This is a genomic window from Marseilla massiliensis (assembly GCF_016899955.1).
Taxonomy (GTDB): Bacteria; Bacteroidota; Bacteroidia; order Bacteroidales; family Bacteroidaceae; genus Prevotella; species Prevotella intestinigallinarum.
Map to the genome: position 1 here is coordinate 1 of NZ_JACJJL010000003.1, position 57,671 is coordinate 57,671.

Consider the following 57,671-nt stretch of genomic DNA (forward strand, 5'->3'; position numbering starts at 1 on the left):
CTCTTGGCAAGAGACGGTCATTGGTGTGCCTTTTGCCTGAGTCAGGCCATTATCGTTGCATCACATTGCTAATGCAACAGATTGTATATTAGGGATATATGCTGCAAAATTGGCTATGCTGAAGGCATTTTGCGTAGCTCAATCCGGCATGGGCCTTTACCGGAATAGTTAAACAGAATAGTATAAATGTTTTGTAATTAAGTAATTTTTCGGATAATTATTTAGGTAAAACGACAAATTTAATTTATCTTTGCCGTCAATAACAGACATTGATATTAAAGCACATAGGAAGGTTTTTTTGATATAGCCGCATAGGAAAATAGCATTGTGAGCTCGTCTCTTGCCAAGAGGGAGTCATTTGTTTTGTTGTCGGTTGTGGCTTTGCACATAATGGTTTGGGGCTGTTTTGCCTCCTTTGACACGACGTTAAGTATAATAGAAATAGGAAAATTTAAATAAACTTTTATGAAAAAGAGAATGGCGCTTTTGGCTTTGTGGGCCGTCTGCGGCTTCACGGCATTGTCGGCGCAGAACCTGGCTTTGAAGTCCAACTTGCTATATTGGGCAACGACAACACCAAACATCGGTGCAGAGTTGTCTTTTGCAAGGAAGCATTCCGTGCAGGTCTTCTATGGGCTCAACCCGTGGAAGTCGTCTTCGGGCAAGAGTCTGCGCCACTGGTCTCTGCAGCCTGAGTACCGGTATTGGTTCTGCGAGAGCTTCAACGGGTGGTTCGTAGGTGCCCACTTGATGGGCGGTGAGTTCAACGCGTCGAATGTCGACATGCCTTTCGGCCTGTTCGACGGACTGAAGGAGCATAGGTATGAGGGCTGGTATGCCGGTGGCGGGGTGACGGTGGGCTACCAGTGGATGCTGTCGCGCCATTGGAACCTTGAAGCTTCCGTCGGCATAGGTTACGATTACATAAAGTACGACAAGTATGAATGCGGTTGGTGCGGCGAGAAGATAAAGTCGTCGCATTCCAATTACTTCGGCCCTACCAAGGCAGCGCTGAGCTTCTTATACATTTTCTAACGAATCGTTGTGCAAATAAAATACGGAAATGATGAGTATCAAACATAGTAGGCTATATATAATATGGTGTGTGTGCCTGGCGTGGCAGGCATCGGCGTCACTGGCACAGACGGCAGGGCCCAGGCTGGCCGGCGAAGGCATAGCCGTCGAAAACCTGAAGGTTGACAAGACAGACAGGCACCTCGTGGTGAGCCTCGACCTCAACCTCGACTCGCTCGACATGCCCGCCAACAGGCAGTTTGTGTTCACCCCGCTCGTAGAGGCAAAGGAAAACAACCGCACAATGCCGCAAATCGTAGTCAACGGGCGCAAGGCCGACATAACCTTCAGGCGCGGGGGGAGCAAGCGCTTTGCAGCCGATGTCACGGCCGTGCGCCGAAAGAACAACACCGAGCAGACCGTAAGCTACTCGGCTGTGGTTCCCTACGAAGAGTGGATGCGCAACTGCAATGTGCTCATAGCCCAAGACTTGTGCGGCTGCGGCGACACGCTCGACCGCGACGTGGTTGAGCTCAGGCGCCTGCGCTCGCCGTTCATGCCTTATGTCAGGCCGAAGGCCGAAGGCATAAAGGCCCGCGTCGACAGCGGCAAGGCATTCATCGACTTCCCTGTAGACAAGATAACGCTATATCCCGACTATCGAAACAACCCGTCGGAACTCGACAAGATAATACGCTCAATCAATGTTGTGAAGAACGACCGAAACACTTCAATCACGAGAGTCGAGATACACGGCTATGCCTCGCCGGAGTCGCCGTATGAGCACAACGCCTGGCTGGCCGACAACCGTGCCAAGACCCTGACCGAATATGTGCGCCGGCTCGTCAACCTGCCCGACACGGTGTTCAGGGTTAGCTCCACTCCCGAAGACTGGGCCGGCTTGCGCGATTATGTGGCCAAGTGCAGCTTGCCCAACCGCGACAAGATACTGGAAACAATAGACAACACCGGCCTCGACCCCGACGCCCGCGAATGGAAGATTAAGCTGACGTGGCCTGACGACTATCGGGTTTTGTTGCATGAGTGCTACCCGGCATTGCGGCATTCTGACTACAAGGTCGACTATGTGGTACGCCCGTTCACTGTCGACGAGGCACGGGAGATACTAAAGACCAACCCGAAGCTGCTCTCGCTCGAAGAGATGTTTCTCGTGGCACAGACCTATGAGCCCGGCTCGGATGATTTCAACAATGTCATGGAGACGGCCGTGCGCATGTTCCCCGCCGACACAACGGCCAACCTCAACGCCGCCTGCGCCAGGGTGGAGCTGGGCGACTTCGACGGGGCTGAAACCTACCTCGCCAAAGTGGGCGACACACCGCAAGCCATGCACCTGCGCGGCGTGATGGCCATGATGCGCGGCGACCATGCCGAGGCGCTCAGGCTCCTTGACGCCGCCATCGACGGAGGCGACAGCACAGCCCAACGCAACAAAGACATATTGCTCATGTAGGCTGAGCGTTGCCGGCGGGCGCACTGCGCCGCCTGCTGATACGACTGCAACATCAAATGAATATACAAATTATTTAATTACTTAATTGTTTTTATTAATTATGAAGAATGTAAAATTGTTTTCCATGGCATTGGCAGCGCTGATGCTTGGAGCTTGTTCAAGCGATGAGGTCGCTACGGACAACAGTCAGAACGGACCCCAATGGACTGCTGACGGTAAAGGTTACATCAACCTGGCCATCAACCTGCCTACGCAGCCCAGCACACGTGCTTGGGACGAAGGTAGCAACCTTGACGACGGAACGCCGACAGAGTATGATGTAAAGGATGCAACGCTCATACTCTTTACCGGTGCTGCAGGGACCTCTGATGCCCAGCTGACCGTTAACAGTGCCTATTCGCTTGACCTGAACTTCTACAACGAGGGCGCAAGTGACCAAATCACGACCACAACCAAGATTACCCAGGAAATCAACAAGATAGCCGACGACCAGAAAGTAATCAAGGCTCTCGTGGTGCTTAACAACAATGGGGTGTTCGGTGTCAATGCCAGCAATCAGCTGACCATCAACAACAATCCTTACACCGGCACGCTTGACGGGTTGAACAGCGCCTTGAAAGATAAGGTGGGAGCGGTAAGCATCAGCACCACGGCGGGCGGTGGCGCCGGCCTTCTCATGACCAACGCCGTGATGACCGACAAGTTGGGCGGCACTGTTGCTCCCACGGGGGCTAAGGTGGTTGGCCCGCTGGTTGAGATAGACCCGTCTGACATCAAGAACTCCGAGGCTGAGGCAGAGGCCGAGCCGGCTGCAAGCATCTATGTGGAGCGCGCCGTGGCTAAAGTCACCGTTACCGCCAAGGACGGCAACCTGACAGCCGGACAATACCCGCACAACAAGTTGGCATACAAAATATTGGGCTGGGCATTCGACAATACGAACACTACATCGAAGCTCGTCCGCACGGCCGAGGGCTTCAACGACTGGAGCGCATACGCTTCCGTGCATGTAAGCCCGAGCGATTACCGCATGGTTGGCGGCACTTACATTGCCCAAGACCTTGCCAGGGTTTACTGGGATAAGGATTACAATTACCTGAACGTGCCGTCTGACAACTCCGGATTGAAGACCGTTGGCGGCGCCCATGCCACCATTGACAATGTGCTCAGTGCCGACGGCGAGACAGCAGGCTATTGCTTTGAGAACACAACGAGCCTCTCGGATATGCTTGAGCGCAACCTTACCCGCGTAATCATCAAGGCACAGTTCAACAACGGCGACCCGTTCTACACCGTAGACGATGAGCGCGACACTATCTGGCTCGAGAACGATGTCAAGAAAGAAGTGGCCGCACGCTTGCTCAAGCAGGGCGACAACACTATCTACAACTGGCTGAAAGAGAACGTAAAGGATGGCTCAACGTTTGAAAGCACCGACCTCGTGATAGGCTTCAGCACCGAAAAGGCCGGCCAGCGCACGGTGGCTTCTGTTGCTATCAGCGAAGCAGGAAAGAACAAACTGAAGGATCCCGCGGCCGCTCTCCCCGCCAATGTGGTGAACATTGCCAACAACTTGATAGAGTTCTATTACTATGCCAACGGCATTTCTTACTATCCGGTTTACATCAAGCACTTCGGTGACAGCCAGACCCCGTGGACTGAAGACAACCCCACTTATGGCGGCGAGGATGCCAATTTCTTGGGCCGTTACGGCGTATTGCGCAACAACTGGTATCAGATTGATGTGACAGGCATACGCGGTCTTGGCAGTCCTAATGTCGATGAGGTGACCGGCGAGCCTGTTGACAAGGTCAACTACTACATCTCTGTTAGCATCAACGTCCTCTCGTGGGCCAAGCGTTCACAGAGTGTTGTGCTCTAATTCTGTAGACACACCATTGATTTACCGGGGCGGCAATGCCGCCGCCCCGGTTTTCTGAAAGGAGATTGGCGGGCCATTCCAAGTGTGGAGTGAACCGTATTTCCCGGCCGCAGGGGGAAAAGAATATGCTTGCGGGAGTCTGTTTGGACAATGAAAGCGCAAGGCTTGCCTATCCATGCCGGGCAGGGCGTTTCGCCGCCGCAGTGGCAACAGGCGCATGCTTGCGGTCTGTGTGCGGGCGACGTGGCATCGACAGCAAGGCCGGTTGGTCGTGGCAGCCTTTGATAAAGATGGAAATTTAATGTAACTATATATGACAATGCGATATCTAAAAACCAGACTGATGGCGTGGCTGTGGCTACCGTTGGCATCGGCAGCGGTCGTCTCATCCTGTGACATGATGCACGAGGACCGCGACGACTGCCCCATGGGGCTTTACCTGAGCTTCAGGTATGACTACAATCTGGAGCGCGCAGATATGTTTGGCGACCATGTCGGTGCCGTTGACGTTTATGTGTTTGACGACGAGGGCTACTACGTCACCACACTCTCTGATGCCAACCAGGGCCCTGTGAGGCCATTGGCAGAGCTGGGCTACACGCTCCATGCAAACCTGGAGCCAGGAAAGTACAAGTTTGTTGTGCTGGCAGGGCAGGATGACTACGCCACCCAGATGGCCGGCAACAGGGCGCGCTTTGTGCGGTCTGACCTGCATCAGGGCGATTCGATGTCTGTCTTGGATGTTCGTCTCGAGACGGCAGGCACCCGGCAGGGCGACGTCTTGCTCGTAGACAACCACGGGTTGCCACTCGATACGCTTTGGCATGGCATGGAATTGGAGCCGGTTGAGGTCTTTGCCGAGAAGCCCACATACCACACGATATCGCTTATGCGCGACACGAAGAAGATTAACGTTACGCTCCGCGAGCTTGACGACCCCTCGAAAATGGACGTAGCAAACTACGACATGACCATAACCGACCGCAACCGGCGCCTGATGTGGAACAACGCTGTTGACGAAACTCAGGCTGTGGCCTACACTCCCCACGCCGTATGGAACACCGACGACAGGGCCCCGGCGTTCGATCCTGACGGCAATCAGCTCGATGGCGTTGGCCACATCGCCCATGCCGACTTCATGACTTCGCGCATCATGTATCACGAAGACCCTGCCGACGACGGGGTGTTGAGCGTGACAAACAAGCTGACGGGCGTCGAGGTGATTCGCGTAAACCTGCCCGACCTGCTGTGCCGACTGCGTACCAGCGAGGACGTTTACCGCTATTCGCCGCAAGAGTTCCTCGATCGTGGATATGACTATCAGCTCGATTTCTACCTAAAAGGCGACCGTCTGGCCTATGTCAACATCTCGATCAGTGTGCTCGGATGGAGCCAGCGGGTGCAGTTCGAAGACTTGTGACGTGCTCCAGCCACGTGTCGTAGTGTCGGCCGTGACTTTGTCTGCCAGGCCATCACATGTGCCACCGGTGCCGACTATAGGCCGTTGGCATTGCGGCATGGTATTGCCGCTTGCCGTGGATAAGTCATTACGGTGTGCTTTAGTTCAGCGGCCAACGTGAAACCAGCATGTGGCCGCCACATGTTAAACCAAAAAGGAATATGACAGCAATGATGAATAAAAGATACAAACAGGGCGGAGTGCTGTTGCTCGCGCTTGCCCTCGCCGGCTGCTCTGCAGATACCGCCAGCCTTTCCGAAGGCGATGGGGGAAGTCATGATGGCGCCATGAGCAAGTCGTATGTGACGCTGTCATTGTCAATGTCGTCCGGCAAAGGCGCCACCCGGGCTGCAGGTGAGCCACATGCCGGCGAGGTTGGCGACGGGCAGGAGGGAGGCAAGGATTACGAAAATGCCGTTAGCTCCGTCATAGCGTTCTTTTTCAAAGGCGACAAAGGAGCTAACAGCTCTGGCGACACAGACATATCAAAGGTCGTGACATTCGCCCCGAAGAATGGAACCGACGGTTCCGGGCAGACCGGCAACGGCCATGACATAGACAAGGTGTACAGCATGACACGGCAGGTGGAGCTCGGCTATGGCACGTATAATGTCATCGCTGTTGCCAACCTGGGCGCCGAAGGTTCGGCCGACGGCTGGTGGAACACTCCCGGCTTGAAGCTCGGACAGGTGCGCGACCGCATTATTGATGAGTGTTGGGATGAGTCTGAAAGCGGTTATTCGCGTTTCTTGATGAGTTCCGAGGGCGATGCCACCATTACACTCACCAAAGACAACTACAGCCCGGACAACGCAGCCAAGGTCGATGTGAGCGTGGAGCGCATGGCTGCACGTGTCGACTATTGTGCAAAGGCAAGCTATCAGTGTGATGACGAGGCGTATAAAGGGGCTACGGCATCAATACTTGGGGCAGCCCTGGTCAACAATCTCACAGCCGGAAGCTATCTGCTCAAGCGCGTGGCCGACGGTGTTTCGCAGGCTCCTACCGGCTCCGGCGTCACCTATCTTGGCGATGAGGCCGTAGATGGCGGAGGCTTGGCGTCTAACTATGTGCTCGACCCGTGGACATCGCTTAAGACCCCCGGCAATATCGGACAGCCCGTATTCACCATCCCCGATTACTCCGGCAGTGTCCCTGAAGGCGGCAGTGTTGCTGCAGAAAGGCTGTTTGGGGTTTACTACACGTCGTTTTCCGAAGACCCCGACGACTGGAACCGGTATGTAGGCAACAGGTCGGAGAGCGACAAAATGGACGATGGCGGTGTCGACGGGGCATGGTATAGGGCCGGATATACGCTCGAGAACACAACGCCCGGCGGCGATGTCCACAGTGAAAATAAGTATTACAACACAGGCATTGTGTTCAAGGCGCGCTTCACTCCGGCCGAAGGAAGCGTCAACAACAGCTTCAGCAATTTGTCTTACAAGGCCGGGCAGACATTCTTTGAGCTTGCCAACAGCCTCTTTGCAACAATGGAAGACATGGCCGACTGGTTTTACTCGGCCGCTGGCTTGAGGTTTTCAGATGTGTATGAAGAGTTGAACTGCAAGACGTGGGAGGAGGCTTCGGCGCTGGCGGAGTCCATTCCGGCCAACGATCCGTCCGGCTACGGGCCCTATCTTGCCGGCCAGGCCAATGGCGAGAGCGGCAAATTGACCGACAAAGTCAGGCAGTCGCTGTCGTGGATGGCCTATATGAAAGCCCAGTGCGGCTATTCGTATGCCCCGGGCAGCGGCGTCACGCTCGACAGCTGGCCCGATGGAGTGGGGCGTTTCAGTTCTACCCGCGAGGCCCTGACGCAATATGGGGTGCGCACTTACAAGGATGCCATCTGCTATTACACATGGTGGATAATGCACGCCAACGACATTCAGCAGGGCGATGAAGACAATGGCGTGGAGGGAGTGATGGAGCACGGGGTGGTGCGCAACAACATCTACAAGCTCAATGTGAGCAGCATCTACACCATAGGCGATGACGTTCCGGGCAACACCACGCTCCGTGTGCGTGCCACTGTCAATGCCTGGGTGTTGCTTGACGGCGAAGACATCGTGTTCGGCCGCAGTGAAACAGATGCCGCAGGGTGGGCGCAACAGCCTCCTGCCGGTGTCACCAATTGAAAAAGTCAATAAGAGATATGGTTATGAAAGGTTATTATAGACATTCGTTGTTCGGTGTTCTGTCTGCTGCCGTCATGTCGTTGGTGGCCTTAGCCTCATGTTCTGAAGAACAGGGTGGCCCCGTCAACGCAGCCGATGACTATGTAGAGCTGCGCATGAACGTAAGCACGCGGGCCGGCGGCGACGGCAGTGCAACCGGATATGCCGGCGGCGACAGAGAGAACATACATAGCCTTTGTGTCATGCTGGTCGATGCCGATGGTACTGTTGCCTGGAGGTTTTTGGATGACAATGTGTCTGAAGACGCTGCCCTTGTCGAGTTTCTTTCTGACCCAATAAACATACCACAGGGCACCTACAACGTATATGCCTTTGCCAATTTCGACTATTATGGCGACTTGTGGTCGCAGCTTGAGCGCCTTGATGTAGGCTCATCTTTCGATGCGGAAGCACTGTCGGGCACTACTATCGACGACCCGGCAGGGAATATTGACTTAGACAACGGGCGCTTCATACCCATGAGCGGCAAGAACATCAAATACCTTGTGACGGCTGCAACACGCATAATCCCCGTGTCGCTCGACCGTCTTGTAGCCAAAGTCCAGATAACCATAGGCGGTGGCAGCTACAAGAGCGTGCGCCGGCTAACGTTCAGCGGTTGGGCCAACCGTGTGGCGTTGTTCGGCGACGGGACGCCCGACGGCGTACAGCTCGATGGCGATACGACAATTGCAGTAAGCGCAGCCGGTGCTTCAGATGAAATAGTTGTCAGCCCATTCTACGTCAACGAAACACGGCAGGGCACTCCTTTCACCGTTGTTGTGGCCACAGAAGAGAGCACAGCCGGCACGCCGTCGTCTGTCTATACGGCGCAAACGGCGAGCAAAGAGTTGCTCCGCAATCACATTTACCCGCTCAACATATCTGTCAACGATTGGGCCATCGACATTTCGGCGCGCTGCTGGGTCAGCCCGATAGGCAGCTACCCCGTGCAGGTAAAGGCCGACTTTGAGCCCGACACGTATACCATAAGCATACCCGAAGGCTCTCAGTTTGAGTTTACTCTAAACGGCCTCGACAACGTTCCGGGCAGCAAATGCATTTGGAACATCGACCCCGTGACAACCACCGGCATCGTCTTTGAAGACGGCCACGCTTCGGACAATGTCGTCAAGGGCCATGTCACGGCATCGGCAGGCAATACCTACCGGCTTGGCGTGGTGGCGCGTTGGTCTGACGGAGGCAACAATTACGAGCGCAATTATACCGTAATCATTAATACCACCGACATATCTGATGCCGAGTTCATGTCAGGAGTAGGCTCATACGCCACACGCTATGGGCTGAGGCGATTGCCGGCAGAGGTCGTTAACGTTAGAAGAAATGTGCAATGAAGGAAAATGGAGGATGTCAGGCATGAGAAATAAAACCATGATACGTAAGTTTTGGGTTGCTCTGGCAGTGCTTTGCATGTCGCAGGTTGCCCGGGCTCAGGTAAGCGAAGATAGATATATCAATTTCACGGATATAAAGGATATGATACAATCGGCTGCCGCCCATGCCGCCGATGGCACTGACGTCGGCAGCGGCAGTGGCTATAACAACATATCAGCCATCTACGATAATAAAACAAACTGGTGGGTATCGTCGAAAAACGGCGACGTTTACATTGACCTGTCTTTTGTTGTCGAGTTGGAGTTTAGCGAGATAATGTTTTCTGAAGGCGGCGACAGTTTTGAACAGGTGAGCGCAATCGAGGTGCAGATACCCGACGGCCGTGGTGGTTGGGCCACCGCCGAGAGATTTTCATCGCTTGCTCACCGGGATGACGGATTGACCCTGGCTTTTTCAAAAGGAAGCGTTTCGACGTCGGCATTGCGTATTTATTTGAATACCGACAGCAATGACAAGCCAATTGCCATCGACGAGATTGAGTTTGTTGTTGAATCGGGTGTTAGCCCCACTATAAGGCACAAAGCCTCAAAGTGGTATGCCATAAAAGACTCATTCGGCCTAAGTTCCGGCGTGCTTGGCACATTCCGTGACGACCAGCCAATGTTCGAACCCGCCATGTCGTCGGCCGAGCCGATACAGGCTGCGCACACTTACATAGACACAATATACATGCACAAGGGCTCAACGACCAATTTGGTGTTGCCTACAAAAAAAAATAATAGTTCGAGCGTGCAGACTTATCAGCGATGGTACAGCTATCGCACAGACGGGACCTTCGAGACAAACCACCAAGACCGCGGTGGCACAAGTGTCTACGACTTGCTTACGCCAACTAATTCATCCGATGATGTCTATAGGTTTGACAATGGCTATGTAGGCAGGCCGTTGGGGTCGATTGTCAATTCCATGACTTTCTATTATCCGACCAACGACCAGTTTGAGGCGTGGTTCCCCAATTCAAACGTCGACAACAATTGGTTTGTCGTTGCGTGCGACGTTTCCGGCTACACCGACTTCATGCCTGAGTTTGTGTCGAACGGCTCTGCTGAGATGAGCATTGACGACTGCAGGAAGCGGTTTGAAGAAAATGGATATTACGAACCCACGCTTGCAGTTCGCGTAATATATTATATAGTAGGTGTTGACGAACGCCCCGAAAACGACTCTTACAGCTGGAATAACGGCCATGGGCGTTTGCTTGATGACAAATACAATTCAAACGTTGACGACAACAGTGCCGACAAGTACCTCGAGGAGTACGACATCACTTTCCCGAACAAGCATGTTTCCGACCACACCGACGAACTTGTGGCGCTCTCAAAAGACGCAGTGAACTACGCAATACCCGTAGACAGCACTTATGACGGCACTGACACAGGTGCCCTCGACATAGACATCGACAGCAGGCAAGGGGCGACTACCGGCTTGTTGGAATTGGTAAGCGCAACAATATCGGGCAACAACCGTGTGATAATGTTCAGGCGTAAGGGCGCAGGGGCAAAAAGTACATGGGAGGTGCCCGACGGAACCACTGCTACAATAAAGGTCACCAAGACGTTTAAAGGGGTGACATACAACATTGCCCGTTTCAACCTGACCTTCTCGGCCAGCTCCGTTCCGCTCACCCAGCACCAGGTGGCCGCCATCGGTGCCGGCGATTCGCTGGAATTCCGTTCGCCAGATTGGATGAACAACGCCAACAACCTGACCAAGCTGACCGAGCTTACCTTCGACGAAGGCTATGCCTCTCACGACCAGGTGGGGTATGGACAGGACGATTATTTCCATTTCCCCATGGCATGGGAGTATTGCAGCTATGCTTTCTTCGATGGCTCTCCGTTGGGCGATTACATCGGCCTTGGCAATTACAATGGTCCGAAGCGGTGGTACCCGGAGTTCGACCATTATTCAATTGTAAACGATTACATAGGCTATGGTGACGTGAATGATAAGTTTCCAAAGCCTCCCACAGGATTGGGCAAGGACGACGGCAAGTATTTTGTTTATGTCGATGCGTCCGACCGTCCGGGCATCCTGGCGCGTCTGCCCTTTGAAGAGAAGCTGTGCGCCGGCTCCGAGCTGTTTGTCACAGCCTGGATGAAAAGCGGCGGTCAGGTTGGCTCAGACGATGCAGCCATACTGTTTACCGTAATGGGCGTGAAGGAAGAGGCCGACGGAAGCAATTCGTATACACCGCTTTACAGGCACTCCAGCGGGCAGATACGCACCACGTACCACCTGACCTCTGGCGTTCCCGGCACCGGCGCAGGCACCAACGACTGGTACCAGATATACTTCTCGTTCCTTAACGACGACCCCAATGCCTCGCAGTTTGACTCATACATATTGCAGCTGGAGAACAACTGTGCGTCGACAACCGGCGGCGACTACTATTTCGACGAGATAAAAGTGTACATAGCCCAGCCCAACGCAAGGGTCAGCCAGAAGGAGTATACCTGCACCAACACGCGCACAAGGATGAACATTGAGCTCGACTGGGAGCGCCTGATGTCGCGCCTGGGCGGCGAAGGCACCGGCGACGAGGAGGGCATCAGCTTCTGCTTCATAGACGAGACTAAATACAACAATTATCTGGCTTCGGCAGGTTCAGGCGACGACCTGGCCGACAAGACCGCTGCCATAGACAGCTCGATAGTGCTAATAGGCGACGGGCAGGTGATAAACACAAGGCTGATGTCGATGTTTTTCAACACAACGTTCGAGAAAAACGACTCAATAGGCTACAGCAGCTTTGCCGGTCACGACAGCGACACTATACCCCAAGGCCAATATTTCTTTGCTTACCAGCACATGAAAGACGGCAAGCCTTATTTCTACAGGTCGGGTTCGGGCGGCGGCCATGGCAACCGCAACCTTACGGTAGACTTCTATTCGGTGTTGTCGCCCAACCGGCCATACCTCATGCTGATTGTGCCGGCCGACCCTAACCTCGGCGAACGCGAGCTGATGGAGTTCTTTGCGGCACAGATGGACGACGATTGCCGCATTGTGACACGATTCTATGTCACGTCGGAGGCCATGCTCAAGGTCAACGGCGAGGTGGTAGACCCCGACGAAGACTTCTGTGCCGGCCAGATATACAACTTCACTGTGCAGGTGCGTGTGCCTAATGCCGACGGCGAGAACGAGGGATACCTTGTAATAGACGACGGCGTTTACTTCGACTGGTTCTTCGGCACAGAAGAGGAGTTTGCCACCGACGACCCCGACTACGACACCAACCTCGACGTGGCCCTGACCAACTTCCGCAGCCTATACCCCGATGCCACCGTGATAGATGCGACCACCGGGCCCGCCGAGAAGGTGCTCGACGACGGCACGCTGGTAAGGTTTACGCAAGACGAATATGACCTCATAAGCAAGTATGCCAACGATAGGGGCCAGACGGGCGGAGTGAACAGCCGGCTGGTGCTACACCGCGAAGACCTTGACATAGCGTTGCTCAGCGGCGGGTTGCAGCTTGTGGTCAAGCCCATACAGACGGTGGTGCCGCCCGACAGCTCCATCAGCGACTCGCTGTGGTCGCTGGTATGCTGGGAATACATACCGCTGCTGCTAAAGGTGAGCAGCGACGCGCCGTCGCTGCACGCCGGGTTTGAAGAGGTGAAATATCCTGCCGACGACTTCAACCCTGCCCTGCGCATCGGGCTGGGGCAGATAAGGGAAGCCTCGGCAGAGGGCGGAAGGTCGTTGCGCGTGTCGCTGCGCAACCCGAAGATTGTGTCGGACGGGGCGACAGCACTGGGCGAGATAAGCGAGGAAGGCAACAACCGGATATACATGGTCGACTCTGACGACCCGCAGTACAAAGACTATTTCACGTCGGCTGATTTCGACCAGTTCAGCCTCCCCATAGGCACTATCGATAAACTGTGGGCTGCCGAGAACAATGCCGAAGGCGGATATATGGACATAAAGTTCGACCTGCAGGAGCAGCAAGGCGCCGGGGGCTTCAGCTTCAACCCGCGCGAAGGATACACTTACACCTTCGTGGCCTGGTTTGAAGAGAAGAACGAGGAGACCGGCGAGGTGTATACCACCTGCTACGGCTCATTCCCGGTAGACATGAAGGTGGTGCCCGAGAACTTGGTTTGGAATGGCGGGGCCAACGACAACTGGAACAACGACAGCAACTGGAGGCGGGCCGACAGCTCCGAGCTGCACAAGCCGGAGGGCAGCGGCTACATAACCAACGAGGCAAACCAGACCGGCAATGGCTTCGTGCCTATGCTGTTCAGCAATGTGGTGATGCCGCAGGGCAGCCGGGCACGGCTATACATGGCCGGCTATGCCGATGGGGGAGCCTGGACCGGCACCAGCTACAGCCCGCGGCCCGAGGGCATGGGCGACCCGACCAAGGACATACAGTATGACCTGATGGTTTACGACCCCGGCGCCGACGGGCAGGACGACAAGCTAACCACCGAGAGGTTCAGGGTCAATATTTGCCGCGACATTCACTTTGAGCCCGGCGCACAGCTGCTGCATGCCGAGCAACTGATATACAACCGTGCGTGGATGGACGTTGCGGTGCCGTCGAGGCAGTGGACCCTCATGGCCACGCCGTTGTGCGGCGTCGTTGCCGGCGACTGGTATGCCAATGCCGACGGGTCGCAGGCCGATGAGGAGTATTTCAAGGATATCACGTTTGACAACGGCAAGCACAGCCGCCTGGACCCTGCCGTCTACCAGCGCAGCTGGACCGACCAGGCAATCATTGTCGAGAACGACAGCTGCGGCAAAACGCCCGTGGCCTTCGGCCCGCTGTGGAGTTCGGTATACAACGACGCCCACGTGCCATACACTGCCGGCGGAGGGTTCTCGATGAAGACGTCGGGCAGCGGCCAGACGGTGTTCCGCATGCCCAAGGCAGACCTGTCTTACGACGTGAGCACAGGCACCATCGACCGCTCTGGCCAGGGACGCCTGTTTGTCAGCGGCCTGCTCGACCGCAGCAATCCCAAGGAGCTCAGGCCGGCCGCATCGGTAGAGGCCGTGCTGACGCCATCGGCCGACGGACGTTACATGATGGTGGGCAACCCATATATGTGCGGGCTCGACATAAGTAAGTTTATGGCGGCAAACGCCAACCTCGACGGCAACTACTGGATTGAGACCGAATACGGGCCCGTGGTGGGTTCGGCGCATGGCTACAACTGGCTCAGCACCGACGGCAACACGTCGATAGGGCCGTACGGGGCAATCTTCGTGAAGCTGAAAGGCGAGGGTGCCGCCACGTCGGTTTCGTTTGACAAAGACATGCAGATGCTTGAAGGTGCCGGCGGCCGGTCGGCCGCCCGTCTGGCGGCCCTTACCGTCACGGCCACTGCCGACGGCAGGCGCAGCGGGGCTGTGCTGGCCTACGACGGCAATGCCGCCGACGGTTTCTGCGACGGCGAGGATGCGCAGCTGATGGCCGACCTTGCCGGCAACGCCACAGGCGTGCCACTGGTTTACACCGTGGCCGGCACTACGGCGGCATCGGTCAACCGCGTCGTGGCGGCCCGCCGCATACCCCTGGGTGTGTTTGCCGGCGACGGCACAACCACCACGCTTACGTTTGCTGGTACCGGCGAGCTGCTCAACCCGCGGCTATACGACGCGGAGACATCAACCGAAACTCCGCTCACCGATGGCTATGAGATTACGCTGACAGGCCCGTCGCACGGTCGGTTCTTCATCGTCAGCGACGGCCCGGCGGCCTCGGCCATTGCCCGTCCGGGCGTTGAGGCGTCAGACCTGAGCGCATATTCGGTGGCGCCAGGCGAACTGATTGTGACAGCCTCAAGGCCGTTGGGCCTCGTCAGTGTCTATTCGGCGTCGGGGGCTTTGGTCAGGAGTGTCGACGCCGGCGGCAGCGACGTGTGCCGCATCACGGGCTTGGGCAGTGGCGTCGTTGTGGCCCGTGTCGGGCTTGGGGGCGCTGTCGAGACCCGGAAGGTGGCTGTGAGGTAGGCCGCCGCGGCCGCCCTGCGGCCACCCTACCGATGAGGTTCAGACCTAATCATTATAAGTAGGTGTTCAAAATTAATTGCCATCAAATTGTGCGCTATTTCGGATATGCATGCCAAAGTCCGAAGAGAGAGCGTAGCGGGCTACGCGACCGATGAGACTTTGGTATGCGGCCCGAAAGAGCACACAAGATGGTGGCAAAGATATAGAGGACACCTGCAAGGTCTATTGTATCGGTTAATTTTGAACAGCGACTTATCTACGTATATTATTATACATACATTTCAAATCGGATTTCTTTTTAAAGAAATGTGCGGGCCGTTCGCAGTGATGTGCGCGGCCCGCTTTTTGTTCACGCGGCTTTGCCCCCGATGGCGTGGCAGCAGGGCCTGCCAAGGCATGGCTCCGGCCGGGCTTGCAAGTGGCTGATGCCCAGGCAGTAGGCCATACGGCCCGTTCGGCGCTGCCGAACGACCCGTATGGCATTGCCGAACGTGCCGTTTTGCATCGCCAAACGGCACGTATTGTTTTGCCGGGCATGGCTTGCGGTGGCGGCAGGTGGCCGTGGCGGGGGTGGAATCAGCGGTGGGTGGAAATAAAAAAGTTATCCATCTTCACAGACAGATAACTCATAGGAAAATGATAAATATAGATTAAAATTACTAGTTGTCGATTGCAAAGGTACGCCTAATAATTTAAACCACCAAACAATACAGCAACTTTTTATTCATATATGCAATGATTTTAATCCATAAATTTGCACTTTATGCCTTTTTAAAACATAAGTAGTTCTTTATACACCCTTTGCACAGGCAGGCCCATCACATTGAAGAAACTGCCGCTTATCCCCGTCACCCCGATGTAGCCAATCCACTCTTGTATGCCGTAGGCCCCGGCCTTGTCGTAGGGTTGGTATTTGTCGATGTAGTAATCCGTCTCCTCGGCAGATAGTTCCTTGAACGTCACGTCGGTTGTGACGGCAAATTTGCGTTGCCTTTCGGCGCTCATCATGCAAACGCCGGTGACCACCTGGTGGGTCTTTCCGCTCAGCATGGACAGCATGTGGTGGGCTTCGGCGGCGTCGGCCGGTTTTCCGAGCACCTTGCCATCGCATATCACCACCGTGTCGGCAGTGATTATCAGGTCGTCTTTTCCCATTTGCGACTTGTTGGCCTGGGCTTTTTCCGCCGCGATGTACAGCGGTATGTCGTGGGCCGGCAGCCCTTCGGGATAGCATTCTTCAATGTCGGGTAGCACCCTTACCTCAAAGTCTATGCCCAGTTTGGCGAGCAGTTCCCGCCTGCGCGGCGAGTTGCTCGCCAGCACGATGTTGTATTTGTTCAGATTCTCAAGCATTGTCGGTTGTTTTTTATTTGCCATTTTATGTTGCTCACCAGCCGAAGGCCTTTTCCGTCTGGAGCCATTTGCCTTGTGCCCTCAGCACCTGCTCTATCACGTCGCGCGCGCATCCGCGCCCCCCGCACACGTTGCTCACATATATGCTTGCCTCCTTTATGTCTGTGCAGGCGTCGGCCGGGCACACAGGGCAGCCGCATTGTTTCATCACCTCATAGTCGGGTATGTCGTCGCCCATGTACATGACCTCGTCGTCGGCGAGCGAGTATTTTGCCGTAAACTCCCTGTATGTGGTTATCTTCACGGCACACTTCATGTAGATGTCGGCCACCCCCAGGTGCGAATACCGCTTTACCACGCTCTGCGTGTCGCCTCCGGTCATGATGGCTATGCGCAGCCCCATCTTCACGGCCAGCTGTATGGCGTAGCCGTCTTTTATGTTGGCCGTGCGCATGGGTTCGCCGCCCGGGTGCAGGGGTATGGTGTCTTGGCTCAGCACTCCGTCGACATCGAACACTATGGCTTTAATCTTTCCAAGGTCGTAATTAATCATTGCTTATTGCCTTTTGGTGAATGCTAATGCTCATGCGGTCGTAAATCTCCTTCACAAACGGGTTGCTGGCCAGCAAGCGGCTCTGGCTCCTTATCACGTTCTCGTCGTAGCGCATGGCCGGCCCGGTCTGTGCCTCGGCCGGCGACATGGCGTGCACCTTGCTCGCCGTCTCGTCGATGAGCGGTAGCATGATGTCGAACGGCAGCCCGTGCTTGGCCAGTATGTCGGCCGAGAGCGCGTAGCAGTGGTTTACAAAGTTGCAGGCGAATATCGCGGCCAGGTGGACATAGCGCCGCTCTTCAGACGACATGAGCCTCACGTTGCCGCTTATGCTTCCGGCCAGTTCGGTGGCCACGCCAACGGAATAGTCGTCGTTGCCCTCTACGAAGCATGGTATAGGGCGGAAGTCTACCTTGCGTTCCTTGCTGAATGTCTGCAGGGGGTAGAGCACCCCGTAGTGTAGGGCCATGCCCTTGAACACATCCATGGGTATGCTTCCGGCAGTATGCAAGAACACCTTTTGCTCGCGCCCCTTGCATATCTGCGGTATCAGGTCTGGCAGGGCCGAGTCTTTCACGGCCACTATGTATGCGTCGGCATCGGCCTTTATGTCGGCAATGCGGTTTGTAGGTGAGCCGCCGGCCATGGCGGCCACTCGGCTTGCCGACTCCATTGTGCGGCTGTAGACTTGCATTATGTCGTGCCCGGCCGAGAGCAGGGCGCCACCCAGATGGTGGGCCAGCCGGCCCGCACCAATCAAAACGACTTTCATGTATGTCAAAGTGTTATTTCCGGATTAATAAAATATGGTTGTCTCGTTGTACAGGCACGCCCTACGCACGCCTTGGCAGGTGTGTCAGCGGTAGCCGTTGATGTGCACGTTTTCCCACTTAAGCTTTGTTTCGTCCTGCAGTTTGCGTTCGGCTGCCTTGTGGCCCAGGGCAATGATGCACAGCACGCCGAGTTCTTCGGGCAATCCCAATATGCCCCTGACCACGAGTTCGGAAGGGGTTCCGTCGGCAAGGCTGCGCCCGCGCACCTGTATCCAGCATGAGCCCAGGCCAAGCTCTTCTGCCTGGTATTGCATTGATATGGCGGCGATAGAGCCGTCTTCAACCCAGCAGTCGTTCAGTGACGGCGTGCCGCATACGGCCACGGCCACGGGGGCGTCTTTCAGGAAGCTTGCCCCATGCTCCTTGCAGTCGGCCAGTTTCTCTATCGTTGCCTTGTCGTCGATGGCTATGAACTGCCATGCCCGCTGCCCTTTCGATGTGGGCGACATGAGGGCAGCCCTGAGTATGAGCTCGAGTTGGGTTGCGTCTATTTCGTCGGGTGCAAACTTGCGGTGGCTCCTGCGCGCCTGCACTAAGTCTTTGAAGTCTGTCATATCGTGATGTTGTCTTATGTATGTGCGGCCTGATTGATGTGGCGCCGGTTGGTGTTCCATGCCATTGCAGCCTCCGCGGCCGCCGGGGTGGGCCCGCGGCAGGTTCGGGCAGCCAACTGTCTGCCTGTTTGCCGTGGTGTCTGCGCTGTGGCCCCGGCGTGCTGCGGCAGGCGTCGCGCTGCGTGCTGCATTAGGGCCGGCCACGGTGTAATGTATTACAAAGGTAAGTGTTTTGGTTCAAAAAATATTACATAGAGTTGCGTTTTTAGAATATATTTATTATTTTTGCGGTATGATAAATCTGCGGACGACCATTTACAGCAGTTTGGAAGGTTTGCCTCGTATGGAGTGTCATAACTTCTTCCATAGCCTAACGCTCTTTCGTATTTGTGAAAGGACGCCGCGGATGAAGCCGTATCTTGCAGTGGTCACGGCCGAAGGGGGCCGGGTGGTTGCCCATCTGGTGGGCGTGGTGCGCCATCGGGCCGTTCCGTTGCCGCCGTTCCTTTATTCCCACTGCCTCGTGATGGGTGAGGGTGAATATGAGGAATGCGCCGTGGCCAAGGAAGACTTGTTTCTGCGCATGCTGCACGCTCTGACCAAGAAGCTCCAGAATAGGGTGGCTTACATAGAGTTCAGCCACCTGTCTTCAAAGATGTTCGGCTATGGTGTGTTTCGCCGGTGCGGCTACTTCCCGGTGCATTGGCTCAACATCCACAATTCGCTGCACAGCAGGAGGCCCGAAGAGCGCCTCTCGGAAAAAATGCGCAAGCGCATTGTGAAGGCCTGCGACAAGGGGGCCGAGGTAGTGGCTGTTGACGGTGAGGAAGGCCTTGTGGCTTTCTCGAGGTTGCTCCGCAAGCACAACAGGCTGAAGCCGAAGCGGTATATCCCCGACGCCAACTTTTTCAGGGAACTGATGAAGACAGACAACGGAAAGTTGTTCCTTACCAAATACAAGGGCAAGGTGATAGGATGTTGCGCCTGTGTCTTTTCGGGCAGCAATGCCTATCTGTGGTATTCGGCATCGTTGAGAAAGTCGTATCTTAGGTTGCATCCCAGCGTGCTGACCGTATGGCATGCCATAAAATACGCCCACACCCACGGCTATGCCCACATCTCGTTCATGGATGTAGGCTTGCCTTTCCAGAAAAACCCTTACCGGGAGTTTATCCTGCAGTTTGGCGGCAAGCCGGTAAGCACATACAGGTGGTTCCGCTTTTCCTTCAGGTGGCTAAATTCGCTCATGTCGTGGCTGCACCGCGACTAACGTCATGGCGCTGCCGGCCCACCGCGGCTGGGGCTGACGGCTTGTGCCGGCGCAGGGCTGGGCAGCACGCCGTCCAGCGCGCGGCCTCGTCATAGCAGCCCCTTTGTGCTGGGCAGTTCGTAGTGGTAGATGTCTCGCCTGACGGCCATCTTCAGGCTGCGAGCGAAAGCCTTGAATATTCCCTCTATCTTATGGTGCTCGTTGGTGCCCTCAGCCTTTATGTTGAGGTTCATCCTGGCGCTGTCGCTGAGGCTCTTGAAGAAATGCAGGAACATCTCGGTGGGCATGTCGCCTATTCGCTCGCGGCGGAATTCGGCATCCCATACCAGCCACGGCCTTCCGCCGAAATCGAGTGCGACCGAGCAAAGGCAGTCGTCCATGGGCAGCGTGAAGCCGTAGCGCTCTATGCCGCGCTTGTCGCCCAAGGCAGCAAGCAGGCATTCGCCAATCGCAATGCCCGTGTCTTCTATCGTGTGATGCTCGTCGACGTCGAGGTCGCCCTTTGTCCTGACGGTGAGGTCTATGCCGCCGTGCTTGGCAATTTGCTCGAGCATGTGGTCGAAGAAACCCAGTCCGGTGCTTATGTCACAGCGCCCGGAGCCGTCGAGGTTCATGCTTACGTGTATGTCGGTCTCCTTGGTGGCTCGTGAAACCTCGGCTCTGCGCTCGCCGGCATAAAGCATTTCGGCTATCTTGGCCCACGTCATGCCGTCTCGCCCTATGGTTATGGCTTTGCAGCCGATGTTTTCGGCAAACGCCCTGTCGGTGTCGCGGTCGCCGATGACGTAGCTCGACTGCATGTCGTAGCCGGGGTCGTTCATGTATTTTTCCACCAACCCGGTGTTTGGCTTGCGCGTCGGGGCATTGTCTTCTGGGAAATGCCGGTCGATGAGAATGTCGTCGAACACCACGCCTTCGCCCTCGAGGGTCTGCAACATGAAGTTGTGGACAGGCCAGAAGGTGCTTTCCGGGAAAGCGTCTGTGCCCAGGCCGTCTTGGTTGGTGACCATCACGAACTCGAAGTCGAGCTTCTCGCGTATGAAAGCCAGGTTTCTTATGGCTCCGTTTACAAACTTGAGTTTGTCGAAAGAGTCGATTTGCTCATCCGCCGGCTCTTCTATTATGGTGCCGTCGCGGTCGATGAATAATACCCGTTTCTTCATGGCAACATGCTTATTTGACTTTGGTTCATTCCCGATTCCTTGAATTTCCTGCGCTCTTCTTCCTGCTGTTCTATCGAGCCATACATATAGTATGATGTGAACAAGGCAGATATTCGGATGTAAATCTGTATGAACCCTGCGATGAAGAACACCACGGCAGATATGTAATTGATGTATCCCGGCATGCCGAGCGGGTCGCCGTAGTACACTCCGATGTTCGCTTGGTAGTTGGCTGTGGTCAGTATTGAGGCAGGCAAGGCCAGTACATACTCTGCCAGGCAGATGACAATGCAGCTCACAACCGACACTATGAGTATGAAGCCGAAGTGCTTGAGCCCCACCTTGTAGTCGGTTGCAATCAGCCGCCACAGGCGGGTGTCAGTGCGGATGATGTACTTCATGCTCACAAATGCCATCGGCAAGACAAGCATCATGATGGCAATGAGCTCTAAAGCTATCACTACGAGCGACTTGGTGCTTATGTCGCCGGCGCCCGACGGCATACCGAGCAGCATGCCTGTTGGTATGACTATGATGGCTAAAAGTACCACCACAATAAGTATATTGGCAACTGTTGCGATGAGTGTGCGCACAAATGTTGTGCGGTCTAAGGCTGGAAGTTTCCATTTCCCAACTTTCCTGATGCTGCCGAACTCATCTTTCAGTTGTGCAATCACGCACGAGTATGTTGCAATTTCAAATAGTCCGCCGATGATGATTAGGGCGAGTATCACAGCAGCAACAACGATGCCGTTGGCTGGCAAGGCAGAGTTGGTTGCCCTGGCTGCCATCGTTTGCGTTATCGTCTCAGGCAGATATGCAGTCAGGATGGTGCAAAGCGCACTGCACACGAGCGAATAGAGCAGGGCCGTAAGCCATGAAGAGCTCATCGTTTTCCTGAAATTCTTGGTGTAAAGCCCATAGCCTTCTTTGATGCAAGCGCTTGCGCTGCGGCTTTTCATCAAGATGCCTTTAGTCTGATTCTTCATATTTTTTGATATTATTCCCTTTCAGTTTTGCAAAGGTAGTGTTTTTTTCGTATCTTTGCGGAAATAATTAATACTAATTATGAAAATATTGAAATGGGGCTTTATCGGTTGCGGGGAAGTCACAGAGACGAAGAGCGGGCCTGCCTTTTCGGAGGTTGAAGGCTCCAGCGTAGAGGCCGTCATGAGCCGTAGCGAGGACAAGGCACGCAGCTACGCCGAGCGCCACCATATCAGCAAGTGGTATACAGACCCTCAGGAGCTTATCGACGACCCGGACGTCAACGCCATATACATTGCCACACCACCGTCGAGCCATGCCACATTCGCCATTATGGCAATGAAGGCAGGCAAGCCCGTGTATGTGGAAAAGCCCCTGGCAGCAAACTACGAAGACTGTGCCAGGGTGAACAGGGTAAGCGAGGAGACCGGCGTCCCTTGCTTCGTGGCTTACTACAGGCGCTATCTTCCGTATTTCCAAAAGGTGAAGTCGATTATCGACGACGGTGTCATCGGCGACGTGATCAACGTCCAGATAAGGTTCGCAGTGCCCCCGCGCGACCTTGACTACCAGCATGCCGGACAGTTGCCATGGCGGTTGCAGCCGGACATAGCGGGCGGAGGGTATTTCTACGACCTTGCTCCGCATCAGCTGGACATGCTCCAGAATATGTTTGGAGTGATAATAGAGGCTAACGGCATCTGTGCAAACAGGGGCGGACTGTATAAGGCCGAGGATTCCGTAAGTGCGTGCTTTAGGTTTGAAAGCGGCCTTCCCGGCAGTGGGTCATGGTGCTTTGTGGCCCATGAGTCGGCCCGTGAGGACCGCATTGAGGTCATTGGCAACCGGGGGCAGGTTAGCTTCTCTGTTTTCAATTACGACCCCATAGTGTTGCATACGAGCGCAGGCAAGGAGAGCATCAGCGTGCCCAATCCAGCCTATGTGCAGTATCCGCTCATCAAACGCGTTATTGAGCACTTGCAGGGCCTGTCGGTCTGCACGTGCACCAGTGTGTCGGCAACGCCTGTTAACTGGGCTATGGACCAGATATTGGGGAAGTTTTAGCTTGCTGTTTTTATGTCGTGCCGCCTGTGTCTTATAGTGCTCATGATTGGTTCTGCGCTGTTTGCCTCCGCCTCAGAAGGGGGGCAGCGCAACGAACTCGGTTGGGTCAAGAGGCTGGTGCGCGGGTTCAGTGCCATAGACACAAACTACATAGAGCCACAGCATTATAATTTCACTGTCATGTTACAGTCAACTTTCAATTATGACATATACCGGCTTCGCAGCAATTCGGGCCAGGCGGTGACGCTGTCGCCCGACATGGCCATGCGCATCGGGCCGTATATGGGGTGGCGGTGGTTCTTTCTCGGCTACACGTTCGACTTGAAGCACATTGGCTTTGGCGACAGCGGAAAGAAGCGTGAGCTTGAGTTCAGCATCTATAGTTCGCAGATTGGTGTCGACTTGTTTTACCGACGGACGGGCAGTGATTATAAGATAAGGAACGCATACCTTGGCGACGGCGTTGACGTTTCAAGGTTGGTAGACGTCGCTTTCGACGGCATCAACGTCGGGATAACGGGGATTAACCTTTATTACATATTCAACCACGAACGCTTTTCATATCCGGCGGCGTTTGCACAGAGCACGTGCCAGAAGATAAGTTGCGGCTCGTGGCTCGCCGGCATCGGTTATACAAGCAACAGCATTGAGCTCGACTACGCCAAGCTGCAGAATGTTGTGGCGCAGTATTGCAAGCCTTCCACGGTCAAGATAGACAGCGGGCTCATGTTCAACAGCGTCAAGTATTATGATGTGAGCGTGTCGGGAGGCTATGCATACAACTGGGTCTTTGCCAAGGGATTCCTGTTTTGCGCCAGTGCTTCGGTGGCCTTGGCATACAAGCATGCCCACGGCAACATTGGCGGAAACAACGACCGGGGATTCAGTTTTAACAATGTGAACATCGACGGGATAGGGCGTTTCGGCCTTGTATACAACAATACGCGTTGGTATGCGGGGGCCAGTGCGATATTGCATTCGTACAATTATCGCAAGAACAGGTTTGCCACAAACAATGTTTTCGGCAGCCTTAACTTTTACATAGGATATAATTTTGGATTGAAGAAGGGGTACAGGAATAAATGAATATACTCAGAACACTGCTCATATTGTTGCTCTTTGCATCTGTCGAAGTCTGCCAGGCTGCTTCAAAGGCGGATTTCCTGCCTGTAGACAGCGTTTTCATAGAGCGTGTCTTGGCCGAGGCGAAAGACGGAAAGGCCACAGGCAACATGGCGCTTTTCTTCGCGCGCAAGTTCATCGGGCGCCCTTATGTGGCCCATACGCTGGAAAAGCATGACATTGAACGGCTTGTTGTGAACACTCGCGAACTGGATTGTACCACCCTTGTAGAGAACGTGACGGCGCTTACCCTGTGCGCCGGCAGCAAGCGATACACATTCAGCGACTTCCTGGCGGTGCTTGAACAGTTGAGGTACCGCCGCGGCAAGCTTGACGGATATACCAGCCGGCTGCATTACTTCAGCGACTGGATTGCCGACAAGACGGCCATGGGCGTGGTGGCAGACATACAGGGCCCCGTGCCGCCATTTACGGCGGTGAAGAAGCTCAACATATATTACATGAGCAAAAACAGCCGGTCGTACAAGGCGCTGAGGCTTCACCCGGAGTTTGTCGCTGACATAAGGAAGCAGGAGCGGGCGCTGAGCGGAACCACTTTTCGCTACATACCGAAGGCGTCGGTGGCAAATGCGGCCTTGTTGCGCGGTGTGATAAATGACGGCGACATAATAGCCATTGTCAGCAACAAGGGCGGCCTTGACATAGCCCACCTTGGCTTTGCCGTGTGGCATGCCGACGGACTGCACCTGCTCAACGCCTCGATGATTCACCGCAAGGTGGTGGATGAGCCCATGACACTGTACCGTTACCTTCAGAAACACCCCAGCCATGCGGGCTTGCGCATATTGAGAATTATAACACAATAATAAAAACAACTTAATTTAGTGTATTATGGAATTACCTGATTTTATGAGTTATGCCAACCGCTTTTCTGCAAATGACTTTGTAGACAAGATTTCCCGGATAGCCAAGCGGGCCGGGGCAAAGTTGGTTTATGCCGCATTCATCCTGTTTTACACACTGCAAAGCGACAAGGTCTCGAAGACAGACAAGGCCATCATCATTGGTGCTTTGGGCTATATGATAAGCCCGCTTGACGTCATTCCGGATGCAATACCAATAGCAGGGCTCACCGACGACCTTGCAGTGTTGATTTATGTGTTGAAGAAAGTGTGGGGCGACGTCGACCCGGAGATAAAGGATAAGGCGAAGGCCAAGCTCACAAAGTGGTTCGACGAGGATGAGATTGCCGAAATAGACGACTTGTTCAAGGCTTGAGCTGCCCCGCCAATGCCGGCATGTCCGGGTGTTGGCAAAAGGGATAAATACAGGGAGCGCCACGATAGCGGTGCTCCCTGTATTCATGACAAATAGTCGGATAAACCGCCAAATGTCATTTCCGGGTGTTGTCCTGCCACAGAAATGCCATGGTTGAGCGGTGTGTTTGCTTCATTGTTAATGTCTTGTTCCCCAGCCGTTTGCTGCCTTTTGGCGTCATCTTTCCCTACGCTTCGTCCCTGCTTGGTACGCTGCGCCCATTATAGTTACGCCAAACAACCTGCACGTCAATCGCATGTTGCCTCATTGGGGAATAATGACCTGTTTGTGGTTAAGCCACCAACCAGCCTCCAAGCCCTTTCAGCCATATTGCTTTCCGCTTTGCCTTGTTGTGGCCGGCTGCACTTGTGCCGGGCCAGACAAGCAATATTCACCCGGGATGCATGCAACCATTGTTGGCTCCAACGGCCTGTTCGCGTTTATGGATTGAACCGGATGTAGGTGCGGTCGTCAAAAGAGTTGTTGCCGGCCACCCATCCCTTGGTAGCCTTAAACAGCCTGATGTTAAGCGGGTCGGCGGCAAGTTGTTTTTCCAGAGCCTCTTCCGATGCATCCAAGGTTGGCTTTAGGTGAGGGTAGCCGTCGGACGCCAGCACTATCTCGCGTGCCGTCCGGGGTATGCGTATTATGCGCACCTTGCTGGCGGGTATGCTGAATCCGTCGACCACGGCATAGGTCTTGTTTTGGTTGCCCATGCTTTCAATCAGTTCGCCGATTATGGCCTGCCTTGCCAAGTCGTTGCCCCGCAGTCCGTCTACGGTGGCAACCCCGTTGTCGAGCATGCCTTGGGCAATGGCGGCACGTTTGCCGGCAATGGCGGCTTCGTCGGGCTTGGGGTTTTCGTATGCCGTGCCGTCAACCATGCACTGGCAGTCGCCAATCATCCACACCTCGTGTCTGTGTCGGCTGTATACTATGCAACTGGCCGTCATCCTTTCTTCGGGATGGCATTCGAGACGCGACAGCAGGCTTTCGTCGTAGTGGCTCCTGACGCTGGCGGTCACACCGTCGCAGAACCCCTTGCACGTCAGCCCGCTGTCGGCATGGCGTATGTATTGGCTTATCAGTTGCATGCACAGCCTCCCGTTAGTCACCCCGGGCATTATGCGTGTGGCGGTCTTGCTGGTGCTTCCGTCTATCACGGCAACGAAGTCATCGGTTGCCACGATACCGTCTTCTGCCTCCGCCTGTGGCTTTTTGGCCACGATGCTTTGTTCTATTATCCTCATAGGTTTGTTTTGGGGTGTTGTCAGGCATGGTTTCGTTGCCTCGGTTCCTGTAGCGCCCGTTAGGGTTGTGCGGCGGGCACAGTTCCTTTATCAGGTCTGGGCGGCCCATGGCCCTGAGCGATCGCTCTATGTTGCGCCTCTCTTCAGGTTTGTACCAGAAGAAAAACTGCCGTTGTGCCAGTTTCTCTGCCTGCGTCTTGGCGCTGTATACAGGTTCGAGCGTGTAAGGGTGGTAGCCCGTATACCATGCCTCGGTGCTTACGGTCATGGGCGTTGGCGTAAAGTCCTGCACCTGTTCCAGGTGGAAGTCCATGCGCTTGGTCAGCACGGCAAGCTCGGCCATGTCTTCTTCGTGGCATCCGGGGTGGCTGCTTATGAAGTAAGGTATGATTTGCTGGTTGAGCCCGGCCTCACGGTTTACCCTGTCGAATATACGCTTAAACTCCTGAAACTGGCCGAACGAAGGCTTCCTCATCAGCCTGAGCACATGGTCGCTTGTGTGCTCCGGTGCCACCTTGAGCCTTCCGCTCACGTGCTTCCTTATCAGTTCCTCGGTATAAAGGCGAGCGGCCCGGTTGGTGTTCTCGTCCTTGCTCTTGTGCAGCAGCAGGTCGTAGCGCACCCCGCTGCCTATGAAGCTCTTCTTTATTCCGGGCAGCGCGTCGACGGCATGGTAAATGTCAAGCAGCCGGCTGTGGTCGGTGTTGAGGTTGGGGCATATTTGCGGATGTATGCAACTGGGGCGCCTGCACTTTGCGCACAGCGCCTTGTCGTTGCCGCTCATGCCGTACATGTTGGCCGAAGGGCCGCCGAGGTCGGATATGTAGCCCTTGAAGTCGTCCATTTTCAGTATTTGCCTCACCTCGTTGAGTATGCTCTTTTTCGAGCGGCTGCTTATAAACTTGCCCTGGTGGGCCGATATGGTGCAGAAGGCGCACCCGCCGAAGCATCCGCGGTGGATGTTGACCGAGTGCTTTATCATCTCGTAGGCCGGTATGCGCTTGCCTTTGTACTTGGGGTGGGGCACCCTGGTATATGGCAAGTCGTAAGAGGCGTCAATCTCTTCGGTGGTCATCGGCGGGTATGGCGGGTTGACCACGACCCACTTTTTGCCCACCTGCTGCAATATGCGCCTGGCATGCAGCATGTTCGACTCCACCTCGATGTGCTTGAAGTTCTCAGCTTGTGCCTTTTTGTCGGCCAAGCACTGCTCGTGGCTGTGCAGCATCACGTCGGCATCGCCAATGCCTCCGGGTATGTTGTCTTCGGTGCACAGCACGGCCGTTTGTGGAATGTCGCGCAGCGCGCCTATCGGTTCGCCCCTGTCAAGCCGCGCCGCCAGTTCTGCCACCGGCTTCTCGCCCATGCCGTAGATTATCATGTCGGCACCGCTGTCGCACAGTATCGACTTGCGCAGAGAGTCTTGCCAGTAGTCGTAATGCGTGAGCCGGCGCAGCGACGCCTCGATGCCGCCAAGCACCACAGGCACGTTTGGAAATAGCTTGCGCAATATCTGCGAGTAAACGATGGTTGGATACTCGGGCCTCATGTCGTGGCGGCCGTCGGGGCTGTAGGCGTCTTCAGAGCGCAGCCGCCTGTTGGCCGTGTATTTGTTTACCATAGAGTCCATGCATCCGGGGGCCACGCCAAAGAACAGGCGCGGTTCGCCCAGTTTCTTGAAGTCGCGGAAGTCGCCGTGCCAGTCGGGCTGGGGCACTATTGCCACCTTGTATCCGGCCCGTTCGAGCGTCCGCCCGATGACGGCAGCGCCGAAGGCAGGGTGGTCTACGTATGCGTCGGCCGAAAACAGTATGATGTCTGCGCGGTCCCAGCCGCGCAGTTCCATTTCCTTCTTGGTCGTCGGCAGGAAGTCAGTCAGTCTGTATTCCATCCCGGGCCCTCTTCGTCAGTGTTCTGCCGCCTGGTCTTCGGCAGGCCCGTTGTCGTCGGTTTGCGCCCTGTGCTCGTTGGCCAAGGCCACGAGGCGCTTCAGTCCGATGGCCTTCATGTTAGGATGGTATATCACGTCGAGGCAAAGGTCGAGCAGCGCCTTGTCTCTTCCGGCTTCCGACTCGAGCATTGCCCGAACGTTGAGTTTCAGTTTTTCAAGCACATTCTCGTCCACATAGCCGTTGCTGTCTACCAGACCGTCAAACAGCCTGTATTTTTCTATCGTCTGCAGGTGGTCGTCGCTCACGTCGATGAATCGTGTGCCCGACATGTTTGCTTGGATTCTATACATATAAATGTCCTTTCAGTTGATTTTTTGTTGTTGACTTTGTTTCGTTTGCGGGCGTTGGCCATGCTTTTGCATTGCCGTCCGTTGCCGATGCAAAAGTAAGCATTTTCTGTCGAAAAACCTCGTGTAAGCTCAGGATTTATGGCCTCTGATGGTGCCAACCGGCCGACCGTGGCGCCGGGGTGTTGCCGGGGGCTTTCCAAAACGGCCCGTTATGCCATGCCAAACGGGCCGTATGAGGGTGTAAAACAGGCCGTTTTGTGATGCAAAACGGCACTTGCCCGAGAGCCCTACGTGGGCGTTGGCGATGCATGTGGCTGGTCTGTATTGTCCGAGGCGCCGACATGTGGCCGCAGGCTATGCCATCCACCCGTGGTGCTGCATGTGGTTTGCCGTTGCCGGGCGGTTGGCTTGATGCGCCATGGCCATGCGCCCGGCATCATGACGGCAATGAATCCGCGGCGTTTCTGAATCATTGCATTGAAGTAAGGGCATGCGTTTGGCTGAATTGTGGCAGGTGGCCGGTGAAGTGCTGGCGCCGTTGTCGCTTTGCGCAAAGGCCGTGACATTGATGCGACGCGAGGTCTTGTGCGGTGCTTCAGGGCTGTTGCCGTTTTGCGGCATGCCCACATCCGGGCAGTGAAGTGCCCGGCATGAATTGTCGAAGAAACATTGTTTGATTGTTGTAAAGGTGATATTGGCAATGCCAATATGCAAGCTTTGCTTTTCTTTTGAGCGGTAAACGAGACTCGAACTCGCGACCCTCGGCTTGGGAAGCCAATGCTCTACCAACTGAGCTATTACCGCAACACTATGTAAAACTTAGATATTTGAGCCGACACCCGGACTCGAACCGGGGACCTATTCATTACGAATGAATTGCTCTACCAACTGAGCCATGTCGGCTTCTTGATGCAAGCCTTTGTCTTTTTGCGTGTGCAAAGGTAATGCTTTTTTTTATTCTGGCAAAATATTTGTGTCAAAAAGTTCAATAAAGTTTTTCTTTTAAATATTGCCCCGTTATGCTTTCCTTGCATCCGCTCACCAATTCAGGCGTGCCGGCTACCACGATGTTGCCTCCGCGGTCGCCTCCGTCGGGGCCCATGTCGATGATATAGTCGGCGCATTTTATTACGTCAAGGTTGTGCTCGATTACGATTACGGTGTGCCCGCGGTCAATCAGAGCGTCGAAAGCGCCGAGCAGGCGTTTGATGTCGTGGAAGTGAAGTCCCGTGGTGGGTTCGTCGAATATGAACATCGTGGGCTCCTGTTTTTCCATGCCGATGAAGTAGGCCAGTTTCACTCGCTGGTTTTCTCCTCCCGACAGCGACGATGAGCTTTGGCCCAGCTTGATGTAGCCAAGCCCCACGTCCTCCAACGGCTTGAGGCGCTTTACAATCTGCTTCTGCCCGAAGCTCCCGAAAAACTCTATGGCCTCGGATATTGTCATGTTGAGCACGTCGTCTATGTTCTTTCCTTCATACCTTACGTCGAGTATGTCTTTCTTGAACCTGTGTCCATGGCAGCTCTCGCACTCCAACACAAGGTCGGCCATGAACTGCATCTCCACCGTTATCACTCCGGCGCCCTTGCATTCTTCGCAACGTCCGCCGTCGGCGTTGAATGAGAAATACTGCGAGGTGAAGCCCATTTGCTGCGATAGCGGCTGCTGGGCGAACAGGTCTCTGATGGCGTCGTAGGCCTTGACATAAGTTGCGGGGTTTGAGCGTGTGCTCTTTCCAATGGGGTTCTGGTCTACAAACTCAATGTGCTTGATAGCCTTGATGTCGCCCGTCAGCGAGCTGAAGTCGCCCGGTGCGTCGCAAACATCGCCGAGCGTCCTCTTCATTGCCGGGTACAGAATGCCCTTGATAAGCGACGATTTGCCCGAGCCGCTTACCCCGGTGACCACTGTCATGACGTTGAGCGGTATGGTGGCGTTCACCCCGCGCAGGTTGTTCATGCGTGCACCGTTAATCTTTATGCTCATGTTCCATTTGCGCCTTCCGTGCGGCAGCGGTATCGACTCTTCGCCGCTGATGTATTTTATGGTGTGGCTCAGCGGGTATCTGGCCACGGCATCCTTGTCGATGTGTGTGGCATTGCCGGCGAAGACTATCTCGCCGCCGAGCCTTCCGGCGTCGGGGCCAACGTCGATAAGGTAGTCTGCCGCACGTATTATTTCCTCGTCGTGCTCCACAACGACCACCGTGTTGCCCAAGGCCTGCAGCCGGCGCAGCACCCTGATGAGCCTGTCGGTGTCTCTGCTGTGCAGCCCGATGCTCGGTTCGTCAAGGATGTACAATGAGCCCACGAGGCTGCTGCCCAGCGATGTGGTCAGGTTGATGCGCTGGCTTTCGCCGCCGCTTAGTGTGTTCGACATCCGGTTGAGTGTCAGGTATCCCAGTCCTACGTCGAGCAAAAACTGCAGTCGGTTGGTTATTTCGGCAAGCAGTCTGCTCCCAATCTCCCTGTCATGGTCGCTCAACTGCAGGTTGTCAAACCACTCTTTGAGCCGTGTTATGGGCATTTGCACTATGTCTGATATGCTGCGTCCGCATATCTTGACGTAGTCGGCCTCCTTCTTCAGCCTTGTGCCATGGCATTTCGGGCAGGTGGTCTTGCCCCTGTAACGGCTTTGCAGCACGCGATACTGTATCTTGTATTGGTTTTCCTTGACCATGTTGAAGAAGGCGTCTATGGACACCTGGTCGTGTATGTCCTTGCCATTGTCGCCCGGCAGCCCGTGCCACAGCTGGTCTTTTTGCTGCTGTGTGAGCTTGTAGTAAGGCTCGAATATGGGGAAGTCGCTCTCTGCGGCACGGCGGCAGAACTCGTCTTGCCATATCCTCATCTTATCGCCGTGCCAGCACACCACGCAGCCGTCGTATACACTGAGCGACGAGTTGGGTATGACCAGTTTCTCGTCGATGCCTATCACCTTGCCGAAACCTTGGCATTCGGGGCATGCCCCGACCGGCGAGTTGAACGAGAACATGTTGTCCGACGGTTCTTCGAAAGTCATCCCGTCGGCTTCAAACTTTGTCGAGAAGTCGTAGCTTATCATCGATGGCAGGAACATGAGCCTGCAACTGCCGTCGCCTTCGTAGAATGCTGTCTCGGCAGAGTCTACCAACCGCGATGTGGCGTCTTTGGAAGAGTCTACCGACAGGCGGTCGATGACGAGGTATATGTCGTCGGCCTTGGCGCCGTTGACGGCCTCGCTCTCCAAAAAGTCCTCTATCCTTGTGAAGTCACCACGGTAAAACAACCGTGCGTAACCCTGCAGGACATAGGCTTTTAGCTGCTGTTCGACGCTCCGTCCGTCGGAAATCCGCAGCTTGGTCATGACCACAAACTTGGTGCCGGGGGAGAATTGGGCGGTGCATTTTATCACGTCTTCGGTCGAATGCTTCTTCACTTCCACCCCGCTTACGGGCGAAAAGGTATGGCCTATGCGTGCGAACAGCAGCCGGAGGTATTCGTATATCTCCGTTGATGTGCCCACGGTGGAGCGCGGGTTGCGGCTTATCACTTTCTGCTCTATGGCAATGGCGGGCGGTATGCCCTTGATGTAGTCGCACTCGGGCTTGTTCATCCTGCCGAGAAACTGGCGCGCATAGGCCGAGAGGCTTTCAACATACCTGCGTTGCCCTTCGGCGTAGAGGGTGTCGAATGCCAGCGATGACTTGCCCGAGCCGCTCACTCCGGCTATTACTATGAGCTTGTTGCGTGGTATGTTTACGTCAATGTTCTTCAGGTTATTGACGCGGGCGCCTTTTATCTCAATACAATCGTTCATACTCAACTTATGTTTTTAGCGAGCAAAGTTAATCAAAAACGCAGAAAAACACGAATGAATGAATCAAAAAGGATGGTCTGCCTGCCATTTGGGAGCATAGCGCAGCCCGGCTCCGTGCGCCCGAGCCGTTTGGCGGGATGCAGCCTAAGCCAGTTTTGCCCCGTCCATTATCTTCGGGCAGATGCCCTCGAGTCCGCATTTGTCGCAGTGTGGCTTGCGCGATGTGCAAACGTATCTGCCGTGCAGCAGCAGCCAATGGTGGGCAAGGGGGATGTCTTCCCGTGGTATGTTTTTCATCAGTGCCTGCTCCACTTTCAATGGTGTGGTGTCGCTTTTAGCCACGAGCCCGAGCCTGTGGCTTACGCGGTAGACATGGGTGTCGACAGCCATTGTCGACTTGCCGAATGCCACCGCCTGGATTACGTTGGCCGTCTTGCGCCCCACGCCGGGCAGGTCGAGCAGCGCGTTCATGTCTTCAGGCACCTCGCCGTTGTGCCGCTCGACGAGCGTTCGGGCCAGCCCGGCCAGGTGCTTGGCCTTTGCGTTGGGGTAAGACACGCTGCTTATGTAGTCGAGCAGCTCTTCCGGCTCGGCCGCCGCCATGGCTTTGGCGTCAGGGTAGCGCGCAAACAGCTGCGGGGTGACTTGGTTCACCCGCTTGTCTGTGCATTGTGCGCTGAGCACCACGGCCACAAGCAGTTGGAATATGCTGCCGAATTCAAGTTCGGTGTTGGCTTCCGGCATTTCGTTGCGGAAGAAATCTATCACTTTTTCGTATCTTTCTCTCTTTGTCATTGCGGCACAAAAGTAACATAAATATTTGAGAATACCGATGATTTTCGTTAATTTTGCATTCTGGAACCCTTCACCATCAGTCATGCCCCGGTGGCTTCCCAGCCATGGGGCGGCCGATGGCAGAGGCCGCAGACCGGGCTTTTACATATTAATATGCAACATACAGAATAATGGAAGCAAAGAGAATATTGAGTTTCTTGACAGAACTCATGGCAAACAATAACCGCGAATGGTTTCTGGAACACAAGGCCGAATACGACGACGTGCGCGCGAGCTTTGAGCAGGGCGTAGCCCTCGCCATTGCAAGGATTGCCACCTTCGACCCGTCGGTGGCCCACCTCACGGTGAAAGACGCCACCTACCGCTTTTACCGCGACACCCGTTTCTCCAAGGACAAGTCGCCATACAAGAACCATCTTGGCGCCTACATCGCCGCACATGGCAAGAAGGCGCTTCACGGCGGCTATTACATACACCTCGAACCTGGCCACTGCCTGCTGAGCTGTGGCAACTACTGGTTGCCGACAAATGTGCTCACGGCCTGCCGCAACGAGATAATGGCCAACACCGACGAGTGGCTCAAGTGTGTTGAGTCGGCCAAGTTCTTGTCGTATTTCGGCGCCGACGAGGATGCCGGGTGGGACGACAAGCAGGGATTCGGGCTGGAGCGTCTCAAGACATGCCCGTCGGGCTTTCCCCGCGACTATGAGCATGTGCGTTACCTGCGCATGAAAGACTATTGCTGTTGGCACTGCGTGGATGACAGTTTTTTTGAGGGTGACGGATGGCTCGACGGGATGGAGCGTATATTCAAGGCCGGGAAGCCGATGATGGACTTCATGAACTCGGTAATAGACGATTACGAATGAAGCCTGCCGCTGGCCGCAATCCGTTCCGGGCCGATGCCGTCTGCATGGCCGCGGGCCGGTGATGGTGAGTCATGGCAATGCATTGCCCGGTTCCGGCCTGCCGGCCGGGATGAAAAGAAAAGTCCTCGCTGCGGTACATTCCGCAAGCGAGGACTTTTTTATTGTGCACCTGCGGCTGCGCCTTGCGTGCCGCCGGGTGGCATGTCGGTATGCTTATTTCTTGTTCAGGGCCATGTCTACAGTCACAGCTACGGCAACGGTGGCACCAACCATCGGGTTGTTGCCCATGCCGAGGAAGCCCATCATCTCAACATGGGCGGGCACTGACGACGAGCCGGCGAACTGGGCGTCGGAGTGCATGCGGCCCAAGGTGTCGGTCATGCCGTATGAAGCAGGGCCGGCAGCCATGTTGTCCGGGTGCAGTGTGCGGCCCGTGCCGCCACCCGAAGCCACCGAGAAGTAAGGCTTGCCGACAAGCACGCGCTCCTTCTTGTAGGTTCCGGCAACAGGGTGCTGGAAGCGGGTGGGGTTGGTAGAGTTGCCGGTGATTGAAACATCGACGTTCTCTTTCCACAGGATGGCAACACCTTCGCGCACGTCGTCAGCGCCGTAGCACTTTACCTTTGCGCGCGGCCCGTCAGAGTAAGGTATCTCTTGAACCACCTTCAGCTCGCCTGTGTAATAGTCGAACTTGGTCTGTACGTATGTGAATCCGTTGATGCGGCTGATGATCATTGCAGCGTCCTTGCCCAGTCCGTTGAGGATTGTGCGCAGCGGGTTCTTGCGCACCTTGTTGGCCATCTCGGCAATCTTGATGGCTCCCTCGGCAGCGGCGAACGACTCGTGGCCGGCCAGGAAGGCAAAGCACTCGGTCTCCTCGCGGAGCAGGCGGGCTGCCAGGTTGCCGTGGCCGATGCCCACCTTGCGGTCGTCGGCCACCGAACCGGGTATGCAGAAGCTCTGCAGGCCGATGCCGATGGCCTCGGCAGCGTCGGCGGCAGTCTTCACTCCCTTCTTGATGGCGATGGCGGCGCCACAAACGTAAGCCCACTTTGCGTTCTCAAAGCAGATGCCCTGAGTGTCCTCGCATATCTGGTAAGGGTCGATGCCGACGTTCTCGCAAATCTGGTTTGCCTCCTCTATGTCCTTGATGCCATTGGCGTTGAGCGCTGCCAGTACTTGCTTGATGCGACGCTCCTGGCTCTCGAAACTAACTTTTCTTATCATTGTGTCGGTCCTCCTTGTTATTCTTTACGTGGGTCAATACTCTTAACAATTCCCTGCTCGGCCTTTGTGCGTCCGTAAGAGCCGGTAAACTTCTTCACGGCCTCGTTGGCGTCCATGCCGTTCTTGATGGCTTCCATCATCTTGCCGAGGTGCACATACTCGTAGCCGCACACCTGGTTGTCCTTGTCGAGGAACATCTTGGTGATATATCCCTCTGTCAGCTCAAGGTAGCGTGTGCCTTTGGCCACAGTGCCGTAAAGTGTTCCGGTCTGCGAGCGAAGGCCCTTGCCGAGGTCTTCAAGGCCGGCTCCGATGACGAGTCCGTCCTCTGAGAATGCGCTTTGCGAGCGGCCGTAGACAATCTGCAGAAAAAGCTCGCGCATGGCGGTGTTGATGGCGTCGCACACGAGGTCGGTGTTCAGTGCTTCGAGTATGGTCTTGCCGGGCAGAATCTCTGATGCCATGGCTGCTGAGTGGGTCATGCCGGTGCACCCGATGGTCTCTACGAGGCACTCCTGAATGACACCTTCCTTTATGTTGAGCGACAGCTTGCAGGCTCCCTGCTGGGGAGCGCACCAGCCCACACCGTGAGTATAACCGGAGATGTCCTTAATCTCCTTTGCCTGAATCCACTTTCCCTCTTCCGGGATTGGGGCCGGCCCATGGTTGGGGCCTTTCGCAACAACGCACATGTTGTTGACTTCGTTAGAATAAGTCATATTCTTTTTAATTTTATAAAATGAATAATTAGAGCCTTTTTTCGCTCGCAAAATTACTAAAATCTTTCGAGATATACCTATTATTAGGTATTCTTTTTAACTCTTTAACGCCATTTTTCCATGTCCGTATAATAAACTATGGTGATGGCCGGGCTTGCTTCCGTGGCCCGCTGGCGTGGTGGTGTGGTTGCGCCGGGGGCAGTCGGGGCGGTTGCCTCCGGCGTAGTCCGCAGCTCATGGCGGTGGTAAACAAACGTTACAAAAGCGGCTTTCCGCACCGCCCATGGCGGTTTTTCGTGCCCGTATGGCCTGTTTTGCATGGCCAAACGGCCCGTTCGGGCGTGTTGTCCGGGCCGTTTTGGAATGCCATGTCGCATTGCTGTGTAAGTGGTTGTAGTCCAGTGAGTTTTATGGTTTATTCTAAAGTTTGAAAACAATTTGCATTCCGGGCAGCCTGCAGGGGCGCATAGGGCTTGTTGGCACCATGCTCCTGGTGGTTTGTTCTGCGCGAGGGCAATGCCTTTTGTGCGTTGTGCGCTATGGCTCAGCGTATCCGCAGCGGGAGTGGGGCGGGGCCGTGCGGTCGTGAGCCTGGGCCATTCATGGCATGTTGAGCCTGGATGGTGGCGTTTGCGGCCCAAGCTATGCTGTCAGGCAGCAGCGCATGTAGTTAGCTGGTCTGTCCGTACGCCGTGTCGCCCATGCCGTGTCAAGTATGCAGCCATGTGCCCGAAGGCTTCTGAAGCACCGCAGGGTCAAGACGTCAACGCCGGAACAAACATCCTGCGGTATGATGGACGAATTGGGTTTAAATATGCATTCTTCTATGACAAATGCGTATAAAACATAGTTTTTTTAGCTCGCCGGATTGCCGTTTCGGAAAAATCATGTAAATTTGTAGCTGATATGAAAGAGGTAGTAATAAGTGATGCGGCATTGCGCGATGCCGCAGCAGAGGGAATGGATGCTTTTCTGCAAGTGTTTGTAGACGGCATCCTCAATGCCGTGGGCGGAGAGCTGACGGCAGACACCATGGCAGAGCTCAACTCCGACCAGCTCACCCTGTTGGCATACCACATGATGCACGGCGAGGTGATGGACGGAGGCTTCGTGCAGCTGATACACAACGGCTATGGCGGATTCATTTTCCAGAATCCGTTTGCCAAGGCCGTCAAGATGTGGGGGCTGCGCGACCTGGCCAAGCTGGTGTACGATGTGCGCATATTATATAACAAATATCATGAAGAGATTGAGGGCGATTGCTCTGACGAAGAGTTCATGGCGCTGTTTGAGCGCTTTGCCGAGTTCGACGATTACGACGACAAGTTCGTAGAGAACGAGGAAGAGTGGACTGCTGCCGTGGCCCATTACGTCGACGAGCACATCGACCGTTTTGCAAGGATAGAATGACGATGAACAAGGAAGAAGAACTGATACGGAAGAAAAGCCCGGTCAACATACGCAACAAAAAGGCTGCATACGAGTATTTTTTCATTGACACATACACGGCCGGAATAGTGCTGACCGGTACAGAAATCAAGTCAATCAGGATGGGAAAGGCCAGCCTGGTCGACACATTCTGCTACATCAACAACGGCGAGATATGGGTGAAAGGCATGAGCGTGAGCCCATACTTCTACGGGTCGTACAACAACCATGACGTAAAGCGCGACCGCAAGCTGTTGCTGAACAAGCGGGAGATACAGAAATTGCAGTCGGCCACGAAGCAGACAGGGTATACCATCGTGCCGCTGCTCGTGTTTATCGATGGCAACGGACGCGCAAAGATGGACATCGCCCTGTGCAAGGGCAAGAAAGACTTCGACAAGCGACAGACACTGAAAGAGAAAGAAGACAGGCGCGAGATGGACCGTGCCATAAAACATTATTGAATGCAGCATAATTCTTTGGCAGCCGCGGTGGGTAGCCGCGTGCTTGTGCTGGATGGCGCCATGGGCACCATGATACAGCAGTACGGGCTTGCAGAAGCCGACTTCCGCGGAGAGCGCTTTGCCGATTCCGCTGCCTTGCTCAAGGGCAATAATGACATATTGAACATCACCCGCCCCGACATAGTAGGCGACATACACAGGAAATACCTTTCCGCCGGGGCCGACATCATCACAACCAACACCTTCAGCAGCCAGCGCATATCGCAGGCCGACTACGGCCTGGGCCACTGTTGCCGCGAGATGGCGCTCGAAGGCGCGCGCATAGCCCGCAAGGCCGCCGACGAATATTCGGCTGGGGGGCACCCGAGGTTTGTGGCCGGCTCGATAGGGCCAACCAACAAGACCTGCTCGATGAGCCCCGACGTGAGCAACCCGGCAGCCCGCGAACTGACGTTCGACGAGCTGGCCGACGCATATCGTGAGCAGGTCGACGCCATGATAGAGGGTGGGGTAGACGCGCTGCTCATCGAGACCATATTCGACACGCTCAATGCCAAGGCGGCCATTGTGGCCTCGATGGATGTGATGGCGAGCCGTGGCGTTGCCCTGCCCATAATGCTTTCGGTGACGGTGAGCGACCTGGCCGGGCGCACGCTGAGCGGGCAGACGCTCGACGCCTTCCTGGCCAGCATAAGCAATTACCCCATATTCTCGGTTGGACTCAACTGTTCATTCGGGGCGCAGCAGATGAAGCCCTACCTGAGGCAGCTCGCACAGCGTGCGCCATACTACGTGAGTGCATACCCGAATGCCGGACTGCCCAACAGCCTGGGGCTGTACGACGAGACTCCCGAGAGCATGGCTGCACTGGTGGCCGAGTTTGTAGACGAGGGGCTGGTGAACATAATAGGCGGATGCTGCGGCACCACCGAGCAGTTCATCAGGCTCTTCCCGGCACTGGTGGAGGGCAAGACACCGCGCAAGCCTGCGCCGCGGCCCGCCACGATGAGGCTCAGCGGGCTCGACGTTCTCGAAGTGTCGCCCGAGGTGCGCTTTGTCAATGTGGGCGAGCGCTGCAACGTGGCCGGTTCGCGCAAGTTTCTGAGGCTCGTCAGCGAGCGCAACTTCGACGAGGCTTTGGCCATTGCGCGCAAGCAGGTGGCCGACGGGGCGCTCGTGATAGACATCAACATGGACGACGGGCTCATCGACGCCCGCTCGTCGATGGTCACCTTCCTCAACATGCTGTCGGCCGAGCCCGACATAGCCCGGGTGCCGGTGATGATTGACTCGTCAGACTGGGAAGTGGTGAAAGCCGGCCTTAAGTGCATGCAGGGCAAGTGCATAGTGAACTCCATATCGCTGAAGGAGGGCGAGGAGACATTTGTCGCCCATGCGCGCGACGTCATGCGGTATGGCGCGGCGGTCGTGGTGATGTGCTTCGACGAGCAGGGGCAGGCCACCACATACGACAGGCGCATAGAAATTGCGGCCCGGGCCTACCGGCTGCTGACCGAGACCGTTGGCATGAACCCGCTCGACATCATATTCGACCCCAACGTGCTGGCAGTGGCCACAGGCATGGAGGAGCACGACAGCTATGCGGCCGACTTCATCAGGGCGGTGGCATGGATACGTGCCAACCTGTCCGGGGCCCACGTGAGCGGCGGCGTTAGCAACTTGTCTTTTTCTTTCCGTGGCAACAATTACATACGCGAGGCCATGCATGCCGTTTTCCTTTACCATGCCATACAAAACGGCATGGACTTCGGCATAGTAAACCCCGCTGCAAAGGTTACGTATGCCGATATACCCGCCGACGAGCTACAGGTGATAGAAGACGTCATACTCAACAGGGGCGAGGGGGCGGCAGACAGGCTCGTCGAGCTGGCCGAGGCCATCAAGGCGCGCCAGGCGTCGGCGCAGTCGGCTCCTGCCGGAGGTGCCGCCGAAGAGCCTCAATGGCGCCATCTGCCGCTGGAAGGGCGTCTGTCGGCAGCCCTTGTCAAGGGCATCAGCGACTATATGGAGCCCGACCTTCACGAGGCACTGCAGGCATATCCGTCGGCCGTGGGCATTATCGAGGGGCCGCTGATGGCCGGCATGGACAAGGTGGGCGAACTCTTCGGCTGCGGCAAGATGTTTCTGCCGCAGGTGGTGAAAGCAGCCCGGACGATGAAGGCCGCCGTGAAAATACTCAATCCCTACATAGAAAGAGAGAAGGCAGGCGGCCACTCTGCCGCGGGCAAGGTGCTGCTGGCCACGGTAAAGGGCGATGTGCACGACATTGGCAAGAACATAGTGAGCGTTATCATGGCCTGCAACAACTACGAGATTGTGGACATGGGGGTCATGGTGCCTGCCGAACAGATTGTCAAGAAGGCCAAGGAAGAGCATGTCGACCTCATCGGGCTTAGCGGACTGATTACCCCGAGCCTCGACGAGATGGTCAACGTGGCCCGCCAACTGGCGGCTGCCGGCGTAGACGTACCCCTGATGATAGGCGGGGCAACTACGAGCAAGCTCCACGTGGCGCTGAAGGTGGCCCCGGTATATGGCGGCCCGGTGGTGTGGCTCAAAGACGCCTCGCAGAATGTCCTGGTTGCGGGCAGGCTTCTAAGCGCCTCCGAACACGACAGGTTTGTGGGCGAGCTCAACTCAGAGTATGAGGCTCTGCGCCGTGACTACGCCGAGAAGCAGGCCGGCATAGTGCCGTTGGACGAGGCACGTAGCAAGCGCCTCAACCTGTTTGCCGACTGACCGGGCCCATGCCTGCCTGCAGCAAGCGTGGGATAGCCATGCAGCACGTATGGAATGGTTGTGATTAGCGAAATCAATTGAATATTAATGTATTATGATTAAAAATATATTGTTTGACTTGGGTGGGGTAATAATAACCCTTGACCCCAACCAAGCCGTGAGCCGTTTTAAGGAGATAGGGCTCGCCGATGCCGACCGCAGGCTGGACAGCTATACGCAGAGCGGCATATTCGGCGACCTGGAATTGGGAAAAATAAGCGCCGAGGAGTTTCGTGCCGGTCTGAGCGGGCTCATAGGCCATGAGGTGACGGCCGACCAGTGCCTGTATGCCTGGAAGGGTTATTGCAAGGAGGTGCCGCGGCGCAACCTCGACACCTTGCTCCGGCTGAGGGCCGAGGGCTACAGGGTGGTGCTCGTGTCAAACACCAACCCTTACATGATGAGCTGGGCGCTGGGCGACGGGTTCGACGGCATGGGCCATTCCATAGCCCATTACATGGACTCGATGTACATGAGCTATAAATGCGGGGCCATGAAACCCGACGAGGCTTTCTTCCGCCATGTTATCGAGGCCGAGGGCATCGAGCCCGGCGAGACGCTGTTTGTAGACGACGGCCCGCGCAACGTAGAGGCCGCCGCCAGGTTGGGCCTGCACACATTCTGCCCCGAAAACGGCAGCGACTGGACAAAATCCATTTATGAACATCTAAAATATTGAAATGCAGATGAAATGTCTCCTGGCTGTCATTGCCATAGCCATATCGATGTTGCCGGCCAATGTCAGCGCCCAACAGAAAAGAGAGTTCCGCGGTGCGTGGATTCAGTGTGTCAACGGTCAGTTCATCGGCATGTCGACCGATGCCATGAAACGCACGCTCACTTACCAGCTCGACGAGTTGCAGAAAGATGGCGTCAACGCCATAATATTCCAAGTAAGGGCCGAATGCGACGCCCTGTATGCCAGCCGCTATGAGCCTTGGAGCCGGTTTCTGACCGGGGTTCAGGGCAAGGCCCCGTCGCCATATTGGGACCCTCTGGCCTGGATGGTGGAGCAATGCCACAGGCGCGGCATGGAGCTGCACGCATGGATAAACCCGTACAGGGCCAAGACGAAGACCACCACCGACCTGGCATCAAACCACATTGCGGTGAGGCAGCCCGGAAGGGTGTTTGCCTACGACGGGCAGTTCATACTCAATCCGGGCATACCGGAGAACAGAGAGTATATCTGCAAGATTGTCAACGACATAGTGAGACGCTACGACATTGACGGATTGCACATGGACGACTATTTCTATCCTTATCCTGCGCCGGGGGCAACAATACCCGATGACGCTCAGTACAGGATGTATTCCAACGGCATTGCCGACAGGGCCGACTGGCGAAGGTATAACGTCAACCTGTTTGTAAAGCAGCTTTACGACTCGATAAAAAGCGTAAAGCCGTGGGTAAAGTTCGGCGTGTCGCCCTTCGGCATATACAGGAACAAGCGCAGCTCGGCCATAGGAAGCAACACAAACGGGCTTCAGAATTACGACGACTTGTATGCCGACGTGCTGCTCTGGGTGAACAACGGCTGGGTGGACTACTGTGTGCCGCAGCTGTATTGGCAGATTGGGCACCAGGCCGCCGACTACAAGACACTCATAGAGTGGTGGAACCAGTATGCAGGCGGGCGTCCGCTTTATATCGGCGAGGATGTGGAGCGAACTGCCAAATATCCCGATGTCGACAATCCGCGCATAAACCAGATGCCGGCAAAGTATGACCTGCACAGCAAGATGCACAATGTGAGGGGCACGGTGCTGTGGTACGCCAAGGCCGTGGTAGACAATGTGGGCAATTACGGCACCATGCTGAGGAATGTTTACTGGAAGTATCCGGCCCTTCAACCGCAGATGCCGTTCATCGACAAGAAGTCGCCCAACAAGGTGAGAAAGCTCAAGCCCGTGTGGACGGCCGACGGATATATCTTGTTTTGGACAGCACCAAAAGGCAAGGATTGGGACGATGTGGCACACAAATATGTTGTCTACAGGTTTGCCCCGGGCGAGAAAGTGCGCACCGACGACCCGTCTAAGATAGTGGCCATCACCGAGTCTACATATTATAAGTTGCCTTATGATAACGGAAAGGTGAAGTACACCTATTTGGTTACTGCCTTGGACAGGATGCAGAACGAGAGCAAGGCACGCAAGAAGAAGATAAAGCTGTGAGCGGTATTCTGTCCGCCCGCCCGCACAGCATGTGGGTTTGCCGGCCTGTACATCTCGGTGTGCAGGCCGGCTTTCCTTGCATGGCATTGCCTGAGGCAGTGCTGCCGGTGCTCTAAGTTGGCTTCCTGCACGGCAGGCGGCAGCGGGCGAGTGGGCATAGGGGCCAGGGCGGGCCAATGGTGTTATGAAAATGTTGGCCTCAAAATATATCAGGAATTATTTTGAATATTGGCTGAATTACATTATCTTTGTACTTTAAAAGCAGAATCTTCACTAAGACATGGACCATATAAGAAACTTTTGTATCATTGCCCATATAGACCACGGCAAGTCGACACTTGCCGACAGAATGCTTGAATATACGAAAACAATCCAGGTGACAAGCGGGCAGATGCTCGACGACATGGACTTGGAGCGCGAGCGCGGCATCACGATAAAAAGCCATGCCATACAGATGGAGTATGAGTATAAGGGAGAGAAGTATGTGCTTAACCTTATTGACACTCCGGGCCACGTGGATTTTTCTTACGAGGTGTCCAGGAGCATTGCTGCCTGCGAGGGGGCGCTGCTCGTGGTCGACGCCACGCAAGGCGTGCAGGCCCAGACCATTTCCAACCTGTACATGGCCATTGACCACAACTTGGAAATCATACCTGTTATCAACAAGATAGACATGCCGAGCGCAATGCCCGATGAGGTGGAAGACGAGATTGTCGACCTGATTGGTTGCGAGCGGTCGGACATAATACGTGCCAGTGGAAAGACAGGTGAGGGAGTGCCCCAGATACTCGATGCCGTGGTTGAGCGCATACCATGCCCTAAGGGAGACGCCGACGCTCCGCTGCAGGCTTTGATTTTTGATTCTGTGTTCAACTCGTTCAGGGGCATCATCGCTTATTTCAAGATTGAGAACGGCACATTGCGCCAAGGCGACAAGGTGAAGTTCTTTAACACGGGAATGGAATATGACGCCGACGAGATAGGGGTGCTCAAGATGGATATGATACCGCGCAAGCAGCTTGGTACCGGCGACGTGGGATACATCATAAGCGGCATCAAGGACAGCAAGGAAGTTAAGGTGGGCGACACCATCACGCATATAGCAAGGCCGTGCGACAAGGCCATCGAGGGATTCCAGGAGGTCAAGCCCATGGTGTTTGCCGGTGTGTATCCCATCGACCCGTCCGAATATGAGAACCTCAGGGCGTCTTTGGAGAAGCTTCAGCTCAACGATGCTTCGCTCACGTTCTCGCCGGAGTCGTCGGTGGCGCTGGGCTTCGGCTTCAGGTGCGGTTTCCTCGGGCTGCTTCACATGGAGATAATACAAGAGCGACTCGACCGTGAGTTCAACATGGATGTCATTACAACCGTGCCCAACGTGTCGTACATGTGCTACGATAAGCAGGGTGGAGTGAAGGAAGTGCACAACCCGTCGGGCCTGCCCGACCAGACTATGATAGACCACATAGAGGAGCCTTACATACGTGCGTCGATAATAACAGCCGCCGACTATATCGGGCCGATAATGAAGCTGTGCCTCGACAAGCGAGGAGAGCTCATCGACCAGCAGTATGTCAGCGGCAACCGCGTCGAGTTGCACTTCATGTTGCCGCTCGGAGAGATTGTGATCGACTTCTACGACAAGCTCAAGAGCATTTCCAAGGGATATGCGTCTTTTGATTATCACATAGACTGCTTCCGCCCGTCAAAGCTGGCCAAGCTCGACATCCTTCTCAATGGCGAGCCTGTCGACGCGTTGTCGACGTTGACACACCAAGACAACGCTGTGGCCTTCGGACGTAGAATGTGTGAGAAATTGAAGGAGCTCATACCGCGCCAGCAGTTCGACATTGCCATCCAGGCTGCCATCGGGGCCAAGATTGTGGCTCGCGAGACTGTGAAGTGCGTGCGCAAGGACGTCACTGCCAAGTGTTATGGCGGCGATGTGAGCCGTAAGCGCAAGTTGCTCGAAAAGCAGAAGCGTGGCAAGAAGCGCATGAAGCAGATTGGTAATGTTGAGGTGCCGCAGAAGGCTTTCTTGGCAGTGCTCAAACTTGATTGAAACTAAACGGAAAGGAGATAAATATGGTGAATATTGGAATGACGTCACGTGACGTGGCGCGCGAGCTCGCGCGGCGTTACAGTACGATGACCCATGAGGAGCTTGACCTCTTGGAGGGCATCTTGGTGCCGATGAAATTTCCCAAGGGTGAAAAAGTCATCAGCGAGGGGGAGGTCTGCACCCACATGTATTGGGTGGTCAAGGGCCTTGTGCGCCAATATTACTATAAGAACAATAAGGAGCTGACCGAGCACATGGCTGTCGAGAACAATATAGTAATGTGCATCGAAAGCCTTTTTAAGGAGAAGCCGACTCACCTTAATATAATGACACTTGAGCCGACCGTGATATATGCCATCCCGCGCCAGCAATTGGAACGGGTGGCTATGAAGAGCCTCAACATACAGATTCTGTACAGGAAGATTCTTGAGGAATCATTGATACAGAGCCAAATTCATGCTGACATGCTTCGCTTTGAGTCGGCCCAGAGCCGCTATGCCAAATTGGTGAAGTTGCAGCCACAGCTTGTACTGAGGGCTCCGCTTGTGTATATTGCAAGTTATCTACAGATGACTCCGGAGACACTTAGCCGTGTAAGGACGTCGGCTTTGATGAATGGTGCCGATTGATATTTGCCGCGTTTCGTCTTGATGGCGATTCAGCATACTGTTGTATTCAAGCATGGCCGTGCGCCAGAGGCTTATGCCTTGGCGTACGGCCATGCCTTTTTCTGCTCATTGTTGGTTGGTGGTTCAGTCCATGTGGAACAGTTCTTTGAGCGGTATTGAAACAGGCGAGTTGTCTGGGTTTACTTCCATTATGTCGGCCATCATGTCCCACCACTTCTGTGTTATCGGGTCGACATTTGTCGTGTCTTGGCTGTTTGTGTCTTTATCGCATTTCTGGACGGCAAACAGCAGGTTGGTTTCTTTGTCCCAGAATATGCTGTAGTCACTGACTCCTTGGTCTTTTATCATTTGTTTCAGCTCCGGCCATATGGCAGCGTGGCGTTTGGCATACTCTTCTTCGCAGCCTTTTTTAAGGATCATTTTGAATGCAAATCGTTTCATTTTGTTATTGGTTTTAGTTCGACATTAATATTGTTTGTTTGATAAGAAGTATCCGATTCTGTAGATGTTGAGGAGCTTGAGGCATGGGTGGCTGCCTGTCAGGATATTTCGTTCAGCCTTGCCGAAGGCCCAGTGCCATGTCCTTACGCTGTAATAAAGCGGTGGCATGCGCCTCAGTGTATTGGCAAGGGTAAGCAAATGCGAGTAGCCTTTTAGCTCGTCGCTGAACGTTGATAGTATCCGGGCGTCAAGTTCTATCTTGTTTATGTAGTCGGGGTTGCTCTCGAAGTCGTTCATCACAACAGGGTTGTCGATGTGCAGCACTTTTATGTTTTTTTGCCTGAGCACCTTTCCGAAGTAGACATCTTCATACCTTTTCATCTTTTCTTCAAATTTTATTGAAAGGAAAAGGTCGCGTTGTATCATGAAGTTGGTGGAGCGGAAAGATTTGTATGGATTTCTGTTCCTCTGTTCTGCTGTGTGTGACGAAGCCTCGCGGCTTTCGTACAGGTAACGAAGGTTGAGTCTGTTGGCTTCCATGCTGCCTCCTATGTTAAGCCCGCCATTGACAACGCAACCCTGTATGCGCTTGTCGACATATTTCTTAATGAAATCTTGGTCTGGGATATCCATGTCGCAGTCGAGAAATATGAGCCATTCGTACTGGCTGAGTTCTGCCAGCCTGTTCCTCGTTGCAGCGCTGCCCTCATTGCGTTCTTTCCTTATGAACCGGCAATTGGCCATCGAGTTTATGACGGAATTGCGTTCAACGGCGCCAAGGTCGGGCGAACCGTCGTCTGCTACAATTATTTCGTAGTTCAATGACGGTATGCTGTCGCAGAGCCTTTTTAGTGTAATTACTCTTTCAACGCATACTTGGTTGTATGCAGGCAGTAATATGGAAAGTCCTTCGTTCACGGGTATGTTGCTGTTACATTGTAATTTTCGTATCACAAAAGTAATCAAAAAAAATTAATGCAGGAACTTTCATGGGTTTTATTTGTGTATGTTATGATAAAGTATTAATTTTGCCACACATTTTAATATATAGTTATTTATGAAAAAGAATGTATTAATCAAGACACTGGTCATTGCATTGATGCTGGCCGGAAGTGCCACTGCGAACGCACAGATTGACTTGGGAAGCATTTTGGGAAGCTTGACCGGCAAGAGTTCAAGCAAGGAAAATACGTCCTCAACTACTAATCTTCTTTCTGGCTTGACGAACATTTTCTCAAGTGAAAAGCAGGCCAGCAAGAACAATCTGGTCGGTACTTGGGAATATTCCGAGCCGGCTATAGTCTTCGAGTCTGACAATCTGTTGGCCAAGGCTGGTGCCAGCATAGCATCAAGCAAGATTGAAGACAAGCTGCAGGAGCAACTTTCAAAATTCGGTTTCGAGTCGGGAGCTTTCAGCATTACCTTCAATGAGGACGGAACTTTTGAGGAAACGTTTAACGGCAAGAACATTCCTGGAAAGTGGGAAGTAAAAGACTCTAAGCTCTATCTTACGTTCGGAATGAAGGCTTTGCCCATCAACACACAGTTGAGTGGCAACAAACTGATGTTTGTAACAGACGCCACAAAGCTCCTCGACCTGGTTAAGACAATTGGGAGCAAGTCGACCAATTCAAGCTTCCAGACCGTTACATCGTTGATGAAGAGCATAAATGGCATGCAGGCTGGCCTTACCCTTGTTAAAAAATAATAAAAGGCAGGGCTGCTGCGGCCTTTTCTGTTGATAAAGTATTACCTTTGCACCCGTCATTACGGGTTAATGGCATAAAATTCAAACCTAATTAAACATTAAAATTAAATGGCAACAAAAATCAGATTGCAGCGCGGCGGTCGCAAAGGCTATGCTTTCTATAGCATCGTAATCGCTGACGTTAGAGCACCACGTGATGGTAAATTTACTGAGAAAATTGGTACTTACAACCCTAATACCAATCCGGCCACAGTAGATTTGAATTTCGACCGTGCACTCTATTGGGTGGAAGTTGGTGCACAGCCAACCGACACCGTGCGTAATATCCTCAGCCGTGAGGGTGTTTACCTTATGAAGCATCTGCGCGGAGGCGTTAAGAAGGGTGCCTTCGACGAGGCTACAGCACAGAAAAGGTTCGACGCTTGGAAGGCTGATAAGCAGAAGGGCTTGGACACAATCCGTGAGAAGGAAGAAAAGGCAAAGAAGGATGCCAAGGTGAAAGAGCTCGAAGCCGAGAAGAAGGTCAATGAGACTATAGCAAAGAAGGTGGCTGAAAAGAAAGCCGCTGTTGCTGCTGCCCAGGCTGAGGCCGAGGCACAGAAGGCCGCAGAAGAGGCTGCTGCTGCAACAGCTGAGGAGCAGGCACCTGCTGAGGCATAACTCATATGATTAATGATTACTAAGCACCGCGAGGCCGGAATCTCATTATGGGGTTCCGGCCTCGTGCGTATAGTAGTGTTCATATTCTTTAGCCACCTTTACATAGTCATGGTGTTTCTTCACATATTCAATGCTTTGGGCTTTCAGCTTGCCTATCCGTTCGGGGTGGCATACCAATTGCTCTAACTCATGGCAGACGCTTTCGTAGTTTGGTTGTACGTTGATTATCGGTCGCAAATCCGTTTCGTTTATAATGGAGTAGCTTTCTTCTTCGCCTCCTCCGATGCAGATAATGCCTTTCGACATGGCCAGCAGAGAGTTCATCGACGGGGTATAGCTGTATAATTGGTCCAATATGGCGTCGCTGCCGTTCATTAGCTTTTCGTATTCGGAGAAGGGCAGTGATTCTGCTTTTATCAGTTCCATTTTGTCCGGGTGCCTTTTTTGAATGTCCAAGGCAGCTTTCAGCATGATGTCTGTACCCTTATACTCACTCCGGCTTTTGTTTATCCCGATGAAAACCTTAAGTTTCCTGCCTGCCGTGTCGCCACGGTCATTGTCGGCCTGGCATTCGCCTGCCTTGATGGGGAAAGGGATGTATACCGTTTTGCGTGGCATTGCCGATGAATAGCAAACCCAATACTCATACAATCCGGCTATGATGCCGTCGCAATCGTTGGCTATAAACCTGTTCAGTCGTTCCTTTGCAGTGCCTATCCAGTCGTTCTGCTCCTTGATGGCATCTCTGTTTGTGCGCCTGACATTGCCTATGTTAAAGTCGCTGTATTTCAGTGGCATGTCGTTGATGCATGTGTTCACCCAATACCAGTCCATTCCGAATGCGCACAAAAACACTTTTTTGTTGTGTTTGCGCAAGTATTTGTATATTGGGAATATCCTTTCGGCCTTCAGTTCAACGAACATAGGGTTTATCAGCTGCACCACGTCATACCCCCTCAGTTTAGGCAGCAGAGAGTATATCTTGAGCAACAGGGCCATCCCGCCAATCTTACCTTTGCGTCTCACCAACGATATGTCGCGAGGGTAATCCTTCCAGAAGTCACCGTTGGAGGCAACGGTTACCTGGTGCCCGAGCGCCCTGAGCCCTTCTGCCAGCGTAGCGTGCACGTTGCTGTATTCGCCTAACAACAGTATCTTCATCTTGCTTATTTTACCAAGGTCAGTGTATGCCGCAAGATGTAGAGGCCAGTCTTAGAGTTTGCAAGTTTCCTGAACCATATATACTTCTGCGAATAGTCCCTGTCGGGCAGGGGGTAGAGCCCCACCTTCTGCAGTCGCATCAACCGCGTTTCGAGTTGGCTTTGCGATTTTGTCATTTTGATGATGTTGTATATATAGTCCATTGTCAGCTGTGCCACCCGCCTTTGCAGCGCCGTGCTTTCTGCCATTGGCAGTGTTGTCGATATGTCGTGCAGATGCTTGATTATCTGTTCAAAGTCATTCAATCGTTTCAGGATGTGCTTCTTGTCTTTCTTTGTTGTTATCGAGCCTGTCCTTTTTCTGTAGAAGTAAGCCTTATAGTCTGTGTCGTAAACTTTCTCTGCGCGCAACAGCAACTGCGGGGTAAACTCCTCGTCTTCGTGCAGAATGCCCGGCGAGAATTTCAGTCCCATCAGTATATCCTTCCTGAATAGGTAGCCCCAGGCCGACGCATGGATGTTGTTGTTGTTCATAAACACAGTTCCGTCCACCGCATCGAGGTTTTTTATCTTGGGTTTGGCACAGTCTGTGTCGGTATAGTCGAACAGCACCATGTCGGGGTCTTTAAACCTCGCCAAGTCAAGGCACTGTTCATAAATGTTGGAAACAATCTTGTCATCGCCGTCGATGAATTGTATGTATTTGCCTGTTGCAATGTCCAGGCCTATGTTCCTTGCTGCACTGAGCCCTCTGTTTGGTTGTCTCAGATATATTATGTCATCACAATAAGCCATTAGCTCAGGCATGGGACACTGCTGCGAACCGTCGTCAACTATGATGATTTCTTTCTCAGAGCGGCTCAGCGACAGGGCCAATACACTGTCTATGCACTCGCGCACCATGTCCATTGGTAAGTTATAACATGTGATTATAAAGCTTATCAATGGTGTTTTTTTATCTGTTTGTGTTGATGGTTGGCTTTGCATATATTGGTCGTTTCGTTATTGAATACGAATGCAAAATTACAATAATATTTTATATTTCCAATGGTTTGGTGCAACCATTTGAATGATAAACTTTCAGCTGGGCGTCTGCAAAACGTTGCAGGTGGCAGTCAAACCGCCCACAATCAAATGATTTTAGCGGAAGTAGACCTGTGATGCTTAAATGCTTTTGTATATCGCCGGTCAAGCATTTTCCGCCCGGTTTTTATGTGCTTCGTTTCCTCCATGGCTGCAAAGGGCGTCGGCCATGTCGTGGTGTCTTCATGCCGTGGTGTCTTTTTCAGTCTCTCGGCCACCCCTTGGCGTATCACCGCAGCCTTATTTACGGTTTCTCCCCAGGATAGCGCGCAAAGAGAAATACAGCCATTCCTGCACCCTGAAAAGGCCCCATGTGGGCGCGTGGCGGTAGCCGAACTTCCTTTTGAGCGCATCCGGCAACCTGTCGGTGTCTGTGGTTCGCCATGCCCTCTCAAGCTCCCCCAAGCCGTACGAGCGTTCATTGCAGTCCAACTCGTTGGCGTGGCAGTGGTAGAACATATACGTGTCGATGAGTATCAGCCAGCGTTGCTGTTCATATTCTGCCATGATGTTTTCTGAGACTCCCATCAGCTCAAGTTGCCTTTTCATGCTTTCGGCGGCTTTCAGGTAGTCAAACCGCTTCACGCTGACTGCGTGGGTTGCCGATGCCGGGTGCTGGCGGTAGTGGTAGATGCCGCGGCAACGCCTCACCTCATGTGACGCCAGGTAGTGAATCCTTGTGGTATTGTCGTCGCTGTACAGCCTGCATGTCTCGTCGTACGGCCATTTCCTGTGTATTGATGCCCTTACCATGTACAGCCCGTGAATTGCCCACGACAGGCTCATCCTGAACGCCTCGGGGCCCGTCAGGGCTTTGAAGTCGGGCATGGCGTAGGCCTCCTGCCTTCCGTCGTATTCCATCATGACGTCGAACAGCACCGCGTCTGTGGCCTCGTTGTTTTTGAACACGCTTACTGCCTGTTGTATGGCGTCGTCTGAAAACCAGTCGTCAGCATCGAGCATGCATACGTAGTCGCCTGTCGATTGCGCCAGGCCAACGTTGCGTGCGTGGGCCTGCCCTTTGTTTTCGTCAAGCGAAAAGACCCTTATGCGTGCGTCGCGCTTTGCGTATGTGCGTAATATCGACAGCGACGAGTCTGTCGAGCAGTCGTCTATGCATATCACTTCTATGTCATGGTACGTCTGCGCCAAGAGTGAGTCCAGGCATGTCTGCAAGTATTTTTCGGCATTGTATACGGCCACGAGAATAGACACCTTATCCATTGTGCAGCAGCTTGGATTTTAGTTTGTTCCAAAGCGAAGTCTTTTTGTATATGATGTATGCCGAGGCTGCACCGCTTGCAATGGTTATTATTGCGCCGAGCGCAATATATAGCCATTCGCATGAGATGTGTGTGACGGCATATGCCGAGAAGCCCAGCGGCAGTTGGAGCAATGCGTAGCGGTAGACCTGCGACGACACGCAGTATTTGTATCTCACGTGGGCGTAGGCCAGAATCATCGCAAGGTCAAGTATGTACGACAGCGTCAGGGCAATTCCAGTGCCTATCAATCCCCATTGGTTATAGCCGAACACTATCAGCAGCACCAGCATGGCGTCGTATGCCGTTTCGAGTATGAAATATGCCACTGAGTCGCCGTGTGCCAGTGTGACATAGGCTATGGGGAGCGACATTGCCTTGAAGTACATTGACAGGGCGGCCACCTGAGCCATCGACACCACTGGCGCGAAACTGTGGCTGTAGAGCAGCGGCATGAGTATGGGCAATGCCAGTATCAGCAGTGCCAGCATGGGCGATATGATGAGCAGCGACACTTCAATCTGCCGGTTGACCATCAGGTTGGTGGCCGCCACGTCGTCGTTTACCGACGACACCCGTGGAAAGTAGTCGGTCTCCATGGCCGAGAACACCATGCCGGCATAGGTCACCGTGAGCACATACCCGGCATTGTAGAGCCCCACGATGTCGAGGCCCGCCTTGACGTTGAGGAATGAGCGTATCACCATCTCGGCCCCGCTGCCCATTATTCCGGTCAGCACAAAGGCTATGCCGAGCCTCACCATGGGCATGCCCTCGCCTATGAGGCTGCGGCAACCGTTCAGTTTCAGCGGGTAGAAACGGTAGGAATACATGATGGTGAAAGCCATGTCGGCCATGGCTACCAGCAATATGACGGGGACGATGCCGCTTTGTCCGAAGAAGTAGTATACCGGTACGGAAATCACCAGGGCTGCAAACACCGAGTAAATCTGTATCGTGGCCAGCGCGCGCAGTTTGCGCGCCCCTTTCAGTATGGCCGTCTCGCCGCCGGTGATGGCAAGCATGCCAACGACGGGCGACAGCAGTATGAAATGCAGCGTGTGGTCGCCCCACGAGAATGTGTAGTCGCTGAGCATGGGGCCGAGCAGCGCGCAAAGCGCCATGCCGAACAAGGCGGTGATGAGGCTCCACGTCCTGATTATCTTGATGAAGTGCAATATGCGGCTCTCGTCGCCACGGTCAAAAATCTCTGCAATGTGTTTCACCGCGCTGAACGACAGGCCCAGGCTCGTGGCTTGCGACATAAACGTTATCGCCGAATTGAAAAGTGACACAAGGCCCATGCCCGACGGGCCAAGCAACAGGGCTACGAGTTTGTTGCGTACAAGCCCTATGATGATGTTCAGGCCTTGCACACCGCCGAAAATGCCAGTGTATTTTAGCACGTGGCTGTAGCTGGTTTTCGATTCTGCGTCGTCCATCTGGTTATTCAACGTATTTCTTTTCCGTTTATTATGCTGTTGCCTGATTTTGTGTGTTGTGCTATCTGTTCATGCGCAGCCTTGGGGCGTGGGCGCGTTGCCGGCGGCAGTCGGTGTTTGGCGTGCATCTGTAGATGTCTCGCCATGGCCGGCTTGCCTTGCTTCTTGCAATGTTGTGCCACTGCATCGCCTTTTTGCCGGCTGCCAGCAAGGCCGGTAGGCGGTGGCCTATTGTTGTTTTGTTTGTGCCGAATGCCCTGTTGTGACCGGGTTTACGCGGCTTTGCCGGTGGTGGCCGGTGGGCTTGCCTCCAAAATGCAGGGTGGTTGCCTGGGGGCAGTCCGCTCCCACTTCATTTGCCGTGGCCATGCTGCAGGCCCTGTTTGCCGGCATGTATGGTTGCGCTCATGCGTAAGCCCCGCCAACCGGGGAACCTTTGACGGTGGTCTCCGGTTGGTGGGGCTGTTCCTGTCCCGGCGCTTGCCGGACATGCTCATCGGTGTCGGCGTTTGCCTCAGCCCGGGCCTTGGCTTTTGCCTGTGGCCATTGTGGCGGTTGTGGTGCAGCCTTGCCCGCGGGCCGGCGTCATCGGGCCTGCACGCTGCCCTGTGCCGGTGGCGTCACGGCGTCGCCTTCCTCATAGCTCATGTCTATGGTCTGGAACTTGAAGTCGCCCTCGTCTATGTATCTCACGTCGTACATGCCGGGGCTTTCTTCTACGTACAGCTTTTTCAGCTTCAGGTATTTTTTCTCGGCTTCCTTTCTTGAGCGGGCATACATCACAAGGCAAGTGCGGTTCTTAAGGTGCAGCTTGTCCGACAGATAGTTACGCAGTTGGTACGAGTAGTTTTCGCGTCCGAGCAAGAATTTCGATTTGGTGTCAATCCACGCGCTGTCCACCTTCTGTACGTTGGTCATGTAGATTGTAGAGTCGGTGAACGAAGCAGAAAAGCCAAAGATGTAAATGCTGGGCACAGCCTTGCCTTTGGCACTCAACTCTCCGGCTGCGAGCACCATGGTGAACAGCAGCGCGGCAAAAGAGCATTTGAAAAGTCTCATTTTTGTATTGTTATTGTCCTAAATATGCTTTGAGTATTTTGTTCTTCGTGCTGTTGCGCAGTCTTCTTATCGCTTTCTCCTTTATCTGCCTTACACGCTCGCGCGTCAGCCCGTATTTGGTGCCTATCTCGTCGAGCGTCATCTCGGGTTGGTTGATGCCGAAAAACGCCTCTATGACATTGCGCTCGCGCTCGTTGAGGGCCTGGAGGGCGGTGTTGATTTCTGCGCGGAGCGACTCGAGCACCAGCGACTTGTCGGCCATTGGCGAGTCGTCGTTGACCAGCACGTCAAGCAGCCCGTTGTCTTCGCCGTCGGCAAACGGGGCGTCGACAGACACGTGCCTGCTGTTTATCTTGAGCACATCGTCTATCTTGTCTTCCGGCAAGTCTACCTTCTCGGATATCTCTTCTATCGACGGTTTGCGCTCGTATTCTTGCTCAAACTTGTTGAGCACTTTGTTTATCTTGTTGACCGAGCCCACTTGGTTGAGCGGCAGCCTCACTATGCGGCTCTGCTCGGCTATGGCTTGCAGTATGCTTTGCCTTATCCACCACACTGCATAGGATATGAATTTGAAACCGCGGGTCTCGTCAAATTTCTCGGCAGCCTTTATCAGGCCCACGTTGCCTTCGTTGATGAGGTCGGGTAGGCTCAGGCCTTGGTTTTGGTATTGCTTGGCCACTGACACAACGAACCTCAGGTTTGCTTTTGTAAGCTTTTCGAGGGCTTTGCGGTCGCCTTTCTTGATTCTTTGCGCCAATTCCACTTCCTCTTCAACAGACACAAGCTCCTCCTTGCCTATCTCTTGCAGGTATTTGTCAAGTGACTGGCTTTCACGGTTGGTTATTGATTTGTTGATTTTAAGTTGCCTCATTGGAGAATAGGGTTTTAGTGTTTGCAAAGATTGTGCATGCCGTGGCAGTGAGGGCATGTTTGCCTGTTTGTCAGGCGCAACCTATTTTCTGCAAAGATAATGATAAATTTCCACAATGCAAAATCTTTTTGCGAAAACTTTACTGCATTTTTGAAATGCATTGCCGGTTTTGTTACATCGTTGTGTTCGGCTGAATGCTGTTTGCTGCAGTGTTGCTTGCGGCAGCCGCTTTCCGTCCGGTTTTGTTACATGCCCGGAGTCGCGTTGGCACGGCTGCCGTTTCGTGGCTCAATATGGGCTGTTTGGCATGCCGGTTCGGCCTGTTTTGGCGGCCGGCATGGGCCGTTTTGCGTTGTGCTGCCGGTTTTGTGGCGTTATTGCCTGTGCTTCAGCGTGTTGTGCTTGCAGCCTCAGGCCGTGCTCTCGTTGCGAAAAATGTTTAGCCCCAGGCCGTGCCTTGCCGTGAGCCTGCGTAGGCTGGCCGGCCTCAGGGTGGCTTGCGGCTCGTGTAGCCCGCTGGCCGACGGCGGTCGGGGCTGGCATGCAAAAGGCGCCCGCGGGTTGTTCCGCGGGCGCCTCGTGGTTGTTGTGCCATTGCCGTCGTATGGCTGCCTGTCAGTTGTCTTGCAGCGGAACGGCAAAGTAAGCCTTCTTGCCTGTCGGGTAGATGCCCTGTATGTAGAGCACAGGCTCCTTGCTTGTCGAGGCGTCTCTTACGGCCTTCTGCAAGTCTTCTATCGTGTTGATGCTCTGGTCGTTCACCTTCTGGATGATGAACCCGCGGTTGATGCCGGCATCTTTCAGCTTGCCGTTGTTCACCTTCAGCACTTCAAGTCCGTAGCTTATGTCGAGCTGCCTCTTCTGGTCGTCGGTCACCTCGCGGAAGTTGGCACCCAGCACGTCGAGGTCGGCATGCTTTACCACCTTCACGGTGCCCTGCTCGTTCTTGAGCGTCACGGTCTCTGTGTGCTTCTTCTTCTCATGCAGGTAAGTGATTGATATCTTGTCGCCGGGACGCTTCCTTGCTATGATTTCCTGGAGCTCGGCCATCCTTGTCACCTTTTCGCCATCCACGGCAACGATTACGTCGCCTTCTTTTATTCCGGCGTCAGAAGCGGCGCCGTCCTCAAGCACCTTTGCAACGTAGATGCCTTCCATAGTGCCCAGGTCAATGTCCTTGCCTTGGTCTTTCTGGCTGTCAACATAGTCTTTTACGTTGCTTCCCTGTATGCCTACCCATGCACGCTGCACAGTGCCATACTTCTTGAGGTCGTCTACCACCTTGTTCATTATGGTTGTCGGTATGGCAAATCCGTAGCCGCTGTAAGAGCCCGTCTGCGAGTAGAGCATGGCGTTGATGCCCACAAGTTCGCCGCGGGTGTTGACAAGGGCTCCGCCGGAATTGCCCGCATTGATGGCGGCGTCGGTCTGTATGAACGACTCAACGCTGTTGGCCCCGAGCCTGCGCGCCTTTGCACTTACTATGCCGGCGGTGACCGTATTGTTGAGTCCGAGGGGGTTGCCCACTGCCAGCACCCACTCGCCAACCTTGATGTCGTCGCTGTTGGCTATCACGATGGCAGGCAGGTTCTTGCCGTCAATCTTGATGAGGGCCAGGTCGGTGGTCTTGTCGGCGCCAATTATCCTTGCCGAATACTCCTTGTTGTCGTTCAGTGTGACGGTCAGCTCGTCGGCACCGTCAACCACGTGGTTGTTTGTTACGATGTAGCCGTCGGCCGAGATTATCACGCCCGAGCCTGTGGCAGTCTTCCTCGGGGTTTGCACCTGGCGCTTTTGCGAGCCGCCGTTGCCGCGTCCGAAGAAGCCGCCGAACGGGTCGAAGAAGAAATCGCTGAACGGGTCGCTCTGTACGTCGATGGTCTTCACCTTGCTGTTTTGCACGTATTTTATATGCACGACAGAGGGGAGGGCCTTTTCGGCAG

Annotated in this window: 45 protein-coding genes and 2 tRNA genes (1 of these 47 running past the window's edge); 22 read left to right on the top strand and 25 right to left on the bottom strand. The window is 54.4% G+C overall.

The annotated features are described in order from the left end of the window. The first annotated feature begins 465 nt into the window (after positions 1 to 465). The 7 genes from H6B30_RS02275 to H6B30_RS02305 all read left to right on the top strand — a co-directional run bounded on the left by H6B30_RS02275 (position 466) and on the right by H6B30_RS02305 (position 15,401). Positions 466 to 1,035 (top strand): DUF3575 domain-containing protein, encoded by a 570-nt coding sequence (locus H6B30_RS02275; RefSeq protein ID WP_205107501.1) that lies wholly within the window; start codon positions 466 to 468, stop codon positions 1,033 to 1,035. 28 nt (positions 1,036 to 1,063) lie between these two features. Next, positions 1,064 to 2,488 carry a DUF3868 domain-containing protein gene (locus H6B30_RS02280; protein WP_205107503.1) on the top strand — a complete coding sequence of 475 codons (1,425 nt, stop codon included), beginning with the start codon at positions 1,064 to 1,066 and terminating at the stop codon, positions 2,486 to 2,488. 100 nt (positions 2,489 to 2,588) lie between these two features. Continuing rightward, positions 2,589 to 4,370, top strand: a complete 1,782-nt coding sequence (locus H6B30_RS02285; protein WP_205107505.1) for an Mfa1 family fimbria major subunit — start codon at positions 2,589 to 2,591, stop codon at positions 4,368 to 4,370. Positions 4,371 to 4,689: 319 nt separating this feature from the next. Beyond that, entirely contained in the window at positions 4,690 to 5,790 is a 1,101-nt protein-coding gene (locus H6B30_RS02290) for a FimB/Mfa2 family fimbrial subunit (protein WP_205107507.1), read from the top strand. A gap of 209 nt (positions 5,791 to 5,999) precedes the next feature. Continuing rightward, a complete protein-coding gene (locus H6B30_RS02295) occupies positions 6,000 to 7,970 on the top strand; it encodes an Mfa1 family fimbria major subunit (protein WP_205107509.1) in 1,971 nt (656 codons plus the stop codon). Positions 7,971 to 7,993: 23 nt separating this feature from the next. After that, the gene (locus H6B30_RS02300; protein WP_205107511.1) at positions 7,994 to 9,364 is read left to right on the top strand and encodes a FimB/Mfa2 family fimbrial subunit; all 1,371 of its coding nucleotides are present in this window, start codon (positions 7,994 to 7,996) and stop codon (positions 9,362 to 9,364) included. Between the two features lie 37 nt (positions 9,365 to 9,401). Continuing rightward, positions 9,402 to 15,401, top strand: a complete 6,000-nt coding sequence (locus tag H6B30_RS02305) for a hypothetical protein (protein ID WP_205107513.1) — start codon at positions 9,402 to 9,404, stop codon at positions 15,399 to 15,401. Between the two features lie 771 nt (positions 15,402 to 16,172). On the opposite strand, the gene H6B30_RS02310 is transcribed toward H6B30_RS02305, so the two are convergent. The 4 genes from H6B30_RS02310 to H6B30_RS02325 all read right to left on the bottom strand — a co-directional run bounded on the left by H6B30_RS02310 (position 16,173) and on the right by H6B30_RS02325 (position 18,694). Next, positions 16,173 to 16,754 carry a Maf-like protein gene (locus H6B30_RS02310; RefSeq protein ID WP_205107515.1) on the bottom strand — a complete coding sequence of 194 codons (582 nt, stop codon included), beginning with the start codon at positions 16,752 to 16,754 and terminating at the stop codon, positions 16,173 to 16,175. Between the two features lie 34 nt (positions 16,755 to 16,788). Beyond that, positions 16,789 to 17,307, bottom strand: a complete 519-nt coding sequence (locus tag H6B30_RS02315) for a KdsC family phosphatase (protein WP_205107517.1) — start codon at positions 17,305 to 17,307, stop codon at positions 16,789 to 16,791. Beyond that, positions 17,300 to 18,079: a Rossmann-like and DUF2520 domain-containing protein gene (locus tag H6B30_RS02320; RefSeq protein WP_205107519.1), complete on the bottom strand. Its 780-nt coding sequence runs from the start codon at positions 18,077 to 18,079 to the stop codon at positions 17,300 to 17,302. The genes H6B30_RS02315 and H6B30_RS02320 overlap by 8 nt, the downstream gene beginning before the upstream one ends. Positions 18,080 to 18,163: 84 nt before the next feature. Then, positions 18,164 to 18,694 (bottom strand): nitroreductase family protein, encoded by a 531-nt coding sequence (locus H6B30_RS02325; RefSeq protein WP_205107521.1) that lies wholly within the window; start codon positions 18,692 to 18,694, stop codon positions 18,164 to 18,166. Between the two features lie 406 nt (positions 18,695 to 19,100). Here H6B30_RS02325 and H6B30_RS02330 point away from each other — a divergent pair, with 406 nt between their 5' ends. Then, a complete protein-coding gene (locus tag H6B30_RS02330; RefSeq protein ID WP_239483449.1) occupies positions 19,101 to 19,964 on the top strand; it encodes a GNAT family N-acetyltransferase in 864 nt (287 codons plus the stop codon). 89 nt (positions 19,965 to 20,053) lie between these two features. Here the strand turns inward: H6B30_RS02330 and hisB are convergent, their stop codons facing one another. Further along, positions 20,054 to 21,127: a bifunctional histidinol-phosphatase/imidazoleglycerol-phosphate dehydratase HisB gene (gene hisB, locus H6B30_RS02335; RefSeq protein WP_205107525.1), complete on the bottom strand. Its 1,074-nt coding sequence runs from the start codon at positions 21,125 to 21,127 to the stop codon at positions 20,054 to 20,056. After that, complete coding sequence (locus H6B30_RS02340) at positions 21,124 to 22,116, bottom strand: hypothetical protein (RefSeq protein WP_205107527.1); 993 nt, start codon at positions 22,114 to 22,116, stop codon at positions 21,124 to 21,126. The genes hisB and H6B30_RS02340 overlap by 4 nt, the downstream gene beginning before the upstream one ends. A 79-nt stretch (positions 22,117 to 22,195) precedes the next feature. On the opposite strand from H6B30_RS02340, the gene H6B30_RS02345 reads away from it, so the two are divergent. Genes H6B30_RS02345 through H6B30_RS02360 form a run of 4 tightly spaced genes read left to right on the top strand, consistent with a single transcriptional unit; the run spans position 22,196 to position 25,540 of the window. Further along, positions 22,196 to 23,179, top strand: a complete 984-nt coding sequence (locus H6B30_RS02345) for a Gfo/Idh/MocA family protein (RefSeq protein WP_205107529.1) — start codon at positions 22,196 to 22,198, stop codon at positions 23,177 to 23,179. Between the two features lie 42 nt (positions 23,180 to 23,221). Then, positions 23,222 to 24,265, top strand: coding sequence for a DUF4421 domain-containing protein (locus H6B30_RS02350; RefSeq protein ID WP_239483450.1), 1,044 nt, complete (start codon positions 23,222 to 23,224; stop codon positions 24,263 to 24,265). Further along, positions 24,262 to 25,128: an N-acetylmuramoyl-L-alanine amidase-like domain-containing protein gene (locus tag H6B30_RS02355; protein ID WP_205107533.1), complete on the top strand. Its 867-nt coding sequence runs from the start codon at positions 24,262 to 24,264 to the stop codon at positions 25,126 to 25,128. The genes H6B30_RS02350 and H6B30_RS02355 overlap by 4 nt, the downstream gene beginning before the upstream one ends. 25 nt (positions 25,129 to 25,153) lie before the next feature. After that, a complete protein-coding gene (locus tag H6B30_RS02360; RefSeq protein ID WP_205107535.1) occupies positions 25,154 to 25,540 on the top strand; it encodes a YkvA family protein in 387 nt (128 codons plus the stop codon). 479 nt (positions 25,541 to 26,019) lie between these two features. Here the strand turns inward: H6B30_RS02360 and H6B30_RS02365 are convergent, their stop codons facing one another. The 8 genes from H6B30_RS02365 to nth all read right to left on the bottom strand — a co-directional run bounded on the left by H6B30_RS02365 (position 26,020) and on the right by nth (position 33,665). Further along, on the bottom strand, positions 26,020 to 26,829 hold the full coding sequence (locus H6B30_RS02365; RefSeq protein ID WP_205107537.1) for a hypothetical protein: 810 nt from the start codon (positions 26,827 to 26,829) through the stop codon (positions 26,020 to 26,022). Beyond that, positions 26,753 to 28,720, bottom strand: coding sequence for a YgiQ family radical SAM protein (locus H6B30_RS02370; protein ID WP_205107539.1), 1,968 nt, complete (start codon positions 28,718 to 28,720; stop codon positions 26,753 to 26,755). The genes H6B30_RS02365 and H6B30_RS02370 overlap by 77 nt, the downstream gene beginning before the upstream one ends. Positions 28,721 to 28,735: 15 nt before the next feature. Next, a complete protein-coding gene (locus H6B30_RS02375) occupies positions 28,736 to 29,071 on the bottom strand; it encodes a DUF8442 family protein (protein WP_239483451.1) in 336 nt (111 codons plus the stop codon). 354 nt (positions 29,072 to 29,425) lie between these two features. Continuing rightward, positions 29,426 to 29,785 (bottom strand): hypothetical protein, encoded by a 360-nt coding sequence (locus H6B30_RS02380; RefSeq protein ID WP_205107541.1) that lies wholly within the window; start codon positions 29,783 to 29,785, stop codon positions 29,426 to 29,428. Positions 29,786 to 29,802: 17 nt separating this feature from the next. Then, positions 29,803 to 29,875: transfer RNA gene (locus H6B30_RS02385), tRNA-Gly, on the bottom strand. 26 nt (positions 29,876 to 29,901) lie between these two features. After that, positions 29,902 to 29,974 (bottom strand) — tRNA-Thr (locus H6B30_RS02390). A gap of 82 nt (positions 29,975 to 30,056) precedes the next feature. After that, a complete protein-coding gene (gene uvrA / locus H6B30_RS02395; RefSeq protein ID WP_205107543.1) occupies positions 30,057 to 32,870 on the bottom strand; it encodes an excinuclease ABC subunit UvrA in 2,814 nt (937 codons plus the stop codon). Between the two features lie 144 nt (positions 32,871 to 33,014). Then, positions 33,015 to 33,665: an endonuclease III gene (nth, locus tag H6B30_RS02400; RefSeq protein WP_205107545.1), complete on the bottom strand. Its 651-nt coding sequence runs from the start codon at positions 33,663 to 33,665 to the stop codon at positions 33,015 to 33,017. Positions 33,666 to 33,835: 170 nt separating this feature from the next. Here nth and H6B30_RS02405 point away from each other — a divergent pair, with 170 nt between their 5' ends. Further along, on the top strand, positions 33,836 to 34,534 hold the full coding sequence (locus H6B30_RS02405; RefSeq protein ID WP_205107547.1) for a DUF2461 domain-containing protein: 699 nt from the start codon (positions 33,836 to 33,838) through the stop codon (positions 34,532 to 34,534). A 213-nt stretch (positions 34,535 to 34,747) separates the two neighbouring features. Here H6B30_RS02405 and H6B30_RS02410 read toward each other — a convergent pair whose 3' ends face one another. Both H6B30_RS02410 and H6B30_RS02415 read right to left on the bottom strand, forming a co-directional pair. Beyond that, positions 34,748 to 35,761, bottom strand: a complete 1,014-nt coding sequence (locus H6B30_RS02410) for a GGGtGRT protein (RefSeq protein ID WP_205107549.1) — start codon at positions 35,759 to 35,761, stop codon at positions 34,748 to 34,750. Between the two features lie 17 nt (positions 35,762 to 35,778). Beyond that, positions 35,779 to 36,480 (bottom strand): iron-sulfur cluster assembly scaffold protein, encoded by a 702-nt coding sequence (locus tag H6B30_RS02415; protein ID WP_205107551.1) that lies wholly within the window; start codon positions 36,478 to 36,480, stop codon positions 35,779 to 35,781. A gap of 906 nt (positions 36,481 to 37,386) precedes the next feature. On the opposite strand from H6B30_RS02415, the gene H6B30_RS02420 reads away from it, so the two are divergent. From H6B30_RS02420 to H6B30_RS02450, 7 genes are all read left to right on the top strand, one after another. Continuing rightward, positions 37,387 to 37,890 (top strand): DMP19 family protein, encoded by a 504-nt coding sequence (locus H6B30_RS02420; protein ID WP_205107553.1) that lies wholly within the window; start codon positions 37,387 to 37,389, stop codon positions 37,888 to 37,890. 2 nt (positions 37,891 to 37,892) lie between these two features. Continuing rightward, entirely contained in the window at positions 37,893 to 38,372 is a 480-nt protein-coding gene (smpB, locus tag H6B30_RS02425) for an SsrA-binding protein SmpB (RefSeq protein WP_205107555.1), read from the top strand. After that, the gene (gene metH / locus H6B30_RS02430; protein ID WP_205107557.1) at positions 38,373 to 41,132 is read left to right on the top strand and encodes a methionine synthase; all 2,760 of its coding nucleotides are present in this window, start codon (positions 38,373 to 38,375) and stop codon (positions 41,130 to 41,132) included. A gap of 94 nt (positions 41,133 to 41,226) precedes the next feature. Beyond that, positions 41,227 to 41,850, top strand: a complete 624-nt coding sequence (locus tag H6B30_RS02435) for an HAD family hydrolase (protein ID WP_205107560.1) — start codon at positions 41,227 to 41,229, stop codon at positions 41,848 to 41,850. Between the two features lie 7 nt (positions 41,851 to 41,857). Next, on the top strand, positions 41,858 to 43,348 hold the full coding sequence (locus tag H6B30_RS02440; protein WP_205107562.1) for a glycoside hydrolase family 10-like protein: 1,491 nt from the start codon (positions 41,858 to 41,860) through the stop codon (positions 43,346 to 43,348). A gap of 280 nt (positions 43,349 to 43,628) precedes the next feature. After that, positions 43,629 to 45,410 carry a translation elongation factor 4 gene (gene lepA / locus H6B30_RS02445; protein ID WP_205107564.1) on the top strand — a complete coding sequence of 594 codons (1,782 nt, stop codon included), beginning with the start codon at positions 43,629 to 43,631 and terminating at the stop codon, positions 45,408 to 45,410. A gap of 23 nt (positions 45,411 to 45,433) precedes the next feature. Beyond that, positions 45,434 to 46,039, top strand: a complete 606-nt coding sequence (locus tag H6B30_RS02450) for a Crp/Fnr family transcriptional regulator (RefSeq protein WP_205107566.1) — start codon at positions 45,434 to 45,436, stop codon at positions 46,037 to 46,039. Positions 46,040 to 46,162: 123 nt separating this feature from the next. Here the strand turns inward: H6B30_RS02450 and rhaM are convergent, their stop codons facing one another. Continuing rightward, positions 46,163 to 46,480 (bottom strand): L-rhamnose mutarotase, encoded by a 318-nt coding sequence (gene rhaM, locus H6B30_RS02455; RefSeq protein ID WP_205107568.1) that lies wholly within the window; start codon positions 46,478 to 46,480, stop codon positions 46,163 to 46,165. A gap of 24 nt (positions 46,481 to 46,504) precedes the next feature. Next, complete coding sequence (locus H6B30_RS02460) at positions 46,505 to 47,398, bottom strand: glycosyltransferase (RefSeq protein WP_205107570.1); 894 nt, start codon at positions 47,396 to 47,398, stop codon at positions 46,505 to 46,507. Positions 47,399 to 47,537: 139 nt separating this feature from the next. Between H6B30_RS02460 and H6B30_RS02465 the strand changes: the two genes are divergently transcribed. Together H6B30_RS02465 and H6B30_RS02470 are read left to right on the top strand one after the other, a co-directional pair. Then, the gene (locus H6B30_RS02465) at positions 47,538 to 48,188 is read left to right on the top strand and encodes a lipocalin-like domain-containing protein (protein WP_205107572.1); all 651 of its coding nucleotides are present in this window, start codon (positions 47,538 to 47,540) and stop codon (positions 48,186 to 48,188) included. Between the two features lie 108 nt (positions 48,189 to 48,296). Further along, a complete protein-coding gene (locus H6B30_RS02470) occupies positions 48,297 to 48,848 on the top strand; it encodes a 30S ribosomal protein S16 (RefSeq protein WP_205107574.1) in 552 nt (183 codons plus the stop codon). Between the two features lie 45 nt (positions 48,849 to 48,893). On the opposite strand, the gene H6B30_RS02475 is transcribed toward H6B30_RS02470, so the two are convergent. The 7 genes from H6B30_RS02475 to H6B30_RS02505 form a co-directional block, all read right to left on the bottom strand. Beyond that, positions 48,894 to 50,009 (bottom strand): glycosyltransferase family protein, encoded by a 1,116-nt coding sequence (locus H6B30_RS02475; protein WP_205107576.1) that lies wholly within the window; start codon positions 50,007 to 50,009, stop codon positions 48,894 to 48,896. A gap of 5 nt (positions 50,010 to 50,014) precedes the next feature. After that, complete coding sequence (locus H6B30_RS02480) at positions 50,015 to 50,995, bottom strand: glycosyltransferase family 2 protein (protein ID WP_205107577.1); 981 nt, start codon at positions 50,993 to 50,995, stop codon at positions 50,015 to 50,017. Between the two features lie 336 nt (positions 50,996 to 51,331). Beyond that, complete coding sequence (locus H6B30_RS02485) at positions 51,332 to 52,315, bottom strand: glycosyltransferase family 2 protein (protein WP_205107579.1); 984 nt, start codon at positions 52,313 to 52,315, stop codon at positions 51,332 to 51,334. Further along, entirely contained in the window at positions 52,308 to 53,795 is a 1,488-nt protein-coding gene (locus H6B30_RS02490) for an oligosaccharide flippase family protein (protein ID WP_205107581.1), read from the bottom strand. The genes H6B30_RS02485 and H6B30_RS02490 overlap by 8 nt, the downstream gene beginning before the upstream one ends. 585 nt (positions 53,796 to 54,380) lie before the next feature. Then, positions 54,381 to 54,854, bottom strand: coding sequence for a hypothetical protein (locus H6B30_RS02495; RefSeq protein WP_205107583.1), 474 nt, complete (start codon positions 54,852 to 54,854; stop codon positions 54,381 to 54,383). 10 nt (positions 54,855 to 54,864) lie between these two features. After that, on the bottom strand, positions 54,865 to 55,728 hold the full coding sequence (locus tag H6B30_RS02500) for a sigma-70 family RNA polymerase sigma factor (protein ID WP_205107585.1): 864 nt from the start codon (positions 55,726 to 55,728) through the stop codon (positions 54,865 to 54,867). A gap of 615 nt (positions 55,729 to 56,343) precedes the next feature. Further along, positions 56,344 to 57,671: the 3' portion of a Do family serine endopeptidase gene (locus H6B30_RS02505; protein WP_205107587.1), read on the bottom strand. The gene runs 124 nt beyond the window's last position; only the last 1,328 of its 1,452 coding nucleotides appear in the window; the start codon falls outside the window, past its right edge; its stop codon occupies positions 56,344 to 56,346.

Coding starts and splice junctions, on each gene's coding strand:
- H6B30_RS02275 (WP_205107501.1), top strand. CDS start 466: ATGAAAAAGAGAATGGCGCTTTTGGCTTTGTGGGCCGTCTGCGGCTTC.
- H6B30_RS02280 (WP_205107503.1), top strand. CDS start 1,064: ATGATGAGTATCAAACATAGTAGGCTATATATAATATGGTGTGTGTGC.
- H6B30_RS02285 (WP_205107505.1), top strand. CDS start 2,589: ATGAAGAATGTAAAATTGTTTTCCATGGCATTGGCAGCGCTGATGCTT.
- H6B30_RS02290 (WP_205107507.1), top strand. CDS start 4,690: ATGCGATATCTAAAAACCAGACTGATGGCGTGGCTGTGGCTACCGTTG.
- H6B30_RS02295 (WP_205107509.1), top strand. CDS start 6,000: ATGATGAATAAAAGATACAAACAGGGCGGAGTGCTGTTGCTCGCGCTT.
- H6B30_RS02300 (WP_205107511.1), top strand. CDS start 7,994: ATGAAAGGTTATTATAGACATTCGTTGTTCGGTGTTCTGTCTGCTGCC.
- H6B30_RS02305 (WP_205107513.1), top strand. CDS start 9,402: ATGATACGTAAGTTTTGGGTTGCTCTGGCAGTGCTTTGCATGTCGCAG.
- H6B30_RS02310 (WP_205107515.1), bottom strand. CDS start 16,754: ATGCTTGAGAATCTGAACAAATACAACATCGTGCTGGCGAGCAACTCG.
- H6B30_RS02315 (WP_205107517.1), bottom strand. CDS start 17,307: ATGATTAATTACGACCTTGGAAAGATTAAAGCCATAGTGTTCGATGTC.
- H6B30_RS02320 (WP_205107519.1), bottom strand. CDS start 18,079: ATGAAAGTCGTTTTGATTGGTGCGGGCCGGCTGGCCCACCATCTGGGT.
- H6B30_RS02325 (WP_205107521.1), bottom strand. CDS start 18,694: ATGACAGACTTCAAAGACTTAGTGCAGGCGCGCAGGAGCCACCGCAAG.
- H6B30_RS02330 (WP_239483449.1), top strand. CDS start 19,101: ATGAAGCCGTATCTTGCAGTGGTCACGGCCGAAGGGGGCCGGGTGGTT.
- hisB (WP_205107525.1), bottom strand. CDS start 21,127: ATGAAGAAACGGGTATTATTCATCGACCGCGACGGCACCATAATAGAA.
- H6B30_RS02340 (WP_205107527.1), bottom strand. CDS start 22,116: ATGAAGAATCAGACTAAAGGCATCTTGATGAAAAGCCGCAGCGCAAGC.
- H6B30_RS02345 (WP_205107529.1), top strand. CDS start 22,196: ATGAAAATATTGAAATGGGGCTTTATCGGTTGCGGGGAAGTCACAGAG.
- H6B30_RS02350 (WP_239483450.1), top strand. CDS start 23,222: ATGATTGGTTCTGCGCTGTTTGCCTCCGCCTCAGAAGGGGGGCAGCGC.
- H6B30_RS02355 (WP_205107533.1), top strand. CDS start 24,262: ATGAATATACTCAGAACACTGCTCATATTGTTGCTCTTTGCATCTGTC.
- H6B30_RS02360 (WP_205107535.1), top strand. CDS start 25,154: ATGGAATTACCTGATTTTATGAGTTATGCCAACCGCTTTTCTGCAAAT.
- H6B30_RS02365 (WP_205107537.1), bottom strand. CDS start 26,829: ATGAGGATAATAGAACAAAGCATCGTGGCCAAAAAGCCACAGGCGGAG.
- H6B30_RS02370 (WP_205107539.1), bottom strand. CDS start 28,720: ATGGAATACAGACTGACTGACTTCCTGCCGACGACCAAGAAGGAAATG.
- H6B30_RS02375 (WP_239483451.1), bottom strand. CDS start 29,071: ATGTATAGAATCCAAGCAAACATGTCGGGCACACGATTCATCGACGTG.
- uvrA (WP_205107543.1), bottom strand. CDS start 32,870: ATGAACGATTGTATTGAGATAAAAGGCGCCCGCGTCAATAACCTGAAG.
- nth (WP_205107545.1), bottom strand. CDS start 33,665: ATGACAAAGAGAGAAAGATACGAAAAAGTGATAGATTTCTTCCGCAAC.
- H6B30_RS02405 (WP_205107547.1), top strand. CDS start 33,836: ATGGAAGCAAAGAGAATATTGAGTTTCTTGACAGAACTCATGGCAAAC.
- H6B30_RS02410 (WP_205107549.1), bottom strand. CDS start 35,761: ATGATAAGAAAAGTTAGTTTCGAGAGCCAGGAGCGTCGCATCAAGCAA.
- H6B30_RS02415 (WP_205107551.1), bottom strand. CDS start 36,480: ATGACTTATTCTAACGAAGTCAACAACATGTGCGTTGTTGCGAAAGGC.
- H6B30_RS02420 (WP_205107553.1), top strand. CDS start 37,387: ATGAAAGAGGTAGTAATAAGTGATGCGGCATTGCGCGATGCCGCAGCA.
- smpB (WP_205107555.1), top strand. CDS start 37,893: ATGAACAAGGAAGAAGAACTGATACGGAAGAAAAGCCCGGTCAACATA.
- metH (WP_205107557.1), top strand. CDS start 38,373: ATGCAGCATAATTCTTTGGCAGCCGCGGTGGGTAGCCGCGTGCTTGTG.
- H6B30_RS02435 (WP_205107560.1), top strand. CDS start 41,227: ATGATTAAAAATATATTGTTTGACTTGGGTGGGGTAATAATAACCCTT.
- H6B30_RS02440 (WP_205107562.1), top strand. CDS start 41,858: ATGAAATGTCTCCTGGCTGTCATTGCCATAGCCATATCGATGTTGCCG.
- lepA (WP_205107564.1), top strand. CDS start 43,629: ATGGACCATATAAGAAACTTTTGTATCATTGCCCATATAGACCACGGC.
- H6B30_RS02450 (WP_205107566.1), top strand. CDS start 45,434: ATGGTGAATATTGGAATGACGTCACGTGACGTGGCGCGCGAGCTCGCG.
- rhaM (WP_205107568.1), bottom strand. CDS start 46,480: ATGAAACGATTTGCATTCAAAATGATCCTTAAAAAAGGCTGCGAAGAA.
- H6B30_RS02465 (WP_205107572.1), top strand. CDS start 47,538: ATGAAAAAGAATGTATTAATCAAGACACTGGTCATTGCATTGATGCTG.
- H6B30_RS02470 (WP_205107574.1), top strand. CDS start 48,297: ATGGCAACAAAAATCAGATTGCAGCGCGGCGGTCGCAAAGGCTATGCT.
- H6B30_RS02475 (WP_205107576.1), bottom strand. CDS start 50,009: ATGAAGATACTGTTGTTAGGCGAATACAGCAACGTGCACGCTACGCTG.
- H6B30_RS02480 (WP_205107577.1), bottom strand. CDS start 50,995: ATGCAAAGCCAACCATCAACACAAACAGATAAAAAAACACCATTGATA.
- H6B30_RS02485 (WP_205107579.1), bottom strand. CDS start 52,315: ATGGATAAGGTGTCTATTCTCGTGGCCGTATACAATGCCGAAAAATAC.
- H6B30_RS02490 (WP_205107581.1), bottom strand. CDS start 53,795: ATGGACGACGCAGAATCGAAAACCAGCTACAGCCACGTGCTAAAATAC.
- H6B30_RS02495 (WP_205107583.1), bottom strand. CDS start 54,854: ATGAGACTTTTCAAATGCTCTTTTGCCGCGCTGCTGTTCACCATGGTG.
- H6B30_RS02500 (WP_205107585.1), bottom strand. CDS start 55,728: ATGAGGCAACTTAAAATCAACAAATCAATAACCAACCGTGAAAGCCAG.